The organism is Bradyrhizobium sp. SZCCHNS1050 (genome assembly GCF_032484785.1).
Lineage (GTDB): Bacteria > Pseudomonadota > Alphaproteobacteria > Rhizobiales > Xanthobacteraceae > Bradyrhizobium.
In genome coordinates, this window is sequence record NZ_JAUETR010000001.1 from 3793348 (window position 1) to 3850652 (window position 57305).

Annotated in this window: 51 protein-coding genes (2 of these 51 only partly in view); 21 read left to right on the plus strand and 30 right to left on the minus strand. The window is 66.0% G+C overall.

The window, feature by feature from the left end:
* Nucleotides 1-114: the final stretch of an amidinotransferase gene (locus tag QX094_RS17110; RefSeq protein WP_316185845.1), read on the plus strand. 1005 nt of this gene lie to the left of the window's left edge; 114 of the gene's 1119 nt are visible here — the last part of the coding sequence; its start codon lies beyond the left edge, outside the window; it ends in the stop codon at nt 112-114.
* A 12-nt stretch (nt 115-126) separates the two neighbouring features.
* On the opposite strand, the gene QX094_RS17115 is transcribed toward QX094_RS17110, so the two are convergent.
* From QX094_RS17115 to QX094_RS17125, 3 genes are all read right to left on the minus strand, one after another.
* On the minus strand, nt 127-444 hold the full coding sequence (locus tag QX094_RS17115; RefSeq protein ID WP_315713960.1) for a multidrug efflux SMR transporter: 318 nt from the start codon (nt 442-444) through the stop codon (nt 127-129).
* 211 nt (nt 445-655) lie between these two features.
* Nucleotides 656-2080, minus strand: coding sequence for a sensor histidine kinase (locus QX094_RS17120; protein ID WP_316185844.1), 1425 nt, complete (start codon nt 2078-2080; stop codon nt 656-658).
* Entirely contained in the window at nt 2055-2720 is a 666-nt protein-coding gene (locus QX094_RS17125) for a response regulator transcription factor (protein WP_315713962.1), read from the minus strand. Before QX094_RS17125 ends, QX094_RS17120 begins: the two co-directional genes overlap by 26 nt.
* A 119-nt stretch (nt 2721-2839) precedes the next feature.
* Here QX094_RS17125 and QX094_RS17130 point away from each other — a divergent pair, with 119 nt between their 5' ends.
* From QX094_RS17130 to QX094_RS17155, 6 genes are all read left to right on the plus strand, one after another.
* On the plus strand, nt 2840-3619 hold the full coding sequence (locus tag QX094_RS17130; RefSeq protein WP_315713963.1) for an ABC transporter ATP-binding protein: 780 nt from the start codon (nt 2840-2842) through the stop codon (nt 3617-3619).
* A 16-nt stretch (nt 3620-3635) separates the two neighbouring features.
* Nucleotides 3636-4502, plus strand: coding sequence for an ABC transporter permease (locus QX094_RS17135; RefSeq protein ID WP_316169448.1), 867 nt, complete (start codon nt 3636-3638; stop codon nt 4500-4502).
* A 40-nt stretch (nt 4503-4542) separates the two neighbouring features.
* Nucleotides 4543-5559: an ABC transporter substrate-binding protein gene (locus tag QX094_RS17140; protein ID WP_315713965.1), complete on the plus strand. Its 1017-nt coding sequence runs from the start codon at nt 4543-4545 to the stop codon at nt 5557-5559.
* Between the two features lie 289 nt (nt 5560-5848).
* Complete coding sequence (locus tag QX094_RS17145) at nt 5849-6460, plus strand: LemA family protein (protein ID WP_315713966.1); 612 nt, start codon at nt 5849-5851, stop codon at nt 6458-6460.
* A gap of 15 nt (nt 6461-6475) precedes the next feature.
* Complete coding sequence (locus QX094_RS17150; RefSeq protein WP_316165732.1) at nt 6476-7378, plus strand: YgcG family protein; 903 nt, start codon at nt 6476-6478, stop codon at nt 7376-7378.
* A gap of 17 nt (nt 7379-7395) precedes the next feature.
* Entirely contained in the window at nt 7396-7893 is a 498-nt protein-coding gene (locus tag QX094_RS17155) for a TPM domain-containing protein (RefSeq protein WP_315713968.1), read from the plus strand.
* Nucleotides 7894-8013: 120 nt separating this feature from the next.
* Here QX094_RS17155 and QX094_RS17160 read toward each other — a convergent pair whose 3' ends face one another.
* Nucleotides 8014-8982 carry a YafY family protein gene (locus QX094_RS17160; protein WP_315826052.1) on the minus strand — a complete coding sequence of 323 codons (969 nt, stop codon included), beginning with the start codon at nt 8980-8982 and terminating at the stop codon, nt 8014-8016.
* Between the two features lie 86 nt (nt 8983-9068).
* On the opposite strand from QX094_RS17160, the gene QX094_RS17165 reads away from it, so the two are divergent.
* Complete coding sequence (locus QX094_RS17165) at nt 9069-9713, plus strand: glutathione S-transferase family protein (protein WP_315713970.1); 645 nt, start codon at nt 9069-9071, stop codon at nt 9711-9713.
* Between the two features lie 117 nt (nt 9714-9830).
* On the opposite strand, the gene QX094_RS17170 is transcribed toward QX094_RS17165, so the two are convergent.
* The 3 genes from QX094_RS17170 to QX094_RS17180 all read right to left on the minus strand — a co-directional run bounded on the left by QX094_RS17170 (nt 9831) and on the right by QX094_RS17180 (nt 12716).
* Complete coding sequence (locus QX094_RS17170) at nt 9831-10388, minus strand: hypothetical protein (RefSeq protein ID WP_316185843.1); 558 nt, start codon at nt 10386-10388, stop codon at nt 9831-9833.
* Nucleotides 10385-10690 carry a hypothetical protein gene (locus QX094_RS17175; protein ID WP_315713972.1) on the minus strand — a complete coding sequence of 102 codons (306 nt, stop codon included), beginning with the start codon at nt 10688-10690 and terminating at the stop codon, nt 10385-10387. Before QX094_RS17175 ends, QX094_RS17170 begins: the two co-directional genes overlap by 4 nt.
* A gap of 334 nt (nt 10691-11024) precedes the next feature.
* The gene (locus QX094_RS17180; RefSeq protein ID WP_316188054.1) at nt 11025-12716 is read right to left on the minus strand and encodes an IS1182 family transposase; all 1692 of its coding nucleotides are present in this window, start codon (nt 12714-12716) and stop codon (nt 11025-11027) included.
* Between the two features lie 661 nt (nt 12717-13377).
* Here QX094_RS17180 and QX094_RS17185 point away from each other — a divergent pair.
* Together QX094_RS17185 and QX094_RS17190 are read left to right on the plus strand one after the other, a co-directional pair.
* A complete protein-coding gene (locus tag QX094_RS17185) occupies nt 13378-15309 on the plus strand; it encodes a hypothetical protein (RefSeq protein WP_315713973.1) in 1932 nt (643 codons plus the stop codon).
* 128 nt (nt 15310-15437) lie between these two features.
* On the plus strand, nt 15438-17012 hold the full coding sequence (locus QX094_RS17190) for a hypothetical protein (protein ID WP_409977922.1): 1575 nt from the start codon (nt 15438-15440) through the stop codon (nt 17010-17012).
* 1 nt (nt 17013) lies between these two features.
* Here QX094_RS17190 and QX094_RS17195 read toward each other — a convergent pair whose 3' ends face one another.
* The 3 genes from QX094_RS17195 to QX094_RS17205 form a co-directional block, all read right to left on the minus strand.
* Nucleotides 17014-18222, minus strand: a complete 1209-nt coding sequence (locus QX094_RS17195) for a CoA transferase (RefSeq protein WP_316188055.1) — start codon at nt 18220-18222, stop codon at nt 17014-17016.
* A gap of 252 nt (nt 18223-18474) precedes the next feature.
* Nucleotides 18475-18675, minus strand: coding sequence for a cold-shock protein (locus QX094_RS17200; RefSeq protein WP_315713975.1), 201 nt, complete (start codon nt 18673-18675; stop codon nt 18475-18477).
* 252 nt (nt 18676-18927) lie between these two features.
* On the minus strand, nt 18928-20655 hold the full coding sequence (locus tag QX094_RS17205; protein ID WP_315713976.1) for an adenylate/guanylate cyclase domain-containing protein: 1728 nt from the start codon (nt 20653-20655) through the stop codon (nt 18928-18930).
* 224 nt (nt 20656-20879) lie between these two features.
* Between QX094_RS17205 and QX094_RS17210 the strand changes: the two genes are divergently transcribed.
* Nucleotides 20880-22385 carry a glycosyltransferase family 39 protein gene (locus QX094_RS17210; protein ID WP_315713977.1) on the plus strand — a complete coding sequence of 502 codons (1506 nt, stop codon included), beginning with the start codon at nt 20880-20882 and terminating at the stop codon, nt 22383-22385.
* Nucleotides 22386-22388: 3 nt separating this feature from the next.
* Here the strand turns inward: QX094_RS17210 and QX094_RS17215 are convergent, their stop codons facing one another.
* Both QX094_RS17215 and QX094_RS17220 read right to left on the minus strand, forming a co-directional pair.
* Complete coding sequence (locus tag QX094_RS17215) at nt 22389-23417, minus strand: TIGR01620 family protein (protein WP_315713978.1); 1029 nt, start codon at nt 23415-23417, stop codon at nt 22389-22391.
* The gene (locus QX094_RS17220) at nt 23414-24877 is read right to left on the minus strand and encodes a YcjX family protein (RefSeq protein ID WP_315713979.1); all 1464 of its coding nucleotides are present in this window, start codon (nt 24875-24877) and stop codon (nt 23414-23416) included. The genes QX094_RS17215 and QX094_RS17220 overlap by 4 nt, the downstream gene beginning before the upstream one ends.
* Before the next feature lie 191 nt (nt 24878-25068).
* Here QX094_RS17220 and trhA point away from each other — a divergent pair, with 191 nt between their 5' ends.
* From trhA to QX094_RS17235, 3 genes are all read left to right on the plus strand, one after another.
* A complete protein-coding gene (gene trhA / locus QX094_RS17225) occupies nt 25069-25764 on the plus strand; it encodes a PAQR family membrane homeostasis protein TrhA (protein WP_315713980.1) in 696 nt (231 codons plus the stop codon).
* Nucleotides 25765-25788: 24 nt separating this feature from the next.
* A complete protein-coding gene (locus QX094_RS17230; RefSeq protein WP_315713981.1) occupies nt 25789-26583 on the plus strand; it encodes an SDR family oxidoreductase in 795 nt (264 codons plus the stop codon).
* A 649-nt stretch (nt 26584-27232) separates the two neighbouring features.
* Nucleotides 27233-28924 carry an IS1182 family transposase gene (locus tag QX094_RS17235; RefSeq protein ID WP_316188056.1) on the plus strand — a complete coding sequence of 564 codons (1692 nt, stop codon included), beginning with the start codon at nt 27233-27235 and terminating at the stop codon, nt 28922-28924.
* Nucleotides 28925-29032: 108 nt separating this feature from the next.
* Here QX094_RS17235 and QX094_RS17240 read toward each other — a convergent pair whose 3' ends face one another.
* Nucleotides 29033-29344, minus strand: a complete 312-nt coding sequence (locus tag QX094_RS17240) for a MarR family winged helix-turn-helix transcriptional regulator (protein ID WP_409977923.1) — start codon at nt 29342-29344, stop codon at nt 29033-29035.
* A gap of 510 nt (nt 29345-29854) precedes the next feature.
* On the opposite strand from QX094_RS17240, the gene QX094_RS17245 reads away from it, so the two are divergent.
* Entirely contained in the window at nt 29855-31549 is a 1695-nt protein-coding gene (locus tag QX094_RS17245; RefSeq protein WP_315713982.1) for an outer membrane beta-barrel protein, read from the plus strand.
* A 397-nt stretch (nt 31550-31946) separates the two neighbouring features.
* Here the strand turns inward: QX094_RS17245 and QX094_RS17250 are convergent, their stop codons facing one another.
* From QX094_RS17250 to QX094_RS17295, 10 genes are all read right to left on the minus strand, one after another.
* Nucleotides 31947-33731, minus strand: a complete 1785-nt coding sequence (locus QX094_RS17250; RefSeq protein WP_315713983.1) for a hypothetical protein — start codon at nt 33729-33731, stop codon at nt 31947-31949.
* Nucleotides 33732-33735: 4 nt separating this feature from the next.
* Nucleotides 33736-34011, minus strand: a complete 276-nt coding sequence (locus tag QX094_RS17255; protein ID WP_315713984.1) for a hypothetical protein — start codon at nt 34009-34011, stop codon at nt 33736-33738.
* A gap of 43 nt (nt 34012-34054) precedes the next feature.
* Nucleotides 34055-35677, minus strand: a complete 1623-nt coding sequence (gene mdlC / locus QX094_RS17260) for a benzoylformate decarboxylase (RefSeq protein ID WP_315713985.1) — start codon at nt 35675-35677, stop codon at nt 34055-34057.
* Between the two features lie 174 nt (nt 35678-35851).
* A complete protein-coding gene (locus QX094_RS17265; RefSeq protein ID WP_315713986.1) occupies nt 35852-36700 on the minus strand; it encodes a MaoC family dehydratase N-terminal domain-containing protein in 849 nt (282 codons plus the stop codon).
* 2 nt (nt 36701-36702) lie between these two features.
* Entirely contained in the window at nt 36703-37815 is a 1113-nt protein-coding gene (locus tag QX094_RS17270) for a CaiB/BaiF CoA-transferase family protein (RefSeq protein ID WP_316185841.1), read from the minus strand.
* Nucleotides 37816-37824: 9 nt separating this feature from the next.
* Nucleotides 37825-38991: an acyl-CoA dehydrogenase family protein gene (locus tag QX094_RS17275; protein WP_316165728.1), complete on the minus strand. Its 1167-nt coding sequence runs from the start codon at nt 38989-38991 to the stop codon at nt 37825-37827.
* Between the two features lie 162 nt (nt 38992-39153).
* Nucleotides 39154-39735 carry a thiamine pyrophosphate-dependent enzyme gene (locus tag QX094_RS17280; RefSeq protein WP_315826067.1) on the minus strand — a complete coding sequence of 194 codons (582 nt, stop codon included), beginning with the start codon at nt 39733-39735 and terminating at the stop codon, nt 39154-39156.
* Entirely contained in the window at nt 39735-40274 is a 540-nt protein-coding gene (locus QX094_RS17285; RefSeq protein WP_315752662.1) for a thiamine pyrophosphate-binding protein, read from the minus strand. The genes QX094_RS17280 and QX094_RS17285 overlap by 1 nt, the downstream gene beginning before the upstream one ends.
* Nucleotides 40275-40550: 276 nt before the next feature.
* Complete coding sequence (locus QX094_RS17290; RefSeq protein WP_315713991.1) at nt 40551-41822, minus strand: cytochrome P450; 1272 nt, start codon at nt 41820-41822, stop codon at nt 40551-40553.
* 183 nt (nt 41823-42005) lie between these two features.
* Nucleotides 42006-43301, minus strand: a complete 1296-nt coding sequence (locus QX094_RS17295; protein WP_315752664.1) for a cytochrome P450 — start codon at nt 43299-43301, stop codon at nt 42006-42008.
* Between the two features lie 218 nt (nt 43302-43519).
* Here QX094_RS17295 and QX094_RS17300 point away from each other — a divergent pair, with 218 nt between their 5' ends.
* The 3 genes from QX094_RS17300 (at nt 43520) to QX094_RS17310 (ending at nt 47153) form a co-directional block, all read left to right on the plus strand.
* Nucleotides 43520-44692 carry an isovaleryl-CoA dehydrogenase gene (locus tag QX094_RS17300; RefSeq protein ID WP_315713993.1) on the plus strand — a complete coding sequence of 391 codons (1173 nt, stop codon included), beginning with the start codon at nt 43520-43522 and terminating at the stop codon, nt 44690-44692.
* A gap of 207 nt (nt 44693-44899) precedes the next feature.
* Entirely contained in the window at nt 44900-46033 is a 1134-nt protein-coding gene (locus QX094_RS17305; protein ID WP_315714374.1) for a DUF898 family protein, read from the plus strand.
* Nucleotides 46008-47153: a M48 family metallopeptidase gene (locus tag QX094_RS17310; RefSeq protein ID WP_316165727.1), complete on the plus strand. Its 1146-nt coding sequence runs from the start codon at nt 46008-46010 to the stop codon at nt 47151-47153. Before QX094_RS17305 ends, QX094_RS17310 begins: the two co-directional genes overlap by 26 nt.
* A gap of 266 nt (nt 47154-47419) precedes the next feature.
* Here QX094_RS17310 and QX094_RS17315 read toward each other — a convergent pair whose 3' ends face one another.
* On the minus strand, nt 47420-48262 hold the full coding sequence (locus QX094_RS17315) for a DUF2927 domain-containing protein (protein WP_409998669.1): 843 nt from the start codon (nt 48260-48262) through the stop codon (nt 47420-47422).
* A gap of 21 nt (nt 48263-48283) precedes the next feature.
* Nucleotides 48284-48856, minus strand: a complete 573-nt coding sequence (locus QX094_RS17320; RefSeq protein ID WP_315826071.1) for a L,D-transpeptidase — start codon at nt 48854-48856, stop codon at nt 48284-48286.
* Between the two features lie 278 nt (nt 48857-49134).
* Between QX094_RS17320 and QX094_RS17325 the strand changes: the two genes are divergently transcribed.
* Complete coding sequence (locus QX094_RS17325) at nt 49135-50682, plus strand: acetolactate synthase large subunit (protein ID WP_315826072.1); 1548 nt, start codon at nt 49135-49137, stop codon at nt 50680-50682.
* A gap of 138 nt (nt 50683-50820) precedes the next feature.
* On the plus strand, nt 50821-51336 hold the full coding sequence (locus QX094_RS17330) for a hypothetical protein (RefSeq protein WP_315713998.1): 516 nt from the start codon (nt 50821-50823) through the stop codon (nt 51334-51336).
* 119 nt (nt 51337-51455) lie between these two features.
* Here the strand turns inward: QX094_RS17330 and QX094_RS17335 are convergent, their stop codons facing one another.
* Nucleotides 51456-51656: a hypothetical protein gene (locus QX094_RS17335; protein ID WP_315734232.1), complete on the minus strand. Its 201-nt coding sequence runs from the start codon at nt 51654-51656 to the stop codon at nt 51456-51458.
* Nucleotides 51657-51923: 267 nt separating this feature from the next.
* On the opposite strand from QX094_RS17335, the gene QX094_RS17340 reads away from it, so the two are divergent.
* Nucleotides 51924-52202: a hypothetical protein gene (locus QX094_RS17340; RefSeq protein ID WP_316188057.1), complete on the plus strand. Its 279-nt coding sequence runs from the start codon at nt 51924-51926 to the stop codon at nt 52200-52202.
* A 75-nt stretch (nt 52203-52277) separates the two neighbouring features.
* On the opposite strand, the gene QX094_RS17345 is transcribed toward QX094_RS17340, so the two are convergent.
* From QX094_RS17345 to QX094_RS17360, 4 genes are all read right to left on the minus strand, one after another.
* Complete coding sequence (locus QX094_RS17345) at nt 52278-53360, minus strand: nickel/cobalt efflux transporter (RefSeq protein WP_316188058.1); 1083 nt, start codon at nt 53358-53360, stop codon at nt 52278-52280.
* Nucleotides 53361-53367: 7 nt separating this feature from the next.
* Entirely contained in the window at nt 53368-53646 is a 279-nt protein-coding gene (locus tag QX094_RS17350; protein WP_315714001.1) for a metal/formaldehyde-sensitive transcriptional repressor, read from the minus strand.
* A 217-nt stretch (nt 53647-53863) separates the two neighbouring features.
* Nucleotides 53864-54580: a Spy/CpxP family protein refolding chaperone gene (locus QX094_RS17355; RefSeq protein ID WP_316185838.1), complete on the minus strand. Its 717-nt coding sequence runs from the start codon at nt 54578-54580 to the stop codon at nt 53864-53866.
* A 153-nt stretch (nt 54581-54733) separates the two neighbouring features.
* A protein-coding gene (locus QX094_RS17360; RefSeq protein WP_316185837.1) for an efflux RND transporter permease subunit crosses the window boundary here: on the minus strand, nt 54734-57305 show its 3' portion. The gene runs 599 nt beyond the window's last position; the window shows 2572 of its 3171 coding nt (coding positions 600-3171); its start codon lies beyond the right edge, outside the window; the stop codon is at nt 54734-54736.

Consider the following 57305-nt stretch of genomic DNA (forward strand, 5'->3'; position numbering starts at 1 on the left):
TGGGGTTTCGAGCCGATCCCCTGCGAATTCCTGCATTACGCCGCATTTGGCGGAGCATTCCATTGCGCGACACTCGACATCAGGCGGCGCGGGACGCTCGAGAGCTATTTTTGAGGATTGGCACGCCTATCCGGACTCGAGGCGCAGTCCGACGATGCCAAGTACAATGAGACCAATCGAGGCGAGCCGGGTCGCGGTCGTCGGCTCGTCGAACAGATAGATTCCGAAGAGAGTGGCGACGGCGATGCTCGCGCCGGTCCACGCGGCGTAGGCCGTGCCCATCGGGATCGTCTTCACGGCGAGGCCAAGACAACCGACGCTGGCGCCCATAAAACCCACGGTGACCAGGATCGACGGCAGGCGCGAGAGACCTTCGGAATATTTGAGAGCGATCAGCCAACCCACCTCGCAAAGGCTGCCAATGAACAAGATCACCCAGGCCATGAGAGGTTCTCCCAAAAGATGGGCTTAACGATCCTCGACGGAGTTCGTGTCAGAATTCCACGGTCTCGCTATTCTGCCAACTCATTCCGCCAAGCCCTTACACTTTGCAAGTGCACGCTGGAAGGCTCCCGGCCTTCCCTGCGCGCTCTCGATCTTCGAAAGGGCATGTCGATCGCAAGACCCGGGCGTGATCCGCCGCGGGACGACGACGTCATGTCTGCTGCTGTTTGAGCTGTGAATCTGGACGTGCATCGACTGCCGTCGACCGATCGACCGGCAGCTCCAGTCGCACACTGAAGTCGCCTGCCACTCCGCTGAACCGCAGCCGGCCGCCATGGGCCTGCGCGACCTCGCTCGCAATGGCGAGGCCGAGGCCTGAGCCGTGGGAGCCGTCGCCCTTCTGGAACGGGGTCAGCAGGCGTTGCTGCGCGTCGGCTGCGATCCCAGGTCCGTCGTCCCAGACCATGATCGCGACATGTGCCGCCGCTCGCTCCACCGTCACCATCAGCCGGGTCCGCGCGCCATGCGCCAGCGCGTTGTGAATGAGATTGGCGAGCGCCTCGCGCAGGCTGATGGCGTCGGCGGCGAGCATCACCTCGTCCTCCGATGGCACGAAGCTGACGGAGACCTCGCGATCGAGAGAGAGCGGCACGCTCTGCGACAGCACCGATTTCGCCAGCGCGTTGATATCGACCGCGGCGAAGCGCGGTGCCTGGGCGCGGTGCTGGATCATGGCGTGATCGAGCAGTTGGCTGGTGAGGCGGGCGAGATCCGCGATGCGACCGCGCAGCCTGTCGAGCGCCTTCGGGTCCTTGGTCTGATCGCTCAGCAGCTCGACCTCGGCATCGATCGCCGCCAGCGGCGTGCGCAGCTGGTGGGTGGCGTCGGCGATGAAGCGCTGCATCAGCGCGATGCGCTCGGCGAGGCGCTGCATGAAACCGTCGATCGCGCCGACCAGCGCGCGCACCTCGCGCGGCGGCGTGATCGCGATCGGGCTGAGATCGTCCGGCCGTCGCTTGACGATCTCGGCCTCGATCCGCGTCAGCGGCGCGAACACCAGCCGCAGGCACAGCGCAGTCGCCACCAGCGCCAGCAGGCTCATCGCAGCGATCAGGCCGATCGCCTTGGAGGCGAGGTCCCAGGTCAGCGCGTCGCGGGCGCGCAGGGTCTGCGCCAGCACGATCTCGCTCCAGCCGTCGCCGGGCGCGCCGTCGAGCTTGCGCGCCACGGCCGCGATGCGCACCGCCTGGTCGCGATAGATGCCGTCGCGCAGCACGACGCCCTCACGCAGCGCCCTGGCGGGCGCGGTGACGGCGAGATCGTCATAGCCGGCGACGACGACGCCGCGCGGATCGGTGACGCGATAGAACACGAGGTCATAGGCCGACAATGTCGCAAACGCCGCCGCCGGCGGATCCAGCGTCACGACGCCACCCTGCATGTAGATGTTCTCGGCGATCTGCACGGCGCCGCCGGCGAGCAGCTTGTCATAGGCGTCGCGCGCGGCGGTGGCTGCATATTGCCAGGCGGCGAGGCTCAGCACGACGGCGCCGACGGCCAGGATCGCGCCGATCGCGATCAGCAGCCGCGCGCGCAGCGAGGTCCTGAGGTCACGAAGCGTGGAGCTGATAGCCAAGGCCGCGCTCGGTCTTGATCTCGACGGATGTCGCCGCCAGCTTGCGCCTGAGACGCGCGACGAACTGCTCGACGGCGTTGGGGCTCGGATCCTGGTCGAAGCTGAAGAGCTGCTCGACCAGCTCCTCCTTGGCGACGTAACGCCCAGGGCGTGCGGCGAGGATTTCCAGCACGGTCAGCTCGCGCCGCGTCAGGTCCAGCGGTTGGCCGGCGACGCTGGCGGTGCGCCCGGCGCGGTCGATCACCAGCGGCCCCAGGGTCAGCAGATTGTCGGACTGGCCGGCGGCCCGGCGCAGCAGCGCCCGCGCCCGCGCCTCCAGCTCGCGATAGTCGAACGGCTTGATCAGGTAGTCGTCGGCGCCGAGGTCGAGCGCGCCGATCCGGTCGTCGACCGCCGAGCGCGCGGTCAGCACCAGCACCGGCGTGCGCAGGCCGCGCTTGCGCAGGTGCTTGAGCACGGCAAAGCCGTCCATGTTCGGCAGCATCACGTCGAGCACGATAAGGTCATAGGTCTGCACCTCGATCAGCTCGCTCGCGGTGCGGCCGTCCTTTTCCCAGTCGACGGCATAGCCGATCCGTTCGAACCGGCTGGTCACGGCGGCGCCGATCTCGGGCGTGTCTTCCACCAGCAGGATGCGCAAGGTCTTGTTGTCCGCCTCGGAGTCAGGTTCGCGTCAGTCTCCTCCTCTATCACTTCGAATAAGGGCGCCGAAGTGCACCGAGCGAAATTTCGCATTGCAATATAAAGGAGGGGAGGACGATGACCGTCCATCAATCGCCATCTCAGTTCGAGCCGCTGCTCTCGGTCGAGGGCGTGACGCTCCAGTACAAGACGCCGGACACCTTGGTCACGGCGACCTACCGCGTCGACTTCAAGGTCTTCGATTCCGACCGTTTCGTGCTGCTCGGCCCCTCCGGCTGCGGCAAATCCACGCTTCTCAAGGCGATCGGCGGCTATCTGAAGCCGACCGAGGGCCGCATCCGCCTCAAGGGCCACGATGTCAGCGAGCCCGGCCCGGACCGCATGATGGTATTCCAGGAGTTCGACCAGCTGCTGCCGTGGAAGACGGTGCGCGAGAACGTCGTGTTCGCGCTGACCGCCAGCGGCCGGCTCGGCACCGCGGAAGCCAACGAGCGCGCCAAGTCCTATATCGACAAGGTCGGCCTCACCAAGTTCATCGACTCCTATCCGCATATGCTCTCCGGCGGCATGAAGCAGCGGGTCGCGATCGCCAGGGGCATGGCGATGGAGCCCGACGTGCTCTTGATGGACGAGCCGTTCGCCGCCTTGGACGCGCTGACCCGGCGCAAGATGCAGGACGAGCTGCTGCAGCTCTGGCAGGACACCCGCTTCACCGTGCTGTTCGTGACGCATTCGATCGAGGAGGCGATCAAGATCGGCTCCCGCATCCTGCTGCTGTCGCCGCATCCCGGCCGCGTCCGCGCCGAGCTCAACAGCGTGCCGCCGGGCACGATGGGCTCGCCCGAACAGGTCGCCCTCGAAGGGCGCATCAACGACATGCTGTTCGGCCAACACTGAGACGAGGAGAGCATCCATGAGCGAGACGCTGGCGCTGCGCCCCGAAATCGTCAATGCAGACACGCCCCTCGGCGACGTCAAGGTCGAGGCGAGCCTGTCCTGGCTGGAACGCATCTACCACGTCGGTGCGGTCCGCAAGGCCATCATCCTGGTGGCGCTCGCCGCGCTGTGGCAGGCCTATGGCCTGTGGCTCGGCAATCCCCTGTTGTTTCCGACCTTCACCGACACGCTCTCAGCCTTCTTCGAGAACATCGGCAACGGCATCATCCCTGCGCGCACCCTCGTGTCGCTGGAGACGCTGCTGATCGGCTACGGCATCGGCATCGCGCTGGCGGCCGTGCTGACCACGATCGCGATCGGCTCGCGGATCGGCGCCGACATGCTGGAGGCGCTGACCTCGATGTTCAATCCGCTGCCGGCGATCGCATTGCTGCCGCTGGCGCTGATCTGGTTCGGCCTCGGCAAGGGCAGCATCATCTTCGTGCTGGTGCATTCGGTGTTGTGGGCGATCGCGCTCAACACCCATTCCGGCTTCCGCTCGGTGTCGAACACCTTGCGCATGGTCGGCCTGAACTACGGCCTGCGCGGGTTGAAGCTGGTGCGCTTCATCCTGATCCCCGCCGCATTTCCGGCCATCCTCACCGGCCTGAAGGTGGGCTGGGCCTTCGCTTGGCGCACCCTGATCGCGGCCGAGCTGGTGTTCGGCGTGTCCTCGGGGTCCGGCGGCCTCGGCTGGTTCATCTTCGAGAACCGCAACCAGTTGGAGACGGCCAACGTCTTCGCCGGCCTGTTCACCGTGATCTTCATCGGCCTCGTCGTCGAGAACGTCGTGTTCGCGACCATCGAGCGCAAGACGGTGCGGCGCTGGGGCATGCAGCACTGAATTTCGAGTTATAAGCACAACAACAGGGAAGGAGACGACCATGTCCTGGAGCAAATCATTCACGGCCGCCGCGCTCGGCCTCACCGCGCTGCTCGGCGCCACCGGTGCTTCGCAGGCCGAGGTCAAGGAGATCAGGCTCTCCAAGGGCTACGGCATCCTCTATCTGCCGCTGATCGTGATGGAGGATCAGAAGCTGATGGAGAAGCAGGCGGAGAAGGCCGGGCTCGGTCCGTTCAAGGTTAACTGGCAGATGCTCGACGGCGGCAACATCATCAACGACGCGATGATGGCCGGCTCGCTCGACATCGCCGGCACCGGCGCCCCCGGCTTCATCACGCTGTGGGCCAAGGCCAAGGGCATTCCGGCGGTGGAGGTGGTCGGCGTCAGCGGCCTCAGCTCGACCTCGCTGTGGATGAATACCAACAATCCTGAGATCAAGTCGCTGAAGGATTTCAAGCCGAGCGACAAGATCGCCCTGCCGGGCATCAAGACCTCGCTGTCGGCGGTCATGCTGCAGATGATGGCGGCGCAGGAGTTCGGCAAGGAGAATTACGCCAAGCTCGATCCGATGACCGTCGGCCTGCCGCATCCGGAGGCGCTGGCGGCGCTCACCTCGGGCAAGACCGAGATCACGGCGCATTTCACCTCGCCGCCGTTCTCCTACATCGAGCTGAAGGATTCGAAGATTCGCCGCGTTGCCAATTCCGCCGACGTGCTCGGACGGATGACGATGGACGTGGTGTTCGCGCCCAAGCGCTTCGTCGACGCCAATCCCAAGGTCGTGCAGGCGTTCCTCGATGCGCTCGACGAGGCCTGCACGCTGATCGCCAACGACAAGGCTGCCGCAGCCGAGATCTATGCCCGCACCGCCAAGGTGAAGACCACCAAGGAGGACGTGCTGGAGATGCTGCAGGACAAGGACACCTGGTTCTCGTCGACGCCGGAGGGCGTGCTGAAGATCGCCGAGTTCATGCACGGCGTCGGCTCGATCAAGGTCAAACCGGCGAGCTGGCAGGACATGTTCGTGACCCAGCTACGCGACCGCAAGGGCAGTTGAGCGTAAGCGCCTATGGTGTCGTCCGGGGCGCGCGGATGCCCCGGAATGACGGGGTGTGTGGTTGGCGCAGGCCCATCATCCAGCCGCGAGTCCCGCTGCAAAGACGACATTGCCTCTCTCCGCCGGTCATTCCGCGCGAATGACCCGCATCCGCGGCAGACCCGGAACCTCCCTGAACCGACGCACCGGCCGCCGCGACCCATGTCCGGCGGCCGGCTGCCGTCATTGCGCCGTCGCCAAAGCTGTGCTGTGTGAAGGCGGTACAACCGGATGAAGAGGGGGACGCGCGATGCGGAGATTGCTGACCGTGCTGGCGGCACTGATGACGCTGAGCCTGACCAATTGCGGCTACAACGCCATCCAGACCAATGACGAGCAGGTCAAGGCGGCTTGGTCCGAGGTCGTCAACCAGTATCAACGCCGCGCCGACCTCGTGCCCAACCTGGTCAACAGCGTCAAGGGCTTTGCCCAGCAGGAGAAGGACGTGCTGCTCGGCGTCACCAACGCCCGCGCCAAGGTCGGCAGCGTGCAGGCCACGCCCGACGTCGTCAACGATCCCGCGGCGCTGCAGAAGTTCCAGGCGGCGCAGAGCGAACTGACCGGAGCATTGTCGCGGCTGCTGGTCGTCACCGAGAATTACCCCCAGCTCAAATCGGACGCGCTGTTCCGCGACCTGATGTCCCAGCTCGAAGGCACCGAGAACCGCATCACGGTGGCGCGCAACCGCTACATCAAGGCGGTGCAGGAGTACAACGTCGGCATCCGCACCTTCCCGAACAACCTGACCGCGATGGTCTTCGGCTACAAGGAAAAGGCCAACTTCACCGTCGAGAACGAGCGCGAGATATCGGTCGCGCCGAAGGTCGATTTCAACGCGCCGTCGCCTGCGCCGTCGAAATAGCCGGAGCAGGGAATCGTGCGCGCGCTGCCGGTCCTCAAGGCGCTGCTTGCGACGCTGTTCGTCTGCCTCGCGACGATCGTGCTGGCGGACGTCGCGGTGCCGCAGCTCACCGGCCGCGTCGTCGACCAGACCGGCACGCTGTCCTCCTCGGAGATCGCAGGCCTCACGCAGAAGCTGAAGGACCTGGAAACCCGCAAGGGCAGCCAGGTCGCGGTGCTGATCGTGCCGACGACGCAGCCGGAGACCATCGAGCAGTTTTCGCTCCGCGTCGCCGAGGCCTGGAAGATCGGGCGCAAGAAGGTCGACGACGGCGCGCTGCTGGTGATCGCCAAGAACGACCGCAAGCTGCGCATCGAGGTCGGCTACGGCCTCGAAGGCAGCCTCACCGACGTCACCGCGCGGCGCATCATCGACGAGGTCATCACGCCAAGATTTCGCAGCGGCGATTTCGCCGGCGGCATCGACGCCGGCGTCGACCGCATCATCGGCGTGATCAATGGCGAGAGTCTGCCGGTGCCGCAGCCGCAGGCCTCGCACGGCACGGATCTTGATATCGACACCATCTCCTCGTTCGCACCTGTCGCCTTCTTCGGTGCGATCTTTATTGGTGGCGCGCTGCGGGCCTTGTTCGGGCGGCTGCTGGGTTCGCTTGCGACCGGCGGCGCGCTGGGGATTCTGACCTGGGTGCTTGTGGGATCGACCACGCTTGCGCTGCTGTCCAGCGTGGCCGGCATCGTCATTGCCTTCATCGCCGGCGGCTTGTCCTCGTCGATGCCGACGTCGGGCGGGCGCCGCGGCAGCGGCTGGTCGAGCGGCTCGTCATCCGGCGGCTGGAGCAGCGGCAGCTCGAGCGACAGCGGCAGCTTCTCGGGCGGCGGCGGCAGTTTTGGTGGCGGCGGCGCCTCGGGCAACTGGTGAGGACGAGGCGCGCGACCATGAGCATCAGGCGGATCGGCCGGCATCTCCTGCATCATCACTGGCAGCTGAAGCGCATCTTCACGCCGGCTGTGCTGGCACGCATCGAGCAGGCGATCAAGGACGGCGAGCGCACCCATGCCGGCCAGCTTCGCTTCGTCGTCGAGGGCGCGCTCGACGGCCGGCCGTTGTGGCGCGACCAGCCGCCGCGCGAGCGCGCGCTGGACATCTTTTCCAACCTGCGGATCTGGGACACCGCGCACAACAACGGCGTCCTGATCTACCTGCTCTTGGCCGATCGCGACGTCGAGATCATCGCCGATCGCGGCATTCATCGACATGTCGGCGCCGAAGGCTGGGAGACGATCTGCCGCGCGATGGAAGCGGAGTTTCGCGCAGGCCGCTTTGAGCGGGGCGTGGTCGATGGCATTGCCGCGGTGTCACGCGAGCTCGCCAGGCACTACCCGCCGCATGCCGGCGATCCCAACGAGCTGCCCGACACACCAGTGGTGCTTTAGCTCCGATCATACCGGTCGCGCTCACTTGCCGGTCGCGCTCATCCTGGCTGGACGTGAGCGCGCACCCCTCTCGCCAATGATGCGGATGGAAAATACGTCCGCAACTCACGCCGTCGCAGCTCATGCGCCGTAGCGTTCCGCCATCGCCCGCGCCAGCTCGGCCATTTTCGCACGCAGCTCGGGCGGGTCGAGCACCTCGGCCTCGGGCCCGAAGCGCAGCAGCTCGCCGGCGGCATGCCACAGCGTCGTTCCGATCGGGATCGTCACGATGCGCCAGCCGTCGGCATCGGTGTCGTCGGCGAGGCGCGTGCGGGCGCGCACGTAAGGCTGGCTCCACACCTCCAGCAGCTTCACACCGAGCGCTGACAGGCGCACCGTCGCCTGCTTCGGATGCAGCTCCGCCTCCAGCCGCTCCGTCGCGGCGCGCCAATAGGCGGCGAGGTCAAAGTCTGCAGGTCGCGCGAAGCACTCGTCGGTCACGGCACAGTCGAGAATGCGCGCGACGCGATAGGTGCGCACGCTGCGCTCGACCTGCCCGGCGAGATACCAATTGCCGCCCTTCAGCACGAGGCCGAGCGGCGCGACGCGGCGGCGCTTCTCGGCACGCCAGGTCTGATAGCGGACGTCGACCATGACGTCGCGGAGCAGGGCGTCGGCAATGGCGCGCAGATGCGTCGGCTCCTCGGACTCGCCGAACCAGCCAGGCGCGTCGAGATGGAAGCGCGCCTGCATGCGGCCGGCATTGGCGCGCAGGCTTTGCGGCAGTGCCGCCACCAGCTTGGTCTGCGCCGCGCTCATCGCGCCATCGAGCCCGAGCGCGGCGGCGGGGCCCGGCAGGCCCGCCATGAACAGTGCGTCGGTTTCCGTCGGCGACAGCCCGTTCAGCCGCACGCGATAGCCGTCGAGCAGGCGGAATCCGCCTTCGGCGCCGCGCTCGGCATAGACCGGGATGCCCGCCGCGGCGAGCGCGTCGATGTCGCGATAGATCGTGCGCACCGAGACCTCGCAGGCGCCTGCGAGTTCGGGCGCCGTGACCTGTCCCTTGGCCTGCAAGGTGGTGAGGATGGAGAGCAGCCGGCTCGCGCGCATGCCCTTCTTTAAACATACCTGACACACCTTGTCAGGTATGGTGTGCGACAAGCCAGCACCGCAGCCGGCAATGGGAGGACACCATCATGACCGCCGACGACAAGATCACGCTGTATTACTCGCCGCAGACCCGCGCCGCCGGCACCCGCGTCCTGCTCGAGGAGCTGGGCGCGCCCTACGATCTGCATGTCCTCAACATGAAGGCGGGCGAGCAGCGCAAGCCGGAGTTCCTGGCCGTCAATCCGCTCGGCAAGGTGCCGACGATCGGACATCGCGGCCAGATCGTGACCGAGCAGGTCGCGATCTTCATCTATCTCGCCGATCTGTTTCCGCAAGCGGGCCTGACGCCGGCGCTCGATGATGCCATGCGCGGGCCCTATCTGCGCTGGATCGCCTATTACGGTGCGTCGTTCGAGCCCGCCGTGATCGACCATTTCATGAAGCGCGAACCGGCCCCGATCACGCAGTCACCCTATGCCGACTACGATACGATGCTGGGCGCGCTGGAGCAGCAGCTCGCCAAGGGGCCGTATCTCCTCGGCGAGCGCATGACCGCCGCCGACGTGTTGTGGGGCGTCGCCTTCAACTGGACCATGATGTTCGGCGTCGTGCCGCGCAAGGACGTGTTCGCGCGTTACGCCGAGCGCATCACCCAGCGTCCGGCGTTCCAGCGCGTCACCGCCGCGGATGCCGAGATGGCGGCCCAGCACGCGGCCGCCACCGGCGTTTGAGCGCCAGCATTGACGCAATCGAGCGAGGTCCCGCCGGCAACGGGACCTCACTGATGTGATTGCACGTTGTCCGGCAGGCGCAGCTCGCCAAATGCCGGGTTTCCCGCGGCGGCGTCGCTAGTTCAGGCTGATCCCCGTGAGCGGCGTGCCGTCGACGCCGTTGTTGCTGATTGCGTTGTTCTTGAAGGACGAGACGGAGCCGCCGCCGGTCTGGACGACGCCGTTGGAATTGCCCTGGATGACGGAATTTCCCAACGTCACGATGGCGCCGCTGCCGCTCGCCAGAACGCCGGTGTTGTTGAACTCGGAGGTCAGCCGGTCGAGAAACACGCCCATCCCCGGCTTTCCGGCCGGGACCGTGGCGGATATCCCGGCATTGCCATTTTCGATGGCCTTGGTGTTCGAGACGAGCACGCTGATCGCGCTGCTCGAATTCGCGGTCGAGACCGTGACGCCGAGCGCGGACGCCTTGAGCGAGGAGTCCGCGATCACCACCTGGGCCGCACCGGTCGGCGCGACCGAGATCGCGCTTTGCGAGAAGTTCTCGAAGGTACAGTTCTCGACGACGAGCTTTCGGCCGGCCAGGAAATTGACGCCATTGAGGCCGAGGGTCGTGCCGGCGCCGTTGATGCTCAAATTGCGCAGGATGATGACGTCGTTGGCGCCGGCATTCACGTTGTGCCGTTGGTCGCCGATGCCAGGATCGAGGCCATCGTCCCCCCGCCGTCGATCGTGATCGATTTGGTGATCGTGACGGCGCCGTAGCCGCCGGGATCGAGCACGTCGATCTCACCGCCCGCGGCGGTCTTCGAGATCGCTCCGGCGAAGGTCTTGCAGGGCGCCGTGCGGCTGCACGGGTTGACGTCGTCGCCGACGCCGGACACCCAGGTCCGCGTCGCCTGCGCGTGAGCCCCTGGCGAGGCAAGGATCAAAAACGCGGCGCACAAAAATCCGATCGAAGAAATGAGCTTTCGCATGAGCGCTCCCCTTGAAATGCTGGAAATGAAAAATAGCCCGAACGCAGAGTGTTAGTCTACGAAAGCAACCAGAGCGTTCATCGAAAACGGCGGGCTGTACGGGACATTATGCAATCGGTGGTTGCCGCTTCGGCCGGAGGTGATTTCGCTGACGGTGCACGCCTTCCATCTGTCGATTGCATTGCAGGACTACAACATTCGCGAGCCTGCAGTCGCCCATCGCCCACCCACCCGACGGGCAATTCCGGCAATCCGTCCATGCGCCAACTGCCCGTCGAGCCAGTTTGTCGCATGTGTGCCGCCTTGCGCCGTCGAGGCTGGGCAAGAATCCGAATTAGGGGGCTGAGAGGGCTCGGCGCGGTGCAATTTCGAGCCATGACTGCATCATGGTCCAGAACCGGATGAGGGCAAACGAAATCGCCTCCCATGCGCCCCTTGCCTTGCCAGAAGTGGCATGTAGAGCTGCAAGAGCCCATTCGGCGATGCGGGCGAGGAAGTCGTCGAAACCGAGAATGTTGAGGACGCGGGTGAGGTTGTAGGAGAGCGCCATCAGGCTCCATTCCCCGCGAACCTTGTCGAAGCCGCGGACAAGGAAGTGCTGATAGCCGGCGCGGCACTTGAGCGTGCCGAACGGGTGCTCGACGATGGCTGAGCGGCGGCGCATCAATCGGCCGGCCTGTTCGCTCGCCATCCTCTGGCGGTGACGATCCAGCACCTCTTCGTGCTCCCATCGAGAGACGCTGCGGCTTTTTGCCTTCGCAGAGAGACAAGACGCCTTGAGGAGGCAGATGCCGCAAGTCGCTACGGAGGCCAGGTAGCGGCGTTCCATCCTGCCGCTCGTATTCTTCCAGAGCTTCTTCGTTGGATGCAGCGCTTGGCCTGCGGGACACTGATAGGTGTCGGTTGCGGAATTGTAGGTGAAGTCACCTCGCGTGAAGCGACCGTGCTTCTTGCCATTGCCGTGATGCAGCGGGACATAGGCGGTGATGCCGTCATCCTCGCAAGCCTTGAGATCCCCGCTGTTGTAATAGCCGACATCCGCCAGTATCTGCAGCGCCTCGACCTGGAGGCCCTCCTTGGCCGCCTTCGCCATCATATGAAGGTGTCCTGTATCGCTGCGATTGACGACCTCGCTGGCGATGATCAGCTTATGCTTGTCGTCGACGACGCTCTGGACATTGTAGCCTGCGATCGTCTGGTCGCCCTTGCTCAGCAGCCGCGCATCGGGATCGGTCTTCGACACCTGTCCCTTGTCGCCTTTGTCCAGGTTCTCCAGATCGGACTGTGCGCGTTCACGCTTGGCCATCAGCTCCTTGATCTTGTCCCCGACATCGCCTCCATCCTTGTTGTCATCCTTGCCGTCGCCGGGCCGCTTGGCTTCCGTCGCGTCGTTGGTGTCGAGAGACTTGCCGTACGCCTCGATCTCCTCATCGAGCTTGGCGATCTGTTTGGCGAGCTTCCCGCGCGTGAAGATGCTGTCCTTGCTGGCATTGCCGTGGAACAGCGCGCCATCGACCGCGACCAGGGTCCCGCCGATCAGCCCGATCTCCTGCAGCAACAGGACGAAGCTACGGTTCGCCGCCTTCAAGGCAGCCCAGTTCTCCTTGCGGAAGTTCGCAATCGTCCGATAGCCGGGCTTCAGGTTCCTCAACAGCCAGATCAGCTCCAGATTGCGGCCGGCTTCACGCTCGAGCCGGCGCGACGATCTGATCTGGTTCAGATAACCATAGAGATAAAGCTTCAGCAGGTCCGCCGGATCGTACGGCGGCTGCCCGACACCCAATCCCCTCCGCTTGGCGTGGCGGAAGCCAAGCTTGGCAAGATCGAGGGCGTTGACGTAGCTGTCAATCGCACGAACCGGATTGTCCGGCCCGACATAATCCTCAATCCGAGGCGGAAGCAGGCTCTCTTGATCGCGGCTCTCGCCGCTCTTGAACGGCCGATTCGTCATGCCTCCAAATCTTACCGTGAACACTGAGTTCTTGCCCAGCCTCGTCGGGCAAATCACGACGATGATCCCGGCCATCCCGTTCGCGATGAGGAGGGGCGGCTCGGCCGATCGTCACGAGGCGTAGCAGCGGGGAGCGGTGGCCGTATCAGGCTTGGGGCTCTGCGCGAGCGGGCCGGCGAGCAAGCGAGGTACGGACGGTCAAGTCGTAGGGTCCTGGCATCCCGACGCCGATGCCAAGTTCGCATGCAGGCTTCGCCTCGTGCGGATGACGGTGACCAGAAAGCCCGGCGCACCGGGGAGACTACGAAGCAGCCGTAACACCATCGCGCAGGGAAGGCTGGGTCGCTCCGGCTGAACCTGTGGTTCCTGCCCCGTGCAATCTTTCCGCACGGGGGCCACGGGTGCCAGTCGGCACCCGGCCTTCCCTGCGCCCTCCGACTGACGAGGAGGGAATGATCGGCAAAGCTCGGGCGCAATCGCGCCGCGAGAGCGGCTCCGTTTGACGCCGCGTCGACCGCGCTGCGCCGCGTGCCGATCGAGCTTGCTGCCCCCGGGCGCGTCCGCCAGAGCTGAATAATCGGGCAACGTCCGCCACATCTGCTCCACTTTGTCGGCGCAAATCCGCCCCGTATGAATCCCTAAAACTCAGGTAAGCCTTCCAAAAGTAAGATTTTGGCAATCAATCGAACGCTAACTAAGGTTACCAAGTGCTCAACGTCATGCGGAGACTCTGAACGTGAGCGACCAAAAGCCCGAACGGGCCAGCCTTGGCGTGGCCGGTACCACTGGCAAGGCCAGTGCGAGTGTCGACCCGATGCCGAAGACATCCGCAGTCCCCGATGCAGTCGATCTGGCCGTGCCTGCGATCGCGACCGTCGCCCCGCCCATGATCGCGCCGGATCACGAAGCGCCGGCGGCTGACCGTCCGGGCATCGACCCGAAGGCGAAGATCGTGGAAGCGGTGACCGCGCCCGAGCCACAGCCGGAGGCCAGCCAGTCCGAGATCAAGACCGAGGTGATGGCCGACACCGAGATCGGGACGACCAAGGTCGAGCCGGTCAAGCCCGAGCAGGTCAAGGTCGAAACCCTCACGGCCGAGCAGGAAAAAATCGAGCCCTCCAAGATCGAAGCGGTGAAGCCGGAGCGAGCCAAACCCGAGCCCGCGCGGCTCGACCTGGTCAAGTCCGACAAGGGCAAATCCGACAAGGTCAAGCCGGAGCTGACCAAGCCCCAGGCGGTGGGGGGCAACGTTGCGGCGCCGGGCAAAGTCGAAGCTGCAGTAGCCTCGAGTGCTGCGAAACCTCCCTCGACGATCCTGGATCTGATCAGGACGGAGCCGGTCAAGTCGGACCCGATCAAGACGGCTGCGGCCGGTGAGCTCCTCAAGGTCGAGACACCAAAGCTGTCGATGCTCGCGGCCAATGCGCCGAAAGTCGGCCCGATGGCAGCGGCCGCGCCGAAGCCGGAGACGGCCATCAAGCCGGACGCGCCGATCAAGTCGGTGGCTGCCACCAAGACAGAAGCCGTCGTTCGGCCTGAGCCGGCTGCCAAGCCGGAGACTGTTGCCAAGTCGGATGCCAAACCGGATGCCAAGTCGGAGCCCGTTGCCAAGCAGGCATCCGCGGCCAAACCCGGGGCGTCCGCGACGCGCCCGGTCACGCCAGTCCAGGCGGATGCCGGACCGGCGACCAGGGCGGGTGCTTTTGCCGCGGTCGACAAGGCCGCGGCCTGGGCCAAAGCGAAGTTCAAGACCGAGCCCTTCAAGTTCAATGCGGCGTCCAAGCCGGCGGCCGCTGCCGCAACGGCGGCCAGCACGGCCGCTGCGGGAGCGACGCTGCCACCTCCGCAGCCGGGCCAGACCCCGCCGCCGCATGCCGTGAACGGCAGGCTCGGCCTACCGGCCATGGCTGCGATCCTGCTGCTGTCGATGGTTGTCGGCGGCGTTGCCGGTGGTCTGGTCACGGCCAAATTCGTCACGCGCTCCGGCGGCGGCGACGCGGCCGATGCGACGGCCGGCGAGGCTGCGGATTCCACGCTTGGCGCGACCGTGGCGCGAATCGACAATGATGTCGCCGCGCTGAAGGCGAGCCTCGACCAGACCAATCAGACGAGCCTCGTCGAGCTCAACAAGTCCGCGGAGCGTCTCGACCGGCTCGAGAAGATCCTCGGTGATCTGTCGACGAAATCGTCGGCCAAGCCGAGCGAGTTGCAGCGTCTGAGCGAGGCCGTGGACCGGCTGCGCGCCGCGCAGGCGTCCGCGACCGCGCAAGCCCCCGCGCGTGACAGCGCCGCGTCCGCGCCGCAGGCGGTGGGGGCGATCAATGCGGCGGCGCCGCCCGCGGGCGTGGCGAGCCGGGCCGACGCGGCCAGGACCACCGAGGCAGCCAGGACCGAAGCAGCAAGGGCAGAGGCGAGCCGGGCCGAGCCGGCCAGGGCGGAGACCGCTCGCCCCGAGCCGAACCGCACGGAGGCCACCAAGCCCAAGGTCGTCGAGGGCTGGGTGCTGCGCGACGTCGGTCGTGGCGGCGCGCTGATCGAGGGCCGCGGTGGCCTCTACGAGGTCTATGCCGGCGATCCCGTGCCGGGCCTCGGCAAGGTCGACGCGATTCGCAAGCAGGACGGTCGCTGGGTGGTCGTCACCACCAAGGGGCTTGTCGTCGCGCGCTGACGGACCATCTGTTTTTGGAGACGAATCTGGACGAGGCGCCTCACCGCGACGTGAGGCGCCTCGTCGCACAATTGTCCGAAGCCGCCCGCCTTTCGGCTATCTTCGAGGACTAGCAGGCCCTCAATTGCATGTTCGTGGAAGTGAGGAGGCGCGTCTTGCGACTGTCGGTATTCGGCCTTGTCATGCTGTGCTGCGGCCCGCTCGCTCATGCGGACGAGAGCCCGCCGGTCGAGCGCGGCGCCGCCATCCTCGAGCCGTTCGCGCTGCGTGAGCTCGACAACGGCGCGTTCGGCCTCGGGAAGATGCTTGCGCACGCCAGTGATGCGCCGCTGACCGACGCGGCGTTGTTTGCGCTGCCGTCGATGATGCCCGTACGCAAGGCGCTCGACACGGAGTTCGACCGCTACGTCGACAAGCACAAGACGACGTTGCCGAACGAGAGCATCGGCATCGGTACGTCCTACGCGTTCCAGCTGTTCGACCGCACTGTGCTCGATTCGCCCGATGCCCGCTTCGTGCTGGCCGGCGTCGTCAATCGCATGGATCGCGCCTTCGTCGATCCCGACCATTGCGGCGAGGTGCGGCTGCTGTACCGCCTGACGCGGACCACGCCGCCCGAGGCCAAAGATGGCGAGGTCGCCTCGCCGCGGCTGCCGATGACGCTCAACATCGTGCTCAAGGCGCGCAGCGATGCGGAGGCCAAGAGCAATTCGCCGAGTTGTGCCGAGATCGCCAAGCGGTGGCTGGCGACGTCCGATCTGCAACTGACCGGGCCTGAGCTTGCCGCGAAGCTGACGGCGCCGGACGGCCCGCTGGCGCTGATCAGGTCGGAGAACATCCATCGCATCGAGACCAACCTGCAGATCGCGCATGCGCCGAAATCGGCGATCCGCGATTTCCGCACCGACTACATGATGAAGGTGTTCGACTATCAGGCCGCGAGCGGGACGTTCGAGGAGGCGGTGCTGGAGGATCAGGTCGATCGCGACCGGCTGCTGGCGGATGCCGCGCTGGCGCGCGAGTTCAAGGCCTGGCTGCTCGACCCCGTCCATCTCGGTGAGCTCGACCGCGGCACCGCGGTGATCCCCGAGCAGTTCCTGGCCAAGGTTGCGGTGGCGCCGACCCCGGTCGGATTCGTCAATTCCGATCTGCTGCCGGCCTACGGGCTGGTGCAGGGGAGCGCGGCCGGGCAGGGCGCGGTGTTCACCGAGGCCGACGTGGTCGGTGCGCTGGAGAAGGCGGCCGCGCAGGGCATCGTGCTGCAGAACATCCGGTCGGTCGCGGGCTTCGAGCGACGCCTCAACGATTCGAGCTGCGGCGGCTGCCATCAGACCCGCGGCATCGGCGGCTTTCACTTTCCCGGCGTCGACTGGATGGCGGAGAAGCCGTCCAACACCGTCGTGGTGCCGGGCTCGCCGCACTTCTTCGGCGACCAGGTCCGCCGGCGCGACATCCTCACCGCCTTTGCCGAGGGGCGGACTCCGGATTTCTCGCGCGGCTTCGCCAGCCGCCCGCAATTGCGCGGCAGCGATGAGCTCGCCGGCACGGTCTACAACGACGGCTGGGGCGGGCATTGCTACGCGAGCCACGCCGCGGCCGCGGACAACGACAAGAGCTTCTCGACCTGGACCTGCGCCGCGAACCTGTCCTGTCAGACCGGCCCGGCGACGCGGTTCGGCATGTGCTTCATCGCGACGCGCTAGCTCAGGCCACCGCACCGCGCGCGCGCAGGTCGCGGATGGCCTCGTCGTCGAAGCCGGCGCTGCGCAGGATCTCGTCGCTGTGCTGGCCTATGCCGGGCGGCTTGCGCGGGGTGACCTTGCGCTGGCCGTCGATGAAGATCGGGCTGTTGACCGTCAGCATGGTGTCGTTCTCGAACGGCACCAGCACCTCGTTCTCGATCATCTGCCTGTCGTTTGGAATGTCGTCGAGAATCCCGACCACCCCGAACACGAGCCCGCTGCCGTCGAGGATCCGGCGCCATTCGGCCAGCGGCCTGGTCGCGAACACCGCGTCGAACTCGTGGATCAGTTCGACCGAGCGGGCGTGGCGATCGGCCTTGGTGACGAAGCGCGGATCGTCGATCAGCTCCTCTCGGCCAAGGCAGCGGGCGAGGATCGGCCACTGCTTCTCCTCATTGAGGAGCGAGAGCATGATCCAGCGGCCGTCCTGGCATTTGTAGTGATTGGCGACTGCGTTCAGCGCGCGTTCGCGCGGCCGCCGCTCGACGAAGGTCGCGCCGCAAAGCTTGGCCTGAGCAAGCACGGAGGCCGCCCAGACCCCGTTGGCCATCAGGTTGGAGGCGACGTGGCAGCCCTTGCCGGTCTTCTCGCGCTGGTAAAGCGCCGTGACGATCGCGCCATAGAACGCCATTGCGCAGGGGTGGTCGCCCATCCCGGCGACGGAGCGGGCGGGTGTCGTGCTCTCGTCGGCACGGACCAGGTCCATCAGTCCGGAGCGCGCCCAATAGGCATTGCTATCGAAGCCGGGTTTGTCGGCTTCCTCGCCTTTCTCGCCATACCCGGTAAACGACGCATAGATCAGCCGCGGATTGAGCGGCGCCAGCTTTTCGTGGGTGAGGCCGAGCTTGGCGCGGACCGACGGCGGGAAATTGGTGATGAAGACATCGGCTTCACTTACCAGCCGTTGCAGCACGGTCTGCGCTTCCGGCTTCGACAGGTCGAGTGCGAGGCTGCGCTTGTTGCGGGCTTCGAGATACCACGCGTAGTTATGCTCGCTGCGCGGATAGCCCGGCAGGTTCGGCAGGTTGCGGTAGGGATCGCCGGCGCCGGGCGGCTCGATCTTGATGACGTCAGCGCCGAAATCGGAAAGAACGGTGGCGGCTGCGGGGGCCGCGATGAAGCTCGCGCAGTCCAGCACCTTCAGGCCATGGAAAATGCCCTTGTCGTTCATGTTGCGTCGCTCCCGTCGCTTGTTTCCGCGCGCTGGAATTACGTTGACGGCGCGGTTCGAGGCGCATTTGACCCGGGTCGGGCGGGCGAGGCAATGGCGGGGAGGGAGCTGAAACTACAAACAAACGCAAAGATGTGATCAGGAGCGGGCACCGCTCCTGTCTATTTCGACGTGTCGACAATCATGCTGGTTTGGTGAGGGAAACGATCGCGCCGAAAAGCCGCGAGGCGGAATGGCGCGCCAATTGATCCGCTACACTTTCAGGTTCTCGGCCGAACTCCTGCCGCGGTTGGCAATCTCGTCGTACTCGATGGTCTGGCCCTCGTTGAGGGTCGCCAGCCCGGCCTTCTGCACTGCGGAGATGTGAACGAAAATGTCCTTGCCCCCGGCCGCGGGCTGGATGAAGCCATAGCCCTTGGTCGGGTTGAACCACTTGACCGTACCTTTAGCCATACGTCGCCTCCGCGGGACCAATCCGAGTACGAGCCGCGGTCCCCGCAAACCGTCAGGCCCGGAATTCGAGACTACTGCGGTTGTGACAGGCGTGATAGCGCAAACAGCGGGCGGTTTTGGCCCGAAATGATCGATATCGTGGCGACTTTGCGGCTTTTGACCGCAGTGCCACCGTTCCGCCAGTCACCGCGGACCCGCTGCAACCGTTCTCGGTATGACAGCGCAGGCTGCAAACAGGTTCAACGCAACTCGTCACGCAGCCGTCCCCTCGTCCGAGAGCATCGCGAGTTCAGCGGCGTCCATGGCCGTCCTGACGCGCATCGGCTCGGCGCGGCCGCGAATCTCGACCTCGCGCTCCGGCAGCACGTCGGAGCCGAGTCGCGCCCGCGCGTAGACCTCGTCCGAGATGATGACCTGGCAGCCGAGGGTCTTCGTCATGTCCTGCAGTCGTGATGCGACGTTGACGGCGTCGCCCAGCGCGGTGAACACCATGTGGTCGCGATAACCGATCTCGCCCACGATCACCTCGCCGCCGTGAATGCCGATGCCGAAGCGGATCGGGTCATGCAGATCATGGCTGAGGAACGCGTTCAGCTCGGCGATATTGGCCGCGATGTCACGCGCCGCCTGGATCGCCTGGCCGCAGGCGACATGTGAATCGGTGGCTAGTCCGAACAGCGCGAGCATACCGTCACCGACGAACTGATTGGGCTGCCCGCCATTCGCCAGCACGGCCTGGGAGACGGCGCTGAGGAAGCGGTTGACGATGAACACCACGTCGAACGGCAGCCGTTTCTCAGCGAGGCCGGTCGATCCACGCATGTCGACGAACAGGCTGACGAGGTAGCGCTCCTGCCCGATTCCGGCGCGCGAGCTGCCGCGCTCGCCGGGTGTCGGGTTCGGCATGAACAGTTGGAAGAATGAAAGATCGCCGGTGGGGCGCAACTGGCAGGCCAGCCTGACCGACGGGTCCGCCGCGCCGATCTGCGCGAGCACGAAGGCCTCGCGAGGCGAGGGCGGCGGCAGCGCGCCGGGATCTCCGATCACCCTGATGCGGCAGGTCGAGCAACGTGCGCGGCCGCCGCACATGCTGGCATGCGGTACGTTGTTGCGCAGACTGGCCTCGAGCACGGACAAACCCTTTGGCACCCGGATGGAGCGGCCATTGTTGTAGGATAGCGTGACCATGCCGCCACGTCGCTCATGGACTGCTCGCACGCCGCGCGCGGCGAGCGCCAAGCCGATCAGGCCGCCATAGCCGATCAGGAAGCCGTTCATGATGGTCTCCAGCACCGCCTGTTCAGATGGCGTGCCGGTCTGCCTCAACGAAAGATTTTCGGCGCGCCACTGCGGTGTTGCGTTGGCGGCGATGACGTCTCGGCCCCCACGATAGAAGCCGAGCAGCGCCAGCGCCGGGAGCAGCACGGCGCAGGCGAGCAGCCACGGCGCCGCGCGCTTGTAGAACGGCTTGAGCCGCAGCCAGAAGTGCAGCCCGATGCAGCCATGCGTCCATGACGTCAGCAGGGCTGCCGACATCAACCAGATCCGCCAGGACGGGCCGGTCCAATACGAGTACAGGACCTGCGGGTACAGCTTCTCCTGTCCGTACAGGGTCTGTCCGATGCGGACGCCGGCGATGTGGCTGAAGATCAGCGCCGGAATGCTTAGGCCGAGCAGCAGTTGCAGCGGCTCCATCGTGTTGCGGCTGAATTGCCGGCGCTGATAAAGCGCCCACACGCCGAGCCCGCCATGGGTAAGAGCGGCCGCATAGAACAGCACGGCGATCGGAAGAAACTGCCAGAACGCCACATGATAGGACACGCCCTCGGCGAGCGCCTGCAGCGAGATGTTGCCGAGCGCATGGTTGAAAAAATGACTGAGCAGGTAGCTGAAGAGTATGAAGCCGCAGATCAGCCGCACCTGCCGCACACCGATGCCGCGACAGGTCGACCGCAAACGATGGTAAATCGAAATGGTCATGTGGTCCGTATGATCTGGAGCCGCAATGCTAGAGATTTATTCCCTGTTGTCCTAGAGGGCTGGTGGCGGCGGTCATCCGGCGGCGCGAGCTGCGCGGGAACGTTGACTCGCCCGCCGGAGTCGGGGAAAAGCACCGCGTGACGGCCATTTCCCCAGGCATCGACAGCCCAAAGTCTCGATCCACGCGCGCTGCGTGGCTGATGGCTGCGGCCGTGATCGCAAGCATGACGATCATCCGCATCGTCTATGCCGGGACGCTCGATCTGCGCACCGACGAGGCCTATTACTGGACATGGTCGAAGGAGCTGCAGCTCTGCTTCCTCGATCATCCGCCCATGATCGCCTGGTTCATCCGGCTGGGCACTGCCCTGTTCGGCGATACCAATCTCGGCGTTCGCTTTGCCGGCATCCTCGCGATGGGGGTGACGCAGCTCCTGCTCGCCGACATCGTTCGCCGTACCACTCACGATATGCGGGCCGTGATCCTCGCGGTGCTGCTGCCCGAGGCCGCGCTCTACTATGGCCTGCTGATGGCCAAGGTGGCGCCGGACGTCGCGGCGATCCCGTTTGCACTCGCGATGATCTGGGCGCTGGTTTGCCTCGCCGAGAGCGATGACGGCCGCTGGTGGCTCGCGGCCGGCCTGTTCGGTGGACTGGCGTTGTTGTCCAAATTCACGGTGGTCATGCTGCTGCCGGGCGTGGCGGCGTTCCTGCTCGTTCCGGCCTGGCGCAGCCGCTGGCTTCTGAGTCCCTATCCATGGTGCGGAGCACTGATTGCGCTGGCCGTGTTCTCGCCGGTGCTGATCTGGAACGTACAGCACGACTGGGCCTCGTTCCGCTTCCAGTTCGTTCGCGCCACCGCGCCGCATGAGTTTTCGTTGCGGACGCTCGGCGATTATCTCGGATTGCAGTTCGGACAGGTCGGCTTCGTCCTGCTGCCGGTCACATTGTCGGCGCTGAGTTTCACGGCCTGGCGCGGCTATCGCACGCGTGAGCCGGTCGCGATCCTGCTGTCGACGGCGGTGCTGGTGCCGTTTCTCTACTTCCTCTGGAAATCGTTTACCTTGCGGATCGGCGACACCTGGCCGATGTTCATGTGGCCGATCGGGTTTGCGGCGGTCGCGATCAACATCGTCAAGCTGCCGCAGGACGGCGCGTCCGCCTGGTTCGTCCGATCGACCGTGCGCTGGGCGCGGATCGCCGTCGTTAGCGGCATTGCCATGGTGGTCCTGATCTTTCTCTACTACGTCGTCGCGCCGTGGAATTTTCTCGGGCGGGCCGATCCGATCGGCGCCGAGGCGGGCTATCAGCAGGTGGCGGCACGCGCCGAGCAGGAACTGGCAAGCACCGGCGCCACCTGGATCGCGACCTCCGACTATCGCACCTATGCGATGATGCGGTGGTTCTTTCGCGGCCGCGTGCCGGTGGTCCAGATCAACGAGCGGGCCCGCTTCATCGGCTTCCGTGATCCCGGCATGGACCTGATCGCGGGACATGCCGGCCTCTATGTCGTGCGCGAGCCGGACAATACCGGCCCGCTGCTGTCGGACACGACCGCGCACCGCGAGCCGCTCGGACACGTCGAGCGGAGCTGGCGCGGCCGCGTCATGGACAGTTACGCGTTCGGCAGGCTGACGGGCTGGACTCCCGAACTGGCGCCGCCACCGGACTCGCCCTTGTACCAATGGCGCTGGCTCGCCGGTGGGTTCGATTCCACGCTGCGGGCCTGAGCCTCATTCCCGGTCGTCCTGCTTGCGCAGCAGATCCTTGGCGAGATCCGCCAGCGCCGGCCGCGGCAGCGCGGCGAACGGCATCGGCCGCGTCACGTCGATGGCCGCGAGGCCGAGCCGCGCCGTGAGCAGTCCGTTGAGCACGCCTTCGCCGAGGCGCTGCGACAGTTTTGCCGCGATGCCATGGCCCAGTACCTGCTGGATCAGGCTGTCGCTCGCGGCCATGCCGCCGGTGATGGCGAGATGCGCGACGACATGGCGCAACAGGCTGATCATGCCAAGCGCGCCGGGACGGCCGCCATAGAGCCGCGCGAGCTGCCGGATCATCCGCAAGCTTGCCACGAAGACGAACAGCACGTCGATCAGCGCGCGCGGGCTCACGGCCGTGACCACGGAAACCCGTTGCGCCGCAACCGACACCAGACGCCGCGCCTCGCTGTCGAGTGGCGCCATCAGCTCGCGCTCGGCAAGCTTGATCATGTCGCCGCCGTCGATGATGTCGTCGGCGTGGCCGGCGAGCGCGGCACGCGGACGCGCCAGGCGGGGATTGGCATGTGCGATCCGCAACAGCTCGGCGACCACTTCGCGGCTCTCGGCACGATCGTCGGACAGCAGCACCGCGGCCGCGCGCTGGTGCAGCTTCTCGATGGTGGCGAGACGCACCAGCCCGTAAGTCTCTCGGGCAATGACGGCCGCCAATGCGATCGCGGCTGCGGCCGCGAACCCCGCGCCGACATAGCCGAGGGCCTCGCTGCGTGCGAACAGATCCTCGATCAGTCTGACGACGCCGAGGCCGAGGCCGAGCAGGACGAGGCCTGCGACCGAGCCCCAGAAAAGTGCGCCCCAGCCGAAGCTGCGCCGCGTCGGCAGGACGGTCTCGACCGGCACCGGCAATTGCGCCGGATCAGCCTCCGGCGTGATCTGGATGGTGCCGCGGCCCGGCCGGGCGGCCTCTTCGGCATCGACCACGACGACGTCGGGATCATCGAGCCGGAAGGTCTGGGGACGACGATGCTTGGCGCGTTCGCTCATTGCAGCCGGTCTCCGATCAGGAACTGAAGGGCGCGGTCCATGCGGATATGGGGCAAAGCGGGCTCGCCGCCAGGATCGGGGGCCAGCAAAGGCGGACGGAAGCGAAGAAAGCGGAAGTCGGTGCCGTCGGCGGCAGCGCTCGACAGGCCGCGATAGGCGCCGCCCTTGAACAGCTCCTCCGCATCGGCCGGCAGCTCGCCCGGAAAGGTTGCCACCTCGGTGTCGCCGTCGAAGATCTCGCCATTGGCGCTTTCGCCGGCCGCCGGCGTGCCGAGCAGCGACGGCAGCTTCTCGCGGCCGCGGGCGACCAGCGCCTCGCGCGTCGCCCTGACGGCGGCCAGCGCCACCACGTCGATTGCGGCGCCCGTGCTCTCGGCTCGGGCCACCGCGCGGTTGACCGCGCGCCGCAGCACGGCTTCGAGCCGGTCGTGGCTGGTGTGATGCAGATGGTCGGCCTTGGTCGCCGCGAACAGGATGCGGTCGATGCGCGGCCGAAACAGCGCCGTCAGCATGTTTCCGCGTCCGACGCGGAAGCAATCGAGAATGCCGGTCAGCGCGGCCTCGAGATCGTGCAGCGCCTCGGGGCCCGCATTGAACGCCGCCAGCGCGTCGACCAGCACGATCTGGCGATCGAGCCGGGCGAAATGGTCGCGAAAGAACGGCCTGACGACGATGTCCTTGTAGGACTCGTAGCGGCGCGCCATCATCGCCCATAGCGAGCCGGCCGGCGCCTGGCCGTCGGCCGGGACATCGAGCGGCGCGAAGGTCAGCGCCGGCGAGCCCGCGAGATTGCCCGGCATCAGGAAGCGGCCGGGCGGCAGCAGGCTCATGGCGAAGCGCTCGTCGCGGCAGGCACGCAAGTAGTCGGTGAACAGCCGTGCGGCCTCGAGTGTCGCCGACTCGTCCTCGCGGCCTTCGGGGGCGAGCGTCGCCAGATGCGCGTGCCAGTCCTTGGCGACATGCGCGCGCGGCTCGCTGCGCGACAGCGCGAGGCTTTCCCGCGCCCACTGCTCATAGCTCTTGTTCAGCAGCGGCAGGTCGAGCAGCCATTCGCCGGGATAGTCGACGATGTCGAGCGTGAGCGTCCGCTCGGCGCCGTTGGCGCGCTGGAATTCGATCACCAGCCTGAGCTCGCTGATGTCGACGGTCGAGCTTGGCCAGCGCCGCTCGGCGACGAGCGCCCGCAAATGGCTCTCATAGGCAAAGCGCGGCACGCCGTCGTCGGGTTGCGGCGTCAGATATGCGCGGGCGATGCGGCCCGATGCCAAGGCCTCGAACACCGGCATGCGCCCGCCGCGCACGAGGTCATGAATCAGCGCGGTGATGAACACGGTCTTGCCGGCCCGTGACAGCCCGGTGACGCCAAGGCGGATGGTCGGGTTGAGGAAGCTCTCGCCATAATCAAGCAGGGCACGGGCCGACAGCCGCGCTTCCTCGACGAGTTCGGAAAAGGTCACCATGGGAGGAGGGGAATTCGCCAGTTGAAAAGGGCGTGAGCGATTTTTGACAGGTGGCGATGCAAAACGCCGGATTCAAGCTCACAATTCCGGCCCGTTTCCGGATAGAACCAGACTTTGAACGGAACGTTGACCACTGGAAACCATAATCCTTCCGGCACAATTGTCCCGGAAAACCGGCACCAGGTTCTGACATGACCGTATTTCAACTGAAGCAGTTCGCCTCGACCTCCGTCCATGCCGCCACCGGCGCGATGCGTTGGAACTACGACAAGGTCGAGATGATCGCGGACGGCGTCGTCCACGTCGTCGGCATCGCCGCCGGCCTGGTCGCCGCAACCGTGCTCGTCGTGCTGACCTCGATCTATGCCAGCGCCGTCGACATCGTGGTGGTGTCGATCTACGTCGCGGGACTGCTCTCGATGCTGACGCTGTCGGCAACCTATAATCTGTGGCCGGTGTCGCCGACCAAATGGGTGCTGCGCCGCTTTGACCACTCCGCCATCTATGTGCTGATCGCAGCCACCTATACGCCGTTCATCGCCGCCCTGAAGGATACGGTGTTCTCGGCCGCGCTGCTGCTCGGGGTCTGGGGCGTCGCCATCTTCGGCATCGTGCTGAAGCTGCGCTGGCCGGGCCGCTTCGACGCGCTCTCGATCGGGCTGTATCTCGCGCTCGGCTGGAGCGGCGTCATGATGTACGACCGGGTGATCTCGGTGATGCCGCCCTCGGTCCTGGCCTTCGTGCTCACCGGCGGCATCCTCTACAGCCTCGGCGTCATCTTCCATTCGTGGCGGCGCTTGCGCTTCCAGAACGCGATCTGGCATGGTTTCGTGTTGCTGGGCGCCGGCTTTCATTATACCGCAGTGCTCGACCTGGTCTTGACCTAGAAAATTCCACGAGGAGGGCTTTGCATGCAGGTGACCGGCAAGATTGTTGTGGTCACCGGCGGAGCCCGCGGCATCGGCAAGGCGCTGTGCGAGGCCTTCGCGGCCGCCGGTGCGGCCAAGGTGATCGTAGCCGATCTCGACGAAACCGGCGCCAAGGCCGTCGCTGGTGGCATCGGCGGCGCCGCCTTCAGATGCGACGTCTCCCAGGAAGCCGACATCCGGCACGTGATCGAGGAAACCGAGCGGCAGTTCGGGCCCATTGCGCTGTTCTGCTCCAATGCCGGCATTGGCGGCGGCTTCGACCCGCTGTCGGTCAATGTCGGCGGCACCTCCGACGAGCCGTGGGCGCGCAGTTGGGCCATTCACGTGATGGCGCATGTCTACGCGGCGCGGCATCTGATCCCGCGCTACAAGGCGCGCGGCGGCGGCTATTTCCTCAACACGATCTCCGCGGCCGGCCTGCTGTCGCAGGTCGGCAGCGCGCCTTACTCCACCACCAAGCATGCCGCGGTGGGATTTGCGGAGAATCTCGCGATCTCGCACAAGGCCGACAACATCAAGGTCTCGATCCTGTGCCCGCAGGGCGTCGACACCGACATGCTGCGATCGATTCCGAAGGGCCCGCAATCCGGCGACGGCGATCTGAGCCCTGAGCAGGTCGCGCAGGACGTGCTGAAAGGCCTTGCCGAGGAGAGCTTCCTGATCCTGCCGCATCCGCAGGTCCTCGGCTACATGCGCAAGAAGACCGAGAATTACGACCGCTGGCTCGGCGGCATGGCGAAGATCCAGGCAAAGATGCGCGAGGAGTTCGGGAAGTAGGTCTGCGACCATCGTCGGTCGACGTGACGGCGCCCGGCCTCAACGCCCTCCGCGGTCGTCCCCGCGACCACGGAGACCCATAGTCCCAGGGTGCAGTTCGAGCCACGCGCGTCGACCATCTCGCCCGAGGTTTTCGACCGCGGCGTATGGATCCGGCGTTCGCCGGAATGACGCTAAGGAGAGATCGTGCGGACATCATGGGCAGCGGACTTGATCCGACATCGATAGACATCATTGCGCCTTCTCGCGGCACATCATGCCCGAGCTGTACAGTTGACTTGTCCCTTCAAGATTCGAAGGGCGCAGGGAATGCCGGGTGAAGGCCTCACCCATGGCCCGCCTGCAGCAAAAAATGCAGGCGGCAGGTACCACAGGTGCAGCCGATCACCGGCATTCCCTGCGCGATGGTCTTCACGCTTATACGCAGTCTCCCTGGTGCGCCGGGCTGTTGGCCACCATTGTCCGCGCGGTGCATCAGCGCCATCGCGAACGAAACACCAGCATCGGGGTGTCAGGACGCTGCGACTTCACGTCCGCGGCCACGCCGTTCGTCCGCGTAGCAAGCTACGCTGCGGCATGGCCACGGCCATCGCATCCCGCCTCGCGTGTCGTGACGATCGCGCGCAACGCCCCTCCGTGGTGAGGCGGGATGCGCGGAAAGATCGTCCTGATTTGCCCGACGAGGCTGGGCAAGAACTCAGTGTTCACGGTAAGATTTGGAGGCATGACGAATCGGCCGTTCAAGAGCGGCGAGAGCCGCGATCAAGAGAGCCTGCTTCCGCCTCGGATTGAGGATTATGTCGGGCCGGACAATCCGGTTCGTGCGATTGACAGCTACGTCAACGCCCTCGATCTTGCCAAGCTTGGCTTCCGCCACGCCAAGCGGAGGGGATTGGGTGTCGGGCAGCCGCCGTACGATCCGGCGGACCTGCTGAAGCTTTATCTCTATGGTTATCTGAACCAGATCAGATCGTCGCGCCGGCTCGAGCGTGAAGCCGGCCGCAATCTGGAGCTGATCTGGCTGTTGAGGAACCTGAAGCCCGGCTATCGGACGATTGCGAACTTCCGCAAGGAGAACTGGGCTGCCTTGAAGGCGGCGAACCGTAGCTTCGTCCTGTTGCTGCAGGAGATCGGGCTGATCGGCGGGACCCTGGTCGCGGTCGATGGCGCGCTGTTCCACGGCAATGCCAGCAAGGACAGCATCTTCACGCGCGGGAAGCTCGCCAAACAGATCGCCAAGCTCGATGAGGAGATCGAGGCGTACGGCAAGTCTCTCGACACCAACGACGCGACGGAAGCCAAGCGGCCCGGCGACGGCAAGGATGACAACAAGGATGGAGGCGATGTCGGGGACAAGATCAAGGAGCTGATGGCCAAGCGTGAACGCGCACAGTCCGATCTGGAGAACCTGGACAAAGGCGACAAGGGACAGGTGTCGAAGACCGATCCCGATGCGCGGCTGCTGAGCAAGGGCGACCAGACGATCGCAGGCTACAATGTCCAGAGCGTCGTCGACGACAAGCATAAGCTGATCATCGCCAGCGAGGTCGTCAATCGCAGCGATACAGGACACCTTCATATGATGGCGAAGGCGGCCAAGGAGGGCCTCCAGGTCGAGGCGCTGCAGATACTGGCGGATGTCGGCTATTACAACAGCGGGGATCTCAAGGCTTGCGAGGATGACGGCATCACCGCCTATGTCCCGCTGCATCACGGCAATGGCAAGAAGCACGGTCGCTTCACGCGAGGTGACTTCACCTACAATTCCGCAACCGACACCTATCAGTGTCCCGCAGGCCAAGCGCTGCATCCAACGAAGAAGCTCTGGAAGAATACGAGCGGCAGGATGGAACGCCGCTACCTGGCCTCCGTAGCGACTTGCGGCATCTGCCTCCTCAAGGCGTCTTGTCTCTCTGCGAAGGCAAAAAGCCGCAGCGTCTCTCGATGGGAGCACGAAGAGGTGCTGGATCGTCACCGCCAGAGGATGGCGAGCGAACAGGCCGGCCGATTGATGCGCCGCCGCTCAGCCATCGTCGAGCACCCGTTCGGCACGCTCAAGTGCCGCGCCGGCTATCAGCACTTCCTTGTCCGCGGCTTCGACAAGGTTCGCGGGGAATGGAGCCTGATGGCGCTCTCCTACAACCTCACCCGCGTCCTCAACATTCTCGGTTTCGACGACTTCCTCGCCCGCATCGCCGAATGGGCTCTTGCAGCTCTACATGCCACTTCTGGCAAGGCAAGGGGCGCATGGGAGGCGATTTCGTTTGCCCTCATCCGGTTCTGGACCATGATGCAGTCATGGCTCGAAATTGCACCGCGCCGAGCCCTCTCAGCCCCCTAATTCGGATTCTTGCCCAGCCTCGACGGCGCAAGGCCGCATGCTGCGGCATTTCAACACGACGGGCAGTTTCGTCATGGTGTGTATGCGCAATCTGCCCGTCGGGCGCCCTCATGGCTCCGACGGTTGCATGTCCTGCTCTGCCGCGCGCCAGGCTTCGAGCGCGCGGGCGTACAGCAACAGGCCCTCGCGCACCGTGCGCCGCTCGGTCTTCGACAGGGCCGACAGGGCGCCGCGGACCTGCTGGCGGCCGAAGGCGTGCAGCGTGGCCACCCTCTTCCGTCCCTTCGCGGTGAGGCAGAGCGGCTTGATGCGGGCGTCGCCGGAATCGATTGTCTCCTGCAACTCGCCGCTGTCGATCAGCTTGCGGACCATGCGGCTGACGCCGGATTTTTCCAGGTGCAGGACCGCGCCGAGCTGCATCGCGGTGAGACGCGTCGCCCTACGTCGTCGGCCACGTCCTGGCGGCCGACGGCGGCTTCCTCGCGGTCTGAATCTGAAAGGCGTCGGCTGTCGCCGATGGCGCAAGGCCCGCGATCGCCGAGCGGTCTCGGACGCGAGCGATCGTGGTCGAAACAGCTTCATGCTGAAGTCGGAATTTCGCCAGCTTCCGCGAAGCCGCGCAGCGATCGTCACCGTTTCAACTAATTAGTGCTTTCTACGAACGCGAAGATGCTTAGGCGCCGCTCCGCGGCGGCTCGTTGCGAACAGCTCTCAATCTCGCCTGAAATGTTCCCAGCTCGGCAAAACTTCCGCCGACGTTTGCCGGCTATCTCCAAGGCAAGGGGCTTCGTCGCGTGCATGCGCTGCGTATTCATCGCGACGGCGCCCTGACCCGACCTCGTCGCGTGATATTGGCATACCCCGGCATTTGCTTTGCAGGCTCATTCACCACACAAGACCGGCGCGTTCGCGGTGCGGACCAAGCGGCTCATGGTGACGCGATCCCACCGCGGGGTCACGCTCGCGCTCGTCGAGGTGCTGCTGCTGACCGTGATGGTGGTGGACGGCGCGTCCGCGCAGCAGACCATCAAGGCCAAGCCGACGGACGTCGTCCCGGGACGCGCCGACCGGCTGTTCTTTCGTCACGTGACGGCGCGCAGCATCTACTACAACGTTCCGCGGATCACCAACGACAGCCGGACGCTGATGATGCGCCAGGACCCGCGTGGCGTGAGCGCATTGCTGCGTCCGGTGCGCGAGGCCGGTGCGCCGTCGCTGGCCGCGCCGGGCAGGCCCGGCGCGCCGGTAGGCAGCTTCGGATTCTCCGCGTTTCAGCCCGCCCGTGGCGCGCGCGTGGCCACGGCCGAGCCGGCGGGAGACGCTCAACGCGCCGCGCCGCAACCGGCTGCGCGGCAGATCGCGGCAAAGCCCGCGGCAGCCGCCGAGGCGCCGCCGGCCAAGCCAGACGAGACCGTGGCAACCGCCCAGCCCGCGGCCGTGCTGCGCAACCGTGACGTTCTTCCCGATCGCAACCTGAATACGGTGAAGCCGCAGCCGGTGACCGCCGACGCGAAGCCCTATGATCCGACGGGCGTGACGGTCGGGTCGTTCCTGGTGAAACCGGCCGTCGAGATCCAGGCCGGTTATGACACCAATCCCACGCGGCGCAACGGCGGGCAGGGCTCACCGGTCGCCATCGTGGCGACGGAGGTCGCGGTCCGCTCGCAATGGGAGCGGCATCAGCTCAACGCCGATTTCCGCGGCGCCTACACCGAGGACAGCAACGTCCGCTCGCTCAGTCATCCGACGTTCGAGGCGCGGGCGCAAGGACGCTACGACGTCACCGAGGGCACCGCGATCACCGGCGAGGCGCGTTTCGTCAACGATGCATTGGCGCTTCCGGGGGCGCTCAAGCTGCCGCGCGCCACGACGTTCGGCGGCAGCGCCGGCGTGCTGCAGAAGATCGGTCCCGCCGAGATCGCATTCAAGGGATCGGCCGACCGCGTCATGTTCAACGACGCGCTGATCTTGGCCAACGTGCCGTTGCGGACGCAGGACCGCAACTACACCCAGCCGGGCGCGCAGGTCCGCGTCACCTATGTGCTCACGCCGAACATCTCGCCGTTCGTCGACATGAGCTTCGATCGGCGCAACCACGATCTGCAGGTCGACTTCAACGGCCAGCGCCGCGATTCCAGCGGCATCACCGCGCGCGGCGGCGCCGTCGTCAACATGGGATCGCTGACCGGCGAGGCCTCGGTCGGCTATCTCTCGCGCCGCATGGACTCGCCGCTGATGCCGAACATCAACGGCGTGATCGCGGATGCGACGCTCGCTTGGGCCGCGACCGACGCCACGACGTTCGTGCTGGTGGCGCGCTCGCAGGCCTCGGAGACGCCGGCGATGAACGTCTCGGGCATCCTGTCGCGCGACGTGATCCTGCAGATGGACCATCAGTTCGAGCCGTGGCTGATCGGAACGCTGCGCGGCGGCTACGGCCAGGATCAGTTCGTCGGCATCGGCCGCGTCGACCAGCGCATGTTCGTCGCCGCCGGCGGCACCTACAAGATGAACCGCAACGTTCAGCTCAAGAGCGAGGTCCGGACCGAATGGACCCGCTCCAACATCGCTCTCAACAACTTCATGACGGTGGTCGGCGTCGTCGGCGTGCGATTCCAATATTGAGCAGCGGCCGGGTCCGGTGGCGCACCTTCGCCGCCCTGCATCTCCGCCGTCGTCCCGGGCAAGCCGCGCGACAGCGCGGGTGCGACGCCGACGGGGACCCAGACGCCGCGACGGATGTCTGACCGGATTGCGAACGACGCGGCTGGTCTGCATCGACCACAAGCGGCTGGTCTGTCGCGCTCAAAAGAAAAGCCCCGCAGGGGACGGGGCTTGAAGGCAATGCATGCCGGTCGGGTGGGGGGGGACCCGGGCGTCTCACGCGGCGGGATGAGGTCAGGTCGCCGACGCGTGGGTCGTCCCGGATTGGTTCGGCATGCGGCTGGTGATGGTCTTGTTATCGTTATCCGTGTCCGCGCCGCCCGGCGTAAGCCGACAGGCGGCGCGGAGCGCAGCGGTCTCACTGTTCGAGCGCGGCCAGGGCAGCGTTGCCGATCTGCTGCGCCTCGGCCCAGGCGGCCTGGGTGGCCTGCTGGGCGGCGGTGTAGCCGGCCTGGATCTGCTGCTGAGCCGCGGCCCGCAGCGCCTGCTCCTGCTGCTCGCCGGTCTCGCGGGCCTGGGTCAGGGCCTGATTGTCGGCATTCAGCGTCGCATTGGCCTGGTTGAAGGCGTTGGCGGTGGTCTGCGCCTTGGCCTGGGCCGCCGCCAGTGCGGCCTGGTTGGCCGCATTGTTGGCGCGTTCGAGGACCTCGGCGGCCTCCTGTGCGTCCTGCTTGGCCTGCTGCGCGGCCTGACGCGCCTGCTCCAGCGCCTGCCGGTCGGCGTTCACCTTCTGCTCGGCCGCTTCCACCGTCGCATCGATCGTGCCGATCTTCTGGTTCAGCGCGGCCTCGACCGTCTTCTGGTTCTGGGTCGCAGCCGCCTGCGCGGCCTGGGTCTTCTGCTGGGCGACCGCGCGTGCCTGCTCGCCGGTCTTCAACGCCGCCTGCAGCGCGGCCTGCTCGGCGGCTTCCTGGGCCGCCTGGTTCTGCTGATTGTTGTTATTGTTGTTGCCGTTGCCGGCCGCCGCTCCGCCATTGTTGGCATTGCCGCCATTGTTGGCGTTGCCGGCCGCCTGGCCGGCCTGCTGGGCCGCCTTGCCGGCGGCCTCGGCCGTCTCGCGCGCGGTGTCCTTGGCGGCGTTGGCGGCTTCCTTGGCCTCGTTGGAGACGTCGATGTCCTTGTCGAGCTTCTGGAACGCGGCCTGCAGCGCGGCCGAGGCTGCCGTCAGCTTCGCAGCGTTCGCGGTCGCCGCGGCCTGGTTGGCGGCGGTCGGGTTCTTCTCGGCCTGCTCCTGGGCCTCGATCGCGGCGCCGCGTGCGTTCTGCTCGGCCTGACGAGCGACGTCGATTGCCTTGCGGTCGGCAGCGACCTGCGCCTCGGCGGCGGCGGCGGTCTGCGCGGCGGCCGCGGCCGCTGCGTTGGCCTTGGCGACGGCATCGGTGCTGCTCGACGCCGCGGCAGCCGCCTTGGCCGGCGTCGCTGCGGCTGCGGGTGTCGCGGTGGCCTTGGCGACCGCGACGGTGGTGGTCGCTGCCGCGGCGGCCGCAGCGGCCGGCTTCGCCGCGCTCGTCGTGGTGCTGGTCGCGGCTGCGGTCTTGGCCGCACCGGTCGTCGTCGTTGCGGCGGTGGCGGCAGCGGCGGGCTTGGCGGCGGTCGTCGCGGCCGTGGCGACGGCAGCGACGGGCTTGGCCGCAGCCGTGCCGGTCGTTACGGCCGCCGTCTTGGCGGCGGTGCTCGCCGCGGTCGCCGCGGCGGTGGTGGCGGCCGTGGTCGCAGCGGTGTTCGCAGCCTTGGCGGCGGCGCCGGCCGCGGCCTTCGCAGCGGCGCTGGCTGCGGCCTTCGCTGCCGCGTCGGTCGCCGCCTTCGCGGCAGCATTCGCTGCAGCCTTGGCCGCAGCGTTTGCCGCAGCCTTGGCGGCGGCGTCCTGCGCGGCCTTGGCGGCGGCAGCGGCTGCAGCCTTGGCAGCGGCATCCTGGGCCGCCTTGGCGGCTGCCTGGGCTGCGGCCTTCGCCGCCGCCTCCTGCGCCGCCTTCGCGGCGGCGTTGGTGGTGGCCGAAGTGGCAAGGGCGGTGGTCATGGCCTGCGCATTGGCCTGATGCGGCAGCGCCGTCACCGCCAGAGCGGACATCAGGGCCAGCACGCTGACATGGCGATAGAGATCGGTCCTCGACGCCGCGGTTTGAAGATTCTTCTTATCCGCCATCAGCTCAACTCCCTTGGTACGCTGGATTGGATGATGGAACCTTTTGAAAATGATTTTGGCTTGCAGAATGGTCGGACCTTGCAAGCAGCAAGGCGTCTGCCTGCAAGCTGACGGCAGGATTTCGCGATGTTTGCGGCAAGCCGGCCGCGACGAGATGGCGCAGGGGAACAGAAAGCTTTTGAAACAAACGGTTGCAGTCGGAACGCCGGTTGCACGGTTGCGGCGGGCCGATGAGCATTTCGCGGCGAGCCATGCCGCCGCCATTGAAGATGCGACGCATTGTCGCATATGTCGTGAAAGTCGTCCGCTGTGCGAACGGCGGCTCAGCCCTTCTGGGCGTAGAGCAGCGGGACCGCGGCGTCGACCATCACCTCGACGAGGCTCGTGCCGGCATGGGCGAGGGCTCGCGTCAGCGCACCGGCGAGATCGGCGGCATGGTTCACGCGCACTGCGTCGCAGCCCATGCCGTCCGCGAGCTTGACGAAATCGAGGCCGGGCAGCTCGAGCCCGGGCACGTTGCGCACCTGCATGACCTGGCTGAACGAGCGCATCGCGCCATAGCCGGAATTGTTGATGACGACGACCGTCAGCGGCAGCCTGCGCTGCGTGGCGGTCCACAGCGCCTGCAGCGAATACATCGCCGAGCCGTCGCCGATCAGGCACACCGTGCGGCCGGTGCGACGGCCCAGCGCCATGCCGACCGCCGCCGGCAGGCTGTAGCCGAGCCCGCCGCTCGCCATCGTGTAGAACGACTCCGCGCCGGGCATTGGCATGTACTTGTGCATCACCGGCCGGTGCGAGGGGATCTCCTCGACCACGGCGCTGCCCGCCGGCAGCGCCTGCGCCAGCGTGTGCAGGAGATAGTCGACCGGAATCGGATCGGATGGCTTCGGCGCGTCGGGTAGCACGCGGCCCTTCGGCGCCGCGCGCCTGGTCTCCGGCAGCAGCTCCAGCAGCAGCGACAGCGCCGGCCGCATCGTGGCGATGATGCTGGTGCCGACCGGCGGCACCGCGGCGCCTTCGGCGTCGTCGGTGATCTGATAAAGCGTGGTGGCGCCGTCGAAGATCGCGGCGTGGCCCTCGACATGGAAGGTGAACACCGGCGCGCCGATCACGACGACGAGGTCGTGCGGTTTCAGGGCGTCGGACAATTGTCCGGGCGAGGCGTGCAGAAAGCCCTGGAATTGCGGATGGCGCTCGGGAAACGAGCAGCGCGCCGAGAACGGGCTGACCCAGACCGCGGCCTTGGCCTTCTCGGCGACCTCGACCATCAGTTCGACGCAGCCGGCGCGGTCGATGCCGGGGCCGACCACGAGCGCGGGATTCTTCGCGGCGGCAAGTGCGCTCACCAGGTCGTCCATGGCGGCGCGATCGGGGCCGAGCTCGCGGCTTACCTTGCGCGCGGTGATCGGTTGCGCCGGATGCATCCAGTCGTCGATCGGGATCGAGACGAAGGTCGGCCCGCAAGGCGGCTGCATCGCGGTGTAGTAGGCGCGGGCGATCGCGCCCGGCACGTCCTCGGGCCGCGCCGGCTCGACGCTGTATTTGACGTAAGGGCGCGGGAATTCGGACGGGCGTTCGGCATAGAGAAAGGCCTGCAGCGGCAGGATCGAGCGCGCCTGCTGGCCGGCGGTGATGACCAGCGGCGTCTGGTTGCGGTGCGCGGTGTAGATGTTGCCGAGCGCGTTGCCGACGCCGGCCGCCGAATGCAGATTGACGAAGCCGGCATTGCGCGTCGCCTGGGCATAGCCGTCGGCCATGCCGACGACGGAAGCCTCCTGCAGGCCGAGCACGTAGTCGATGTCCTCGGGCCAGTCGCTGAGGAACGGCAGCTCGGTCGAGCCGGGATTGCCGAACACCTTTTTGATGCCGAAGGCGCGCAGCAGCTCGAAGGTGGCCTGCTTGACGGTGACGGGTTTGGTTGTTGTTTTCGTTGTTTTGGCCAAAGGCGTTCCCTCGGGTGCTTTTGTGGGTCGTCATTCCGGGGCGATGCGAAGCATCGAACCCGGAATCTCGAGCGGTTCTTCTCCCTCACCTCGAGGTTCCGGGTTCGGTGCTCTGCGCCAAAATGGCTTCGCCATTCTGTCGCGACGCACCGCCCCGGAACGACAGAGTCTACGTCACCAACTCGCGGTGCCCTTCATCGTCGGCTGTCGCTCGGCGTTGGCGGTCCACAGCTCCAGGCCGCCATCCTTGTCATTCGCATTCACCGAGAACGCGCTGCCCTCGAACAAGGGCTGCACGCCGCGATAGGCGAACTTGGCCGGCGGTTTGCCCTTAAGTCTGGCGGCGAACTCGACCAGCAGCGCGGCCTGCAAAGGTCCGTGGAAGATCAGGCCCGGATAGCCTTCGACCCTGGTGACGTAGTCGCGGTCGTAATGGATGCGATGGCCGTTGAAGGTCAGGGCGGAATAGCGAAACAACAGCACGGCATCGGAGACGCGCGTCTCGCTGTGCTGCGCGACCGGCGGAGGCGGCGGCGCCTTCGCCGGCGCAGCCTGGGCGCCACCCATGTCGCGATAGACGATGTCCTGGCGCTCGCGGATCGCGACCCCGCGCGACGTCGATACGACATGTTCCACCGACACGAAGCAGAGCTGGCCGGTCGAGCCGCTCTTCAGCGCGACGTCGGTGATGGTCGACACGCGCGTCGCGACATCGCCGACGCGCAAGGGATCGATGAACTGCACCTCGCCGCCCGCCCACATGCGGCGCGGCAAGGGTACCGGCGGCAGGAAGCCGCCGCGGGTCGGATGGCCGTCGGGGCCGAGCTGATCGTGTGGAAACACCGGCTGGCCCAAACACCAGTGCACGGTGTAGGGCGCGATGTCGCCGGTTGTCGGTTCGCCGATCTCCTGGAACAGCGTCGCGCGCAGCCCCTTGGTGAGCTGCGGGGTGACGAGGTCGGTGGCCTCGGCGCTGCGGCCGACCCATTGCCGGAGGTGATCGAGATCGAGCGTGTCCGTCATGATCATCCCTTTCGCTGATGCGGCGAGGCCGCCTCGCCGATCGCGGGCACGGCGCCGTAACACCTGTCGTCGCCGACCACGATCGCCGCCGGCGCGGGATAGCTGACGACGCCGTTCGGCGTGTTCACCTCGATCCGCCGCAGATGCGGATGAACCGCGAGGTCGGCCATGCTGTTGACCTCGGCAAAGGCGATGTCGGCGCTCGCGAGCTTGCCCAGCAGCTCATCGCGCGACAGCGCCGCGAAGCGCTCCGCGACGATGCCGTCGGTCAGCGCACGGTTGCGCACGCGCTCGACCATGTTGGCGAAGCGCGGATCGTCCGGCAATGTGGGCTGGTCCAGCACCTTGGCGCACAGCGTCTTCCACTCGCGCTCGCTCTGGATCGAGATCAGGATGTCCTTGCCGTCCTTCGAGGTGAACACGCCATAGGGTGCGATCGAGGGATGGGCGAGGCCGATGCGCTTCGGCGCATTGCCGGCTTCCGCGTTGAGCAGCGGCACGGTGAGCCAGTCGGCCATCACGTCGAACATCGAGATCCTGATGTCGGCGCCTTCGCCAGTGCGGCCGCGCCTGATCAGCGCCTCCAGGATCGCGGCATGCGCCGTCGCGCCGGTCGCTACGTCGACGATCGACATGCCGACGCGGGAGGGGCCGTCCGGCCCGCCGGTGATCGAGGCCAGCCCGCTCTCGGCCTGAATCAACAGGTCATAGGCCTTGCGATCGGCGTAGGGACCCGTATCGCCATAGCCGGTGATGGTGCAGCAGATCAGCTTCGGATAGTCCTTGCGCAGCCGCTCGCGGGCAAAGCCCATTCTGTCCATCGAGCCGGGCTTCAGGTTCTGCAGCAGCACGTCGGCGCCGGCGATCAGCTTCTCCAGCTCGGCGCGACCTTCCGCTTTTGAAAGGTCGACGACGACGGAATCCTTGCCGCGGTTGAGCCACACGAAATAGCTGCTCTGACCCTTGGCGGCGGCGTCGTAGCCGCGGGCGAAATCGCCCTCGGGCCGCTCGATCTTGATCACGTGAGCGCCGGCATCGGCGAGACGCGACGAGCAGAACGGCGCGGCCACCGCCTGCTCGACGGCGACGACAATGATCCCTTCAAGCGGCAGCATGGCCCGACCTCAATACGAGCGCGGCATGCCGAGCACGTGCTCGGCGACGTAGGAGAGAATGAGGTTGGTCGAGATCGGCGCCACCTGATACAGCCGCGTCTCGCGGAATTTGCGCTCCACGTCGTATTCCTCGGCGAAGCCGAAGCCGCCATGGGTCTGGATGCAGGCATTGGCCGCCTCGAACGACGCATCGGCCGCGAGCATCTTGGCCATATTGGCCTCGGCGCCGCAGTCGAGCCCGGCCTCGTATTTGCGCGTGGCCTCCTTGACCATCAGCTCGGCCGCGCGCATCGACGCATAGGCCTTGGCGATCGGGAACTGGACGCCTTGATTCTGGCCGATCGGCCGGCCGAACACGACGCGCTCCTTGGCATAGGTGGTGGCTTTCGCGATGAACCATTTGGCGTCGCCGACGCATTCGGCCGCGATCAGGATGCGCTCGGCATTCATGCCGGAAAGGATGTAGCGGAAGCCCTTGCCTTCCTCGCCGATCAGGTTCTCCGCGGGCACGCGCATGTCGGTGAAGAACACTTCCGTCGTGGCGTGGTTCATCATCGTCCGGATCGGGCGGATGGTGAGCCCGGCCTTCTTGGCCTCGCGCATGTCGACGATGAAGACGGAGAGACCATCGGTGCGCTTCTGCGCCTGTTCTTTCGGCGTGGTGCGCGCGAGCAGGATCATCAGGTCGGAATGCTCCGCGCGGCTGGTCCAGATCTTCTGGCCGTTGACGACATAGCTGTCGCCGTCGCGCTTCGCGACCGTCTTCAGCGACGTCGTGTCGGTGCCCGAAGTGGGTTCGGTGACGCCGAAAGCCTGCAGCCGCAACTCGCCGCTGGCGACCTTCGGCAGCCACTTCGCCTTCTGCTCGGCGGAGCCGTGGCGCAGCACCGTGCCCATCGTGTACATCTGGGCGTGACAGCCGCCGCCATTGCAGCCGGCACGCTGGATCTCCTCGAGGATCGCCGCAGCCGCCGACAGCTTCAATCCTGCGCCGCCATATTCCTCGGGAATCAGCACGGAGAGATAGCCCGCCTCGGTCAGCGCATCGACGAAGGCCGAGGGATAGGCCATCTCGCGATCGAGCTTGCGCCAATATTCACCAGGGAACTGCGCGCACAGCTTGGCCACCGCGTCGCGGATATCGGCGTAATCGTCGTGCTGATGCTGGTCTGTCATCTGTTGCTCCGCCGGCCGCCGTGACGCGGCCTGGGCTCTCTCCCTGGACTTGTTTCCTGATAGCCTATGACCAAGCGGGTCACGCTTGGCAAGCTTGGAATGCCAGCGTTGCAGCCGAGCAGCCTTGCCGGAGCGACAGAGCAGGCCGCCTGCGGCGACGTTCTAGCTGACGGGAAATCCGAGATGACCGCGGAAACGGTTTTTGAGGAAGACACCGTCGCGTGCGGGCAGCGCGCGGTCAACGTGATCGGTCGAGATCGCGACGCGGGCGAAGTGCGGCCCGGAGAACGCGTGCAGCTTCGGCCGGAAGGCGTCGAGCGCGGCGCTGTCCTCGAGCGTGCTGACGGAGGGAAAGCCGGCTCCGGTCGCGATCAGCTCGAGATTTGCGCCGAGCCCGGAATGGCTCATCTGCATGCCGGTCTCGCCGAAATGGGCGTTGTCGAGCACGACGATCGAGAGATTCTTGGGCTTCTTCGCGGCTGCAGTCGCGAGGCTGCCGAGCCCCATCAGTTGTTCGCCGTCGCCGGTGATGACGACGACCGGGCGCGATGGCTGTGCCAGGGCGAGACCCAGGCCGATCATGGCCGCGCCGCCCATCGCGCCCCACAGATAGAAGTTGGCGTCGTGATCACCCGCGGCGAACACGTCGTAGGACGATGAGCCGAGGCCGCTGACGACCAGCAGGTCGCCACGGTCCTGCAGCAGCGCCTTGACGGCGGTGCGGCGGTCGAGCGGTGCTCCCATCACTTCGCCTCCGTCCACTTCTTGGCGCCGATCATGCGCTGGGAGATCAGCACCGCGATCGGCTGATCGCTGTCGAACGCGAGCCTCGCTGCAGCGGCCGCCATCTCGCCGGCGTCTTCGGGACGTTCCAGCCGGAACACCGTGACGCCCATGATCTCGAAGGCCGCCTGCGTCGCCTTGCCCATCGGCACCTGCCACGGATTGAACTCGGCCCACTCGCCGCGCATCGTCACGAAGGCGAGGAACGGGAAGCGGCAGCTCTGAAGCAACGACAGCATGTTGACGCAATTGCCGACGCCGCTCGACTGCATCAGCAGCACTGCGCGCTGCCCGCCGAGCCAGGCGCCGGCGGAGAGCGCGACACCTTCCTCTTCGGTGGTCAGGACCGTGGTGGCGATCGCGGGATCGTCATGGGCGAGGCCGATCAGGCGGGAATGGCCGGCGTCGGGGACGTAGCAGAGCTGACGGACGTCGGCCGCCTTCAGCGCCTCGTAGATGGCGAGCGGCCAGTCGGTGGTGGGCGTGTCGGAAGCGGCCATGGCGTCCTGAGGTTCATGAGCACCGATGGTGCTGCGGATGATTTAGCCAGAAACAACCGTCGAAGCCCATTGAATCTCGTTCAACCCGCCATGCTGGATTCTCATAGGCAGCCTAGGGCCTCGTGGTTCGGCTGGGGAGGCCTCATGGTTCGAGACGCCGCTGCGCGGCTCCACACCCTCATGGTGAGGAGCGCCGCTCGCGGCGCGTCTCGAACCATGAGGCCCCATGCGGCCGACCACGCGATCGTCATGTGGAGTGGCGGGAGTAACAGGAACTCACCCCGGGATCCGCACCGGCAGCGATTCATAGCCTCGGACGAAGCTGGAATAGACCCGCTTCGGCTCGCCCACGACCTCGATGCGGTCGAAGCGCTTGAGGATCTCTTGCCAGACGATGCGCAGCTGCAACTCGGCGAGTCGCATGCCGACGCAGCGGTGGATGCCGAAGCCGAATGAGAGATGAATGCGCGGCCGCTTGCGGTCGATGATGAAGGCGTCGGGGTTCTCGATCACCTCCCCGTCGCGGTTGCCCGAGACGTACCACATCACGACGCGGTCCCCCTTCTTGATCGTCTTCCCGCCGAGCTCGGTATCGACCAGCGCGGTGCGGCGCATGTGGGCGAGCGGCGTCTGCCAGCGGATCACCTCGGGCACCATGGTCTCGATCAGCGCCGGATTGTCGCGCAGCTTCTGATACTCGGCCGGGTTCTCGTTCAGCGCCAGCACCGATGCCGTCATCGTATTGCGGGTGGTGTCGTTGCCGCCGACGATGAGCAGGATCAGGTTGCCCATCAGATTGTCCGGCGTCATGTGCCGCGTCGCCTCGCTGTGCGCCATCATCGAGATCAGGTCGCGGCCGGGCTCGGCCTGACGCGCCTTCCACATCCGGCCGAAGGTCTCGGCGCATTCGCCGAGCTCGCGGCGGCGCTCCTCCTCCGACGAAACGATGCCGCTCTTGGGCAGTGCGGTCGAGACATCCGACCAGCGCGTCAGCTTGCGGCGCTCCTCGAACGGGAAGTCGAACAGGGTCGCCAGCATCTGCGTCGTCAGCTCGATCGAGACCTTCTCGACCCAGTTGAAGGTCTCGTTGCGCGGCAGCGAATCCAGCACCTTGGCCGAGCGCTGCCGGATCAGCACCGCCATCTCGTCCAGATGGTCCGGCGTGAACATCGGCTGCACGGTCTTGCGCTGCTCGCCATGGCGGGGCTCGTCCATCGCGATGAAGCTCGGCCACTCATAGCCCGGCGGCACGTCGCGGATCATGATTCCGCCATTGCTGACGTCCGACGAGAAGACCGCGTGGTTGGTATCGACATGCATGATGTCGTGATAGCGCGTCACCGACCAATAGGGCTCGATCGGCGCCTTGGTGCAGTAGTGCACGGGCGCCTCCTTACGCAGCCGCTCGAACCACGGCCAGATCGTGTCGTTCTGGAACAGCCGGGGCGCGCCGGGATGGAAGTCCTCGATCGGCGTCGAGTAGGCCTCGAGGCGCGCGTCGCGCAGCAGATCGGCCTTATCGGAGCGAAGCGCGGCCTGGACGGTCATGGGGTGGTCCTTTTCTTGCTGCTGTTTCTTGCTGCCGTACCGATCGTACTCACGTCATCCTCCGCAAAGGCGGACGATCCAGTACGTCGAGACGTCAATCATATTGCAATATCGTTCTCCGGAATACGGGATGCCCCGCCTGCGCGGGGCATGACGGCAAAGTTGATCTGCATCGCAATCAGTTCACACTGCAATCCGTACCGGCAACGTCTCGTATCCCTTCACGAAGCTCGAATAGACCCGCTTCGGCTCGTCCATCACGTCGATATGATCGAATCGTTTCAGGATCTCCTCCCAGATGATCTTGAGTTGCAGTTCGGCCAATCGCAAGCCGACGCAGCGGTGGATGCCGAAGCCAAATGACAGATGCTGGCGCGGCCTGACACGGTCGATGATGAAGTCGTAGGGACGCTCGATGGCGGCCTCGTCGCGGTTGCCCGAGACGTACCACATCACGACCTTGTCGCCTTTCTTGATCTGCTTGCCGCGGAACTCGATGTCTTCCAGCGCGGTGCGGCGCATGTGGGCGAGCGGGGTCTGCCAGCGGATGACCTCGGGGACGAAGCTGTCGATCAGCGCGGGGTTGTCCTTGAGCTTGCGGTACTGATCAGGGTTCTGACTGAGCGCATAGATGCTGCCGGACATGGTATTGCGCGTGGTGTCGTTGCCGCCGACGATCAGGAGCACGAGATTGCCGAGGAAGTTCTTCGGGTCCATGTTCCGGGTCGCCTCGCTGTGGGCCATCATCGACAGCAGGTCGCTCTTCGGCGGCTGGTTGACGCGCTCCTGCCAGAGCCGGGCGAAATAGCGCGCACAGTCCATCAGTTCGGCCTGCCGTTCGTCCTCGGTCGCGACAAGCCCATCGGGGCCGGGGATCGTGGTCGCGATATCCGACCAGCGCGTCAGCTTGCGGCGGTCTTCCCAGGGGAAGTCGAACAGCACCGCCAGCATCTGCGTGGTCAGCTCGATCGAGACGCGATCGACCCAGTCGAACACCTCGCCGACAGGCAGATTGTCCAGGCATTCGGCGGAGCGCTTGCGGATGTTGATCGCGAGCTCGTCGAGATGTGTCGGCGTGAACATCGGTGCCACGGTCTTGCGCTGCGCGGCATGGCGCGGCGGATCCATCGCGATGAAGCTCTCGCGGCGCAGGTCAGGATCGACGTCGCGAATGGTGATGCCGCCGAGCGCGGACGCCGAGGAGAACACCGCGTGATTGGTCTCGATCTCCATGATGTCGTCGTAGCGGGTGATCGACCAGTAGGGGCCGAACATCGACTCCTTGCAGTAGTGCACCGGATCCTCGCGGCGCAGCCGGTCGAAATAGGGCCAGTGCGTGTCGGTACGGAACAACTCCGGATGACCGGGGTCGAATTCGGCGAGCGGCAACGATGCGGCGCGGCGGGCGGCCGCGTCGTCGACGCGCTCGCCTGCTGCGGCGTGTCGCTGTGCCTCGGCCGTCGTGGTGGTCCCGTGCATGGACGTCTCCCTGATGGCCGGATTTGAGCTGTCCGGCGATGTTGGGTGCGATTACATCCTGCCCGGGAGCGCGGGGCAAGCGCGGAGTGGGGCCGCCGGGCCGGTCTTGCGTCGCAACGCTGGTATTTGTCCGGACGTCGGGCGTGACAAGCGCCACGTCACGGAATATGGCTTTGAGCGATTGTTGCAAAGCAGAAGACTAGCAGGAGGCCGCCCCCATGATCGCCAACGCGCAGCGCATGTTCAATTTCGATCTCGGCGAGACCGCAGACGCGATTCGCGAGACGGTGGCGAGCTTTTCGCAAGAGCAGATCGCGCCGCGCGCTGCCGAGATCGACCGCTCCAACCAGTTTCCGCGCGATCTCTGGCCCAGGATCGGCGAGCTCGGCCTGCACGGCATCACGGTGGAGGAAGAGTATGGCGGTGCCGGCCTCGGCTATCTCGAGCACTGCATCGCCATGGAAGAGATCTCGCGCGCCTCGGCCTCGGTGGGCCTGTCCTACGGCGCCCACTCCAACCTCTGCGTCAACCAGATCCGCCGCAACGGCAACGAGGCGCAGAAGCGCAAATATCTGCCGAAGCTGATCTCGGGCGAGCATGTCGGCTCGCTGGCGATGTCCGAGCCGCAGGCCGGCTCCGACGTGGTGTCGATGAAGACCCGCGCCGACAAGAAGGGAGACCGCTTCGTCCTCAACGGCAACAAGATGTGGATCACCAATGGTCCGATCGCCGAGACGCTGGTGGTCTATGCCAAGACCGATCCGCAAGGAGGCCCGCGCGGCATCACCGCGTTCATCATCGAGAAGGGCATGAAGGGCTTCTCGACCGCGCAGAAGCTCGACAAGCTCGGCATGCGCGGCTCCGACACCTGCGAGCTCGTGTTCGAGGATTGCGAGGTACCGGAGGAGAACGTGCTGGGGCAGGTCGGCCGCGGCGTCAACGTGCTGATGAGTGGCCTCGATTACGAGCGCGCGGTGCTCGCGGCAGGTCCGCTCGGCATCATGCAGGCCTGCATGGACGCGGTGCTACCCTACGTGCACGAGCGCAAGCAGTTCGGCCAGCCGATCGGCACCTTCCAGCTCGTGCAGGGCAAGGTTGCCGACATGTACACGACGATGAATGCCGCGCGCGCCTATGTCTATGCCGTGGCCAAGGCCTGCGATCGGGGCGAGACGACGCGTGAGGACGCCGCCGGCGCGATTTTGTTCGCCGCCGAAAAGGCGACGCAATGTGCGCTCGATGCGATCCAGCTGCTCGGCGGCAACGGCTATATCAACGACTATGCGACCGGGCGGCTGCTGCGCGACGCCAAGCTCTACGAGATCGGCGCCGGCACCAGCGAGATCCGCCGCATGCTGATCGGGCGGGAATTGTTCGAGAAGACGTCTTGAGGCGCAGACCAAGCGGTTGGCGTATGCGGGACATGCGTTCGCCAACCGGCCGGATGCAGATATTTTAGTCATCCTCGTCGAGGCCGGTGTTTTTTTCCGGCCGACTTGCGTAGAAAATACGTCGAACCTCGAAGTCGTCCCGGCGACGAACCATCGAGGTATATTGTAGATCTTTTGCGGGTGTCGGAGGCTTGAGCCGTGAACCAGATGAGCTACGTTCCGGAGCAGCCGCCGCCGCTTCCGCCTCTCACCGCCACCTTCTCAGGTGCGCGTGGCGAGTTCTTCCGGCTGGTCAGCCGCGGGGCGGCCATCGAACTGATCACGCTGGGCTTCTACCGGTTCTGGCTCGCGACCGACATCCGCCGTCATCTCTGGGTCAACACGGCCGTCGACGGTGATGCCGCCGAATATACCGGCCGCGGCAAGGAGCTCCTGATTGGCTTCCTGTTCGCGATGGCGATCCTGGTCCCGATCTACCTTGCCTACTTCCTCGTCGGCGTCGAGGCCGAGCGCTTCAAGGCCTTCGCCAGCGTGCCGCTGGTGATCGCCTTCTACGCCTTCGGCCAGTTCGCGATCTTCCGCGCGCGCCGCTACCGCCTGACGCGCACGGTCTGGCGCGGCATCCGATTCTGGATGACCGGCTCGGGCTGGGCCTATGCCGGGCGCGCCATGCTGTGGACCTTGTTGACGGTGGTCACGCTGGGGCTGGCCTGGCCGTGGCGCGCCGCCGCGCTCGAGCGCTACAAGATGCGGCATTCGCACTATGGCGATCTCAGCGGCGACTTCGAGGGACGCGGCTGGGAGTTCTTCAAGCGCGCCTGGTATCTGTGGGTCATCGCGCCGTTTGCGCTGCTGCTGTTTCCGTTGTTTCCGTTCGTCTATGCGCAGTTCAAAGCGATCGAGTGGCGCTGGTGGCTGTCGGGCATCCGCTTCGGCGGCGTGCGTCTGGAATCGGACCTGCCCGGCAACGCGTTCTATGGTCTGTATTGGAAGGTGATCGGCTGGTGGTTTCTGCTGTCGGTCGCCTCCGGCGCCTATTTCAGTGGCGTCGCCGCGCTGATGATCAAACTGCTGGGGCCGGGAAGCGACGGCCTGCCTCAGGTGCAGGCGCTGTCTGACAACATACCGATGCTGGTGCTGGTCGGATTGGGCTACGTCGCCTGGATCCTGGCGCTCAACGTCGTGATGCGGCTCTATCTGGTGCGCGACATGTGGGCGACCGTGCTGCAGTCGGTTCAAGTGCATGGCATCGAGGCCATGGCCAATGTCGCCGCCAAGGGCGATCTGGCCAGCGCGCTCGGCGAAGGATTTGCCGATGGACTCGACGTCGCCGGATTCTGATTCCGGGCCGGCGGGCGCTGCTGCGCCGGCCGCCGCCACGCCGGTCGAGCCTGCCGCTCCGCTCGGCGGCCCTGCGGTCTATTTCGACGGCCTGTCCAACCGGCGGCAGGTGGTCACGATCGGCTTTGCCAATCAGCTCGTGATGCGCAGCGCCGACAATTTCGTCTCCTGGCCCTATGCCGACATCCGCCGCGTCGATGGGCCGAGCGGCACGCTGCGCGTGAGCTGCCTGTCGGCGTCGCCGCTGGCGCGGCTGGAGATCCGCGACGCAGCGCTGTCGGCTGAGCTGATCGCGCGCTGCAGCCACATCGACCAGAATAGGATGACCCGCGGCGCCATCACGCGCATCGTCGGCTGGTCGCTGGCCGCCGCCGCCTCGATCGTCGCCGTCGTGCTGGTGGTGATTCCGTTCGCCTCCGACCGGCTGACGCCCCTGGTGCCGCCGACCATGGAGCGGCATCTCGGCGAGGCCGCCGTGGTGCAGATCCAGACCGTGTTCGGCGACAAGCTCTGCAGCGAGGCGGCGGGGCAGGCCGCGTTCGCCAAGCTAGTCACGGCGCTGCGCCGCCCCGCCGGCCTCGACGACAGCATCGCGTCGCAGGTGCTGGACACGCCGATCCCCAACGCCTTCGCGCTGCCGGGCGGGCGATTCTTCCTGTTCAGGGGGCTGCTCGACAAGGCCAATGACCCCGACGAGGTCGCCGGCGTGCTGGCGCACGAGCTCGGCCACCTCAAGCATCGCGACAACCTGCGGCAGATGATCCACAATGGCGGCAGCTCGTTCCTGATCGGCCTGCTGTTCGGCGACGTCACCGGCGCGGGCGCGGCGATCTTCGCCTCGCGGGCCATGATCAACGCGTCCTATTCGCGCGAGGCGGAGGCGGCCGCGGACGGCTTCGCGATCGAGGTGATGCACAAGCTCGGACGGCCGACGCGCCCGATGGGCGAATTGCTGTTCCGCATCACCGGCAAGGAGGACGGCAAGCGCCCGTCGCTGTGGGCCAGCCATCCGCTCAGCGAGGACCGTCTCGCCCGCATGCGCGCCGAGGACCGGCCGCCGAGCGGCCCGCCGCTGCTCAGTGCGGAGGAGTGGCGGGCGCTGAAGGGGATTTGTCGCTAGGCATTGGGACGCGTTTGGCGTTGGGCGACGGCTGCGCTTGGCGTCGATTTGTGCCGACAGCGTTGCCATACATTCGGTGTCGTCCCTGCGAACGCAGGGACCCATAACCACCGAACCTTGTTGTTGGAAGCGGGCGTCGCTCAGCTTGCCACTTGCAGAGGCCGCGGCGTATGGGTCCCTGCGTTCGCAGGGACGACAGCGGAGGCTGAGGCGGCGTCCGGGCTCTCAATGAGGCGATCACAAGCGCGTTCGGATCAACCGACCGCTCACTCCGCCAGATTGTTGGTCTTCCTCACCCAGGCCCGCACATCGGCCAGCACGTCCGGCAGCACCGCCTTGACGTCGGCGAGCGTCATGCCGGCCTTGACGCGCGGGTCGTACAGCAGGTTGAGGATGTACTGGTCGTAGACGTCGAAATAGCCCATCGAGACGTTGTCGTTGAACATCGTCCAGGGCACGCTCGAAGTGTCGTTGATCGGCCCGAGCGACTGCAGCAGCTCCTCATAGGCGCAATCGAGGAAGACGAAATCGCCGTTGTCGACGGTCAGGATGACGTCGGAGCGCTCGATCTCGAACGCCTCGTTCTTGCGGAAGCCGGACAGGCATTGCGGATCCAGCGAGGTCTTGATCTCGCGCGCGCGCTCGCTGCCATAGGCCTGGCTGATGGTGTGGTAGAGGTCGCGGTCGCGCACCAGCTTGACGCGGACATTGGCATCGCCGTCGGTCTCGGTCATCGCAATGTCGAGGTTGCGGATGCGGGCGGCGATATCTTTGACGACCTTGGCGAGCTGCGCCTTGCGGTCGGCGCGGCGGCCGTCGGCAAACACCCGCACCGGCGCGCTGTATTTCCGGATGCGGTCAACCCGGCCCGCCAGGTGATACTCGGCGCCGAAGGCGGTCTTGAAGAAGCCGTCGGTGATCTCGGCGTCGGTGAAGCTCTTCTTCTCGATGCGCTGGCGGGCGGCGATCGCCGGAATTTCGGCGGCCGACGCCGGCAGCGGGACCACCACGGTCACGAGCGCAGCCAGCGCGGCAGCCACCGCGCTCCGCAGGGGACGCCCGGAGCACCGGTGCTGCCGGCGAGGATGCGCGCTGTGACATTGCCTCATCGTCGTGGTCGCGTGCGGCTCTCAGTTCTTGACGATCACGGTGGTGCCGACCGAGACGCGGTCGTAGAGGTCGGCGACGTCGTCATTGGTCATGCGGAAGCAGCCCGACGATACCGCCTGGCCGATCGTCTCGGGCTCGTTCGAGCCGTGGATGCGGTACAGCGTGGAGCCGAGATACATCGCGCGGGCGCCGAGCGGGTTCTCGATGCCGCCGGCCATGTGGCGCGGCAGGTCGGGCCGGCGCCGCAGCATCTGCGACGGCGGGGTCCAGGCCGGCCATTCCTTCTTCGCGGTGATGCGGTGCACGCCGCTCCAGCGGAACCCGTCACGGCCGACGCCGATGCCGTAGCGCAACGCCTGGCCGCCGGGCAGGACCAGATAGAGCCGGCGCTCGCTGGTGTTCACGATGATGGTGCCCGGCGCATACTGGCTCTGGAACATCACGGTCTGGCGCGGAATCGGGCTCACGCCGCTCTGGTAGAAGTTCGGCCCGCCGCCGAAGAGGTCCCTGGTGTCGAACATTTCCGCCCGCGCCATCCCGGCGCTTGCCACCGAGGCGACCACAGCAATTCCCAAAGCCAAACAGCGCTTCATTTCCATCCCCTGGCAAACATCAAATTCCGTTCGCAGACAGGCCACAAACGGTTGCACTTCGCAACCCACGGCGGCGTGAGGCCGGTATGTGGCGACGGTCCGTGACCCAATTCCCACGGAAAATCGCGCGCGTCTTGGACCAACATCCTGTTAGCCAAGCCCGCGCATGAGCACCGCGGCGATGGCAGCAATGCGGCCAGCCCCTTTGACGCCGCGGGCGAACAATGATTGATCTGCCCAGCATTGCAAATGGCGCGCGGAATCAGCAGGAGAATAGGATGAACGGTGCGGAAAGCCTGGTGCGGACCCTGGTCGCGGGGGGCGTTGACGTCTGCTTTACCAATCCGGGCACCTCCGAGATGCACTTCGTCGCCGCGCTCGACCGTGTCGAGGGCATGCGCTGCGTGCTCGGCCTGTTCGAAGGCGTGGTGACCGGCGCCGCCGATGGCTATTTCCGCATGAAGGGCACGCCGGCCTCGACGCTTCTCCATCTCGGCCCCGGCCTCGCCAACGGCCTTGCCAATTTGCACAACGCCAAGAAGGCCCGCTCGGGCATCGTCAACATCGTCGGCCAGCACGCCACCTACCACATCGGCTTCAACGCGCCGCTGACCTCGGACATTGAGGGCCTGGCGCGGCCGATGTCGGACTGGGTGCGGACCTCGCCGAGCGCCAAGGCCGTGGCCGCCGACGGCGCCGCCGCGATCGCCGCCGCCAAGAGCGCGCCGCCCCAGATCGCGACCCTGATCCTGCCCGCCGACACCGCCTGGAACGAGGCCGACGGCATCGCCCAGGTTCCCGCCGAGACGCAGCGCCCGAGCTATTCGGCTGAGGCGGTCGAGAAGGCGGCGAAGATCCTGCATGCCCACGGCCCCGAGACCCTGGTGCTGATGACGGCGGGCGCGCTGACCGAGCAGGCGCTGACCTTCGCCCAGCAGATTGCCGGCAAGACCGGCTGCCGCGTGATGGGGCAGACCTATCACCCGCGCATGGCGCGCGGCGCCGGCCGCTTCTCGATCGACCGCATCCCTTACGTGATCGAGCAGGCGCTGCCGATCCTGAAGAACTACAAGCATATCGTGCTGGTCGAGGCCAACGACCCCGTCGCCTTCTTCGCCTATCCGAACAAGCCGAGCATGCTCAAGGCCGAGGGCACCGAGGTGCACCGCATGACCGCCTGGGGCGAGAACTCGGCCGCGGCGCTCGAGGCGCTGGCCGGCCATCTCGGCGCCAAGCCGGCCGACGTGAAGCCGCAGCCGCTCGCCGAGCTGATCAAGCCCACCGGCGCGCTGAACCACACCACCATCGCCCAGGCGATCGCCTATGCGATCCCGGAGAACGCGATCGTCGTCGACGAGTCCATCACCACGGGCCGCGGCTTCTTCCCGCCGACGGCGGCCGCCAAGCCGCATGACTGGCTGCAGAACATGGGCGGCTCGATCGGCTTCTCGACCCCGGTCGCGACTGGCGCGGCGGTGGCCTGCCCGGATCGCAAGGTGATGTGCCTCGTGGGCGACGGCAGCGCGATGTACACGATCCAGTCGCTGTGGACCCAGGCGCGCGAGAACCTCAACGTCGTCACGGTGGTGTTCGCCAACAGGATCTACCAGATCCTGCGCGGCGAGTTCGACGGCGTCGGCGCCGGCGAGCCGGGCCAGCGCGCCCAGGACATGCTCAAGATCGACCGTCCGACGCTCGACTTCGTCGCCATGGCGAAGGGCATGGGCGTCCCCGGCCGCGCCGTCACCTCGGCCGACGAGTTCAATGCCGCGCTGGCCGAGGCGAACGCCGAATATGGTCCGCGCCTGATCGAAGTGCAGATGTAGGTTCCTCCGCCCGCAACCCGGCGGCCGTAAATCGGCCGCCGGTTGATGGCAGCGTCATCGCCGCATTTATGTGGTTGGCGACTCAGCACGATCGCGTGTTGATGGTGACGTCTCCACCGTTTGTTTTGTTTGGGCGGCATGCACAGCGAATTGAACCGGCTGATCTCCGCGTTGCAGGAGTTCTATGCGCGCGAGCGCTTCATCCTCGACCGTGATCTCGGCGAGCGCGCCTTGACGCATCGGCTGGCGGTGCATCTCGAACGCAACTTCCTGGGGTGGGACGTCGATTGCGATTACAACCGGCTCGGCGACCGCGCCATGCTGCTGCCGCGTGGCACCATCGTCTCGACCGACGACGAGCTGGGAAAATCGGTCTACCCGGACATCGTCGTCCACAAGCGCGCCGTGCCCGACAATCTGCTGGCGATCGAGGTCCGCAAGGCCGGCAACCACCAGCCGCTGGCGCATGACCGCCACAAGCTGATGGCGCTGACCGATCCGCATCTGTGGTTCGCCTATTGGATCGGCGTGCTGGTGATTCTCGACCGCCGCAGCGTGATCACGCCGGAGGTCTATGTCGGCGCCCGGATCGATCCGGTCTTGTCGGCCTGGTTCGCGGGGCGATTGCAGCAGATGGGACTCGCCGCCGGCTGAGACATCTCGCAGAAGAGGTGCGCGATCGCCGGTCGACGCGAATGAACAAGGGCCGCCCCTGAGAGGAGCGGCCCGATCTCGTCGCGCATGTGGAGCCTGCGGACAGGCGCTCCCACGCCTTACTTCGACATGGCGTCGCCGGACGACTTCTTCGCCGACTTCTTCTTCGTCTTGCTCATCTTCATGTCGTCGCCCCCGCCCATGGCGTCGCCGCTCTTGGCCGACTGGCCGGTGGTCGTCATCGGCTTCTCGGTGGACTGGGCAAGAGCGGCCGACGAGACGAACGCGAGGGCGGCGGTAGCGATGATCAGTTTACGCATGCGGAAAACCTCCGTGGGTTGGAAACGCGCCGGACCATAGGCGAATTCGACCAGCGGCGTTCTGACGCAGGAATCAGGAAAACGTGAGAGTTCCGCCCCGCAAAAGCCGACTTGCACCGGCGGCACGGGCAGCGGCGAGGGCATTCTGTGACGATTGTGCCGGACGCAGGGAGCCCATGCGCGGGTGAGCGAGGCCAATTTGGCCCAGTGCATCGACGCAGCAGCCTCCAACTGCGGCTGCGAGCTTCGGGCTCTCATCGCGATGCGGTGGGCTCGCGGCGTCATGGGAATGAATGTCATGCCAATCGGCCTCAGCGCGGTGCCGAGATCCTGGCGGAGGTCGCTCGAGCCCACGACCAGGACCTCGGCATTCTCGCCAAGCTCGGGCGCTGCCTGGAAGCTGCGCGCGACATCGATGATCTCATCGACGCCGCTACGGAGAGCCAGGAGGGCCGCTGTCAGAGCCGGATCTCTGCGCGGGCGGCGGGACTGTCGGAGCGCGAGGCGATCGATCGGCGGCGGTTCGATCTGCCGATGAGAGGCTAGTCCGGCCGCCATTCACGGACGAATTCGCCCATGAATCCTCTGTGGCGCCGCATCGGCTTAGGTCGCGCTTTCGCCTCAAGTCATCAGTTGGTGCAGTCCCAGCCAACCCGTATAGGTCCCGACCAGTACGATCAGAGCAGCCGAGAGATAGGGCGCCTGGTGCGCGAGGCGGCTGAAGCCGGACCAGTGGCGCTCGACATGCCGAAGGCTGAGTGCGGCCAGAACGCCGACGGACACCATGGTGATGGCCAGGCCGATGCCGAAGCAGAGCACCAGGATGAAGCCCAGGCTGAACTGCTTCAGTTGAAGGCACAACAGCAGGACCGTGATGGCGGCGGGGCAAGGGATCAGACCGCCGCTCAGTCCGAAGAGGACGATCTGTGCGGTCGTGACCGTACGGCCGGCGAAGCGCCGTCGAATGTCGTCGGCGTGGGCGCGCGCATGGGCATCGTCCTCGTCGCCGAGGTCCATGTGATCGTGGGTGTGCTCCTCGAACAGGATCTCGACGGAGGCGCCAGCAAGCGTGATGCGTGCCTTGAACGCGTGCGGCTCGGGGATCTCCTCGATGCTCTCCAAGGCGTCGCCGCTGGCCCGGAAACTGAACTGCTGCTCGTGGCCGTCTCCACGAACGGTCGTGACGTGGAGCGTATCGGCGGGTGGGAGTGCGCCGGTCTCGTTCCGGATCCGCCAACGCGGCGGCACGCCATCTTCGAAGATCTCCACCGACAGCGCGTGGCCGGCAAGCGCGACCGATCGCAGCGCGTCGTGATGGTGATGATGGTCATGGTCATGGTCATGGTCATGGTGTCCACTCTGGTCCCGCCAGGTGCGCCAGACCATCCAGGCCGCGATGCCGATGATGACGACGGCCGAGATCAGTTGCAGAAGGGCTTCGCTGCGCTCGCCCGAAAGCTCCTGACCGAAGTGAAGACCGGCGAGTGCGATCACCCATACGATCGCGGTGTGGGAGATGGTCGCCGAGAGGCCGAGCAGCACGGCCTGCAGGACGGTGCCGCGGATTGCGACGATGAAGGCGGCCATCATGGTCTTGGAATGACCGGGCTCCAGGCCATGCAGCGCACCCAGGGCAATCGCGCTGGGTACGAACAGCCACGCATGCGCGCTGCCTTGCTGGAGCAGTTGCGACAGATCGGTCATGCCAGTCTCACTTCAGATAGGTCCGGACCACTTCGATCAGGTCGGCGGCGCCCTTGGCCTTGTCGGGATCGCTTTCGTGGGCGGGGTCCACGACATGGTGCCGGATGTGATCTTCCAGCAGCTCGGTGGTCAGGCCTCCGATTGCGCCCCTGACCGACGCGACGAGCATGAGCACGTCGGCGCAGCCCAGCTCCGCTTCGAGCGCGCGCTCCACCGCATCGATCTGGCCCTTGATGCGCCGGACCCGCGCGAGGAGCTTGGACTTGTGTTTGATGGTGTGCGACATCGCTATAATATAGGGGGGTACCCTATATAGGTCAACTTCGCATGTCGACCACAGACGTCGAATGCGACGCTCGCGGCGTATCCGCTTGCCGATCGGCCCCCGGCAGCCCCGTCGTACCGGTCAATGCACGAAACCGACGAGCGCCGCGGATCCCCCGTTCGGATTGACGACTGCCAGGCGGAGGCGGAGTCGACGGCTTCATGGAGCAGGTCCTCTCCTAATGGCCCCGCTGCATCCGCATGGAGCTCATTCGGCCGCCCCGCATCCCCATCGGCGGCATGCCGAGATTGGGCGCGAGCAGTTCGTCGGCCACCTTTCGCTGCTCGTCGGAAAAGGTTGCGACGAGGTCGCTCAGGGCGGTCTTGATCGCTCGCGTGGCGTCGAGGCGAGCCGATAGCGATTTTTCCTGTGCGGTCAGCTGGTCGAGCACCGTCTCCGAGCCGGCCTGCGACATCATCGCAGTCCTGAGATCGCCGAACGTCTTCGCACGCGCGCGAAACGCGTCGGCGAAGCCGTTCCATGCCGGCATCTGGGCGTCCGTGATCTTGAGCTCCGCCCGCAGGAACGCGATTCGTCCCTCCACATGATCGAGCACCTCCATGCCGCCCATACAATCGTCGGACGGCCGCGTCATGCCGGACATCATCGGCATCATGTTGGACATCGGCATGCCGTCCATCATCTTCATCATGCCGCCGCCCATCATGGTCTGTGACGAACTCGCCCCGCTGGTCGATTTGCCGGCATCCGTTGCTGGCGCTTCCTTCTGATCAGGATGATGGGCCGAATGGTCTGTGGAGGATTGAGCGAAGGCGGGATGCGCCAAAGCCGAAAACGCCAACAGAAAAGCCAAGGGCAATCTTTGCATGACCAAGTCCTCCTTCAGGGGGCGATCAACAATGGCCAGACGTGGGCCATTCAGGTTGATCCACATCAACGGTCGGCGGGCTCAGGGGTGACGATCGTTCGTTGTCAGCGCCGGTACGGCTAGTCGCTGACCTTGATCGGGCGCCTTCGCCGCGCCGCCGCGACCACCGGAGCTCCTGTCGCGAAACTTCTCATCGTCTCTCCTCTCGCTGTCGGTGGATCAAGCTGCCCTTTGCACGTCCTGCGACCCGCTCGAGGCATCTGCCGTCGTCCCTGTTCTGGTCGACAGGCTGCGTCCCTTGACCAGACCGAAGATGGCCGGAATCACGATCAGGGTGAGCAGGGTCGACGAAATCATGCCGCCGATCATCGGCACGGCGATGCGCTGCATGATCTCTGACCCTGTGCCCGTACTCCACATGATCGGCAGCAGGCCCGCCATGATCGCGACAACGGTCATCATCTTCGGGCGCACGCGCTCGACCGCGCCCTCCATGATCGCGTCCTGGAGATCCTGCCGATTCACCGGACGGCCTTCGACGCTGCGCCTTGCCTTCACCGCGGCCAGCGCGTGATCGAGATAGATCAGCATCACGACGCCGGTCTCTGCGGCGACGCCGGCAAGCGCAATGAAGCCGACGGCGACGGCGACCGACAGATTGAAGCCGAGCCACCACATCATCCAGATGCCGCCCACCAGCGCGAACGGCAGCGACAGCATCACGATCAGGGTTTCGGTCATGGCCCTGAAGTTCAGATACAGCAGCAGGAAGATGATGGTGAGCGTCACCGGAATGACGATCTTGAGCCGGGCAGTCGCGCGTTGCAGATACTCATACTGGCCGCTCCAGAGTACATAGGTCCCGGCCGGAAACTGGATGCTCTCGGTGACGGCGCGCTCTGCGTCCGCGACGTAGCTGCCGATGTCGCGGTCGCGGATGTCGACATAGATGTATGTCGCGAGCTGTCCATTCTCGGTCCGGATCGAAGTGGGGCCCCTGGCCGGCTCGACCTTCGCGACCTCGCCGAGCGGCACGGCGCCGCCTGAGGGCATCGGCACCAGGACATCGCTGGCGATGGCCTTCGGATTGTCGCGGAGATCGCGCGGATAGCGCATGTTCACGCTGAAGCGCTGCCGGCCCTCCACGGTCGTGGTGATCGTCTGGCCGCCGAGGGCGGCCGCGATCGTATCCTGGACGTCCTGGACCAGGAGTCCGTAGCGGGCGAGGGCCTCGCGGTCGGGCGTGATCTCGAGGTAATAGCCGCCGATGCCGCGCTCGGCATAGGCCGAGGAGGTTCCGGGGACGGTCTTGATCACCCGCTCGATCTGCTTGGCCAGACGATCGATCTCGGTCAGGTCCGTGCCTATTACCTTGACGCCGATCGGCGTGCGGATGCCGGTCGAGAGCATGTCGATGCGCGCCTTGATCGGCATCGTCCAGGCGTTGGAGACGCCGGGGAATTGCAGCGCCTTGTCCATCTCGGCAACGAGGCTGTCGATCGTGACGCCGGGACGCCACTGCTCCCTGGGCTTGAGGTTGACGACCGTCTCGAACATCTCGGTCGGCGCAGGGTCGGTGGCGGTCGCCGCCCGCCCGGCCTTGCCGTAGACAGAGGCGACCTCGGGGAACGACTTGATGATCCGATCCTGCATCTGCATCAGCTCGGCGGCCTTGGTCACGGAGATGCCGGGCAGGGTGGTCGGCATGTAGAGCAGCGTGCCCTCGTTCAGGCTCGGCATGAATTCGGTGCCGAGCTGGCGTGCCGGCCAGACGGTGATGGCGAGCACGGCGGCCGCGGCGAGGATCACGAGCGTCTTGGCCCGCAGCACACCCTTGATGACCGGCCGGTAGATCCAGATCAGCAAGCGGTTGATCGGATTGCGATGCTCGGGAACGATCCTGCCGCGCACGAAGATCACCATCAGCGCCGGCACCAGCGTCACCGAGAGTAGCGCCGCTGCCGCCATCGAGAACGTCTTGGTGAAGGCGAGCGGGCTGAACAGCCGGCCTTCCTGCGATTCCAACGTGAAGATCGGCATGAACGACACGGTGATGATCAGCAGGCTGAAGAACAGGGCGGGACCGACCTCCGCCGCCGCGTCGATCAGGATCTGGACGCGTGATGCGTCGGGCTCGGCACGCTCCAGATGCTTGTGGGCGTTCTCGATCATGACGATCGCGGCATCCACCATGGCGCCGATCGCGATCGCGATGCCCCCCAGGCTCATGATGTTCGAGCCGAGTCCGAGCAGCTTCATCGCGCCGAACGCCATCAGCACGCCGACCGGCAACATCAGGATGGCGACCAGGGCGCTGCGGACGTGCAGCAGGAACACGATGCAGACGAAGGCGACGACGATGCTCTCCTCGAGCAGCGTGTGCTTCAGCGTGTCGATGGCGGCATAGATCAGGTTCGAGCGGTCGTAGACCGGAACGATCTCGACCGATTTGGGCAGGCTGCTCGCGATCTCATGCAGGCGCTTCTTGACGTTCTCGATCACGTCGAGCGCGTTGACGCCGAAGCGCTGTAGTACGATGCCGCTGGCGACCTCGCCCTCGCCATTGAGCTCGGCGATGCCGCGCCGTTCGTCGGGGCCGAGCTCGACATTGGCGACGTCGCGCAGCAGCACGGGCGTGCCGCCTGAGCTCTTGAGCACGATGTTGCCGAGATCGTTGATGCTCTTCAGATAGCCCTTGCCGCGGATGACGTATTCGAACTCGGACAGCTCGACCGTCCGGCCGCCGACATCGGCATTGCTGGCGCGGATCGCGTCGCGGATCTTCTGCAGG

Coding starts and splice junctions, on each gene's coding strand:
- QX094_RS17115 (WP_315713960.1), bottom strand. CDS start 444: ATGGCCTGGGTGATCTTGTTCATTGGCAGCCTTTGCGAGGTGGGTTGG.
- QX094_RS17130 (WP_315713963.1), top strand. CDS start 2,840: ATGACCGTCCATCAATCGCCATCTCAGTTCGAGCCGCTGCTCTCGGTC.
- QX094_RS17135 (WP_316169448.1), top strand. CDS start 3,636: ATGAGCGAGACGCTGGCGCTGCGCCCCGAAATCGTCAATGCAGACACG.
- QX094_RS17140 (WP_315713965.1), top strand. CDS start 4,543: ATGTCCTGGAGCAAATCATTCACGGCCGCCGCGCTCGGCCTCACCGCG.
- QX094_RS17145 (WP_315713966.1), top strand. CDS start 5,849: ATGCGGAGATTGCTGACCGTGCTGGCGGCACTGATGACGCTGAGCCTG.
- QX094_RS17155 (WP_315713968.1), top strand. CDS start 7,396: ATGAGCATCAGGCGGATCGGCCGGCATCTCCTGCATCATCACTGGCAG.
- QX094_RS17160 (WP_315826052.1), bottom strand. CDS start 8,982: ATGCGCGCGAGCCGGCTGCTCTCCATCCTCACCACCTTGCAGGCCAAG.
- QX094_RS17165 (WP_315713970.1), top strand. CDS start 9,069: ATGACCGCCGACGACAAGATCACGCTGTATTACTCGCCGCAGACCCGC.
- QX094_RS17175 (WP_315713972.1), bottom strand. CDS start 10,690: ATGCGAAAGCTCATTTCTTCGATCGGATTTTTGTGCGCCGCGTTTTTG.
- QX094_RS17180 (WP_316188054.1), bottom strand. CDS start 12,716: ATGGCCGGGATCATCGTCGTGATTTGCCCGACGAGGCTGGGCAAGAAC.
- QX094_RS17190 (WP_409977922.1), top strand. CDS start 15,438: ATGTTCGTGGAAGTGAGGAGGCGCGTCTTGCGACTGTCGGTATTCGGC.
- QX094_RS17195 (WP_316188055.1), bottom strand. CDS start 18,222: ATGAACGACAAGGGCATTTTCCATGGCCTGAAGGTGCTGGACTGCGCG.
- QX094_RS17200 (WP_315713975.1), bottom strand. CDS start 18,675: ATGGCTAAAGGTACGGTCAAGTGGTTCAACCCGACCAAGGGCTATGGC.
- QX094_RS17205 (WP_315713976.1), bottom strand. CDS start 20,655: ATGACCATTTCGATTTACCATCGTTTGCGGTCGACCTGTCGCGGCATC.
- QX094_RS17210 (WP_315713977.1), top strand. CDS start 20,880: ATGACGATCATCCGCATCGTCTATGCCGGGACGCTCGATCTGCGCACC.
- QX094_RS17215 (WP_315713978.1), bottom strand. CDS start 23,417: ATGAGCGAACGCGCCAAGCATCGTCGTCCCCAGACCTTCCGGCTCGAT.
- QX094_RS17220 (WP_315713979.1), bottom strand. CDS start 24,877: ATGGTGACCTTTTCCGAACTCGTCGAGGAAGCGCGGCTGTCGGCCCGT.
- trhA (WP_315713980.1), top strand. CDS start 25,069: ATGACCGTATTTCAACTGAAGCAGTTCGCCTCGACCTCCGTCCATGCC.
- QX094_RS17230 (WP_315713981.1), top strand. CDS start 25,789: ATGCAGGTGACCGGCAAGATTGTTGTGGTCACCGGCGGAGCCCGCGGC.
- QX094_RS17235 (WP_316188056.1), top strand. CDS start 27,233: ATGCGCGGAAAGATCGTCCTGATTTGCCCGACGAGGCTGGGCAAGAAC.
- QX094_RS17240 (WP_409977923.1), bottom strand. CDS start 29,344: ATGCAGCTCGGCGCGGTCCTGCACCTGGAAAAATCCGGCGTCAGCCGC.
- QX094_RS17245 (WP_315713982.1), top strand. CDS start 29,855: ATGGTGACGCGATCCCACCGCGGGGTCACGCTCGCGCTCGTCGAGGTG.
- QX094_RS17250 (WP_315713983.1), bottom strand. CDS start 33,731: ATGGCGGATAAGAAGAATCTTCAAACCGCGGCGTCGAGGACCGATCTC.
- QX094_RS17255 (WP_315713984.1), bottom strand. CDS start 34,011: ATGCGTCGCATCTTCAATGGCGGCGGCATGGCTCGCCGCGAAATGCTC.
- QX094_RS17265 (WP_315713986.1), bottom strand. CDS start 36,700: ATGACGGACACGCTCGATCTCGATCACCTCCGGCAATGGGTCGGCCGC.
- QX094_RS17270 (WP_316185841.1), bottom strand. CDS start 37,815: ATGCTGCCGCTTGAAGGGATCATTGTCGTCGCCGTCGAGCAGGCGGTG.
- QX094_RS17275 (WP_316165728.1), bottom strand. CDS start 38,991: ATGACAGACCAGCATCAGCACGACGATTACGCCGATATCCGCGACGCG.
- QX094_RS17280 (WP_315826067.1), bottom strand. CDS start 39,735: ATGGGAGCACCGCTCGACCGCCGCACCGCCGTCAAGGCGCTGCTGCAG.
- QX094_RS17285 (WP_315752662.1), bottom strand. CDS start 40,274: ATGGCCGCTTCCGACACGCCCACCACCGACTGGCCGCTCGCCATCTAC.
- QX094_RS17290 (WP_315713991.1), bottom strand. CDS start 41,822: ATGACCGTCCAGGCCGCGCTTCGCTCCGATAAGGCCGATCTGCTGCGC.
- QX094_RS17295 (WP_315752664.1), bottom strand. CDS start 43,301: ATGCACGGGACCACCACGACGGCCGAGGCACAGCGACACGCCGCAGCA.
- QX094_RS17300 (WP_315713993.1), top strand. CDS start 43,520: ATGATCGCCAACGCGCAGCGCATGTTCAATTTCGATCTCGGCGAGACC.
- QX094_RS17305 (WP_315714374.1), top strand. CDS start 44,900: ATGAGCTACGTTCCGGAGCAGCCGCCGCCGCTTCCGCCTCTCACCGCC.
- QX094_RS17310 (WP_316165727.1), top strand. CDS start 46,008: ATGGACTCGACGTCGCCGGATTCTGATTCCGGGCCGGCGGGCGCTGCT.
- QX094_RS17315 (WP_409998669.1), bottom strand. CDS start 48,262: ATGAGGCAATGTCACAGCGCGCATCCTCGCCGGCAGCACCGGTGCTCC.
- QX094_RS17320 (WP_315826071.1), bottom strand. CDS start 48,856: ATGAAGCGCTGTTTGGCTTTGGGAATTGCTGTGGTCGCCTCGGTGGCA.
- QX094_RS17325 (WP_315826072.1), top strand. CDS start 49,135: ATGAACGGTGCGGAAAGCCTGGTGCGGACCCTGGTCGCGGGGGGCGTT.
- QX094_RS17330 (WP_315713998.1), top strand. CDS start 50,821: ATGCACAGCGAATTGAACCGGCTGATCTCCGCGTTGCAGGAGTTCTAT.
- QX094_RS17335 (WP_315734232.1), bottom strand. CDS start 51,656: ATGCGTAAACTGATCATCGCTACCGCCGCCCTCGCGTTCGTCTCGTCG.
- QX094_RS17345 (WP_316188058.1), bottom strand. CDS start 53,360: ATGACCGATCTGTCGCAACTGCTCCAGCAAGGCAGCGCGCATGCGTGG.
- QX094_RS17350 (WP_315714001.1), bottom strand. CDS start 53,646: ATGTCGCACACCATCAAACACAAGTCCAAGCTCCTCGCGCGGGTCCGG.
- QX094_RS17355 (WP_316185838.1), bottom strand. CDS start 54,580: ATGTGGATCAACCTGAATGGCCCACGTCTGGCCATTGTTGATCGCCCC.